61 protein-coding genes (2 of these 61 only partly in view) are annotated in these 55,607 nt (G+C 59.9%); 28 read left to right on the top strand and 33 right to left on the bottom strand.

Annotation, left to right across the window (positions count from 1 at the left end):
* Positions 1 to 254, top strand: the 3' portion of a protein-coding gene (locus H4W29_RS19120; RefSeq protein ID WP_192730316.1) for an SGNH/GDSL hydrolase family protein. 1,393 nt of this gene lie to the left of the window's left edge; 254 of the gene's 1,647 nt are visible here — the last part of the coding sequence; the start codon falls outside the window, past its left edge; the stop codon is at positions 252 to 254.
* Positions 255 to 396: 142 nt separating this feature from the next.
* Positions 397 to 645: a hypothetical protein gene (locus tag H4W29_RS19115; protein WP_192730315.1), complete on the top strand. Its 249-nt coding sequence runs from the start codon at positions 397 to 399 to the stop codon at positions 643 to 645.
* Here the strand turns inward: H4W29_RS19115 and H4W29_RS19110 are convergent.
* Entirely contained in the window at positions 642 to 1,049 is a 408-nt protein-coding gene (locus H4W29_RS19110; RefSeq protein WP_192730314.1) for a hypothetical protein, read from the bottom strand. The genes H4W29_RS19115 and H4W29_RS19110 overlap by 4 nt on opposite strands.
* A 239-nt stretch (positions 1,050 to 1,288) precedes the next feature.
* Here H4W29_RS19110 and H4W29_RS19105 point away from each other — a divergent pair, with 239 nt between their 5' ends.
* Positions 1,289 to 1,810 (top strand): hypothetical protein, encoded by a 522-nt coding sequence (locus tag H4W29_RS19105; RefSeq protein WP_246517236.1) that lies wholly within the window; start codon positions 1,289 to 1,291, stop codon positions 1,808 to 1,810.
* Positions 1,811 to 2,453: 643 nt separating this feature from the next.
* Here the strand turns inward: H4W29_RS19105 and H4W29_RS19100 are convergent.
* The 7 genes from H4W29_RS19100 to H4W29_RS19070 all read right to left on the bottom strand — a co-directional run bounded on the left by H4W29_RS19100 (position 2,454) and on the right by H4W29_RS19070 (position 8,681).
* Positions 2,454 to 2,783: a hypothetical protein gene (locus H4W29_RS19100; protein WP_192730313.1), complete on the bottom strand. Its 330-nt coding sequence runs from the start codon at positions 2,781 to 2,783 to the stop codon at positions 2,454 to 2,456.
* A 511-nt stretch (positions 2,784 to 3,294) separates the two neighbouring features.
* Positions 3,295 to 3,798 (bottom strand): GrpB family protein, encoded by a 504-nt coding sequence (locus H4W29_RS19095; RefSeq protein WP_192730312.1) that lies wholly within the window; start codon positions 3,796 to 3,798, stop codon positions 3,295 to 3,297.
* 31 nt (positions 3,799 to 3,829) lie between these two features.
* Complete coding sequence (locus tag H4W29_RS19090; protein ID WP_192730311.1) at positions 3,830 to 4,051, bottom strand: hypothetical protein; 222 nt, start codon at positions 4,049 to 4,051, stop codon at positions 3,830 to 3,832.
* A 209-nt stretch (positions 4,052 to 4,260) separates the two neighbouring features.
* On the bottom strand, positions 4,261 to 4,524 hold the full coding sequence (locus H4W29_RS19085; RefSeq protein ID WP_192730310.1) for a DUF982 domain-containing protein: 264 nt from the start codon (positions 4,522 to 4,524) through the stop codon (positions 4,261 to 4,263).
* 151 nt (positions 4,525 to 4,675) lie between these two features.
* Positions 4,676 to 6,148 carry a calcium-binding protein gene (locus H4W29_RS19080; protein WP_246517235.1) on the bottom strand — a complete coding sequence of 491 codons (1,473 nt, stop codon included), beginning with the start codon at positions 6,146 to 6,148 and terminating at the stop codon, positions 4,676 to 4,678.
* Between the two features lie 342 nt (positions 6,149 to 6,490).
* Entirely contained in the window at positions 6,491 to 7,963 is a 1,473-nt protein-coding gene (locus H4W29_RS19075; protein WP_246517234.1) for a calcium-binding protein, read from the bottom strand.
* Between the two features lie 424 nt (positions 7,964 to 8,387).
* Positions 8,388 to 8,681: a KTSC domain-containing protein gene (locus H4W29_RS19070; protein ID WP_192730307.1), complete on the bottom strand. Its 294-nt coding sequence runs from the start codon at positions 8,679 to 8,681 to the stop codon at positions 8,388 to 8,390.
* A 378-nt stretch (positions 8,682 to 9,059) separates the two neighbouring features.
* Here H4W29_RS19070 and H4W29_RS19065 point away from each other — a divergent pair, with 378 nt between their 5' ends.
* Positions 9,060 to 9,266, top strand: coding sequence for a hypothetical protein (locus H4W29_RS19065; protein WP_192730306.1), 207 nt, complete (start codon positions 9,060 to 9,062; stop codon positions 9,264 to 9,266).
* 49 nt (positions 9,267 to 9,315) lie between these two features.
* Here H4W29_RS19065 and H4W29_RS19060 read toward each other — a convergent pair whose 3' ends face one another.
* From H4W29_RS19060 to H4W29_RS19050, 3 genes are all read right to left on the bottom strand, one after another.
* A complete protein-coding gene (locus H4W29_RS19060; RefSeq protein WP_246517233.1) occupies positions 9,316 to 9,720 on the bottom strand; it encodes a hypothetical protein in 405 nt (134 codons plus the stop codon).
* Between the two features lie 150 nt (positions 9,721 to 9,870).
* Positions 9,871 to 10,377 (bottom strand): hypothetical protein, encoded by a 507-nt coding sequence (locus tag H4W29_RS19055; RefSeq protein WP_192730304.1) that lies wholly within the window; start codon positions 10,375 to 10,377, stop codon positions 9,871 to 9,873.
* 107 nt (positions 10,378 to 10,484) lie between these two features.
* Positions 10,485 to 10,748 (bottom strand): KTSC domain-containing protein, encoded by a 264-nt coding sequence (locus tag H4W29_RS19050; RefSeq protein WP_037107444.1) that lies wholly within the window; start codon positions 10,746 to 10,748, stop codon positions 10,485 to 10,487.
* Positions 10,749 to 11,000: 252 nt separating this feature from the next.
* Between H4W29_RS19050 and H4W29_RS19045 the strand changes: the two genes are divergently transcribed.
* On the top strand, positions 11,001 to 11,693 hold the full coding sequence (locus H4W29_RS19045; protein ID WP_192730303.1) for a GntR family transcriptional regulator: 693 nt from the start codon (positions 11,001 to 11,003) through the stop codon (positions 11,691 to 11,693).
* Between the two features lie 7 nt (positions 11,694 to 11,700).
* Positions 11,701 to 12,393, top strand: coding sequence for a GntR family transcriptional regulator (locus H4W29_RS19040; protein WP_192730302.1), 693 nt, complete (start codon positions 11,701 to 11,703; stop codon positions 12,391 to 12,393).
* A gap of 279 nt (positions 12,394 to 12,672) precedes the next feature.
* On the opposite strand, the gene H4W29_RS19035 is transcribed toward H4W29_RS19040, so the two are convergent.
* Positions 12,673 to 14,562 (bottom strand): bifunctional sugar phosphate isomerase/epimerase/4-hydroxyphenylpyruvate dioxygenase family protein, encoded by a 1,890-nt coding sequence (locus H4W29_RS19035; RefSeq protein WP_192730301.1) that lies wholly within the window; start codon positions 14,560 to 14,562, stop codon positions 12,673 to 12,675.
* Between the two features lie 233 nt (positions 14,563 to 14,795).
* Between H4W29_RS19035 and H4W29_RS19030 the strand changes: the two genes are divergently transcribed.
* The 9 genes from H4W29_RS19030 (at position 14,796) to H4W29_RS18990 (ending at position 24,654) form a co-directional block, all read left to right on the top strand.
* Positions 14,796 to 15,626 (top strand): transporter substrate-binding domain-containing protein, encoded by an 831-nt coding sequence (locus H4W29_RS19030; RefSeq protein WP_192730300.1) that lies wholly within the window; start codon positions 14,796 to 14,798, stop codon positions 15,624 to 15,626.
* 327 nt (positions 15,627 to 15,953) lie between these two features.
* Entirely contained in the window at positions 15,954 to 16,406 is a 453-nt protein-coding gene (gene aroQ, locus H4W29_RS19025; protein WP_192730299.1) for a type II 3-dehydroquinate dehydratase, read from the top strand.
* On the top strand, positions 16,403 to 17,071 hold the full coding sequence (locus tag H4W29_RS19020) for an amino acid ABC transporter permease (RefSeq protein ID WP_192730298.1): 669 nt from the start codon (positions 16,403 to 16,405) through the stop codon (positions 17,069 to 17,071). The genes aroQ and H4W29_RS19020 overlap by 4 nt, the downstream gene beginning before the upstream one ends.
* Positions 17,072 to 17,078: 7 nt before the next feature.
* The gene (locus H4W29_RS19015; RefSeq protein ID WP_007823092.1) at positions 17,079 to 17,723 is read left to right on the top strand and encodes an amino acid ABC transporter permease; all 645 of its coding nucleotides are present in this window, start codon (positions 17,079 to 17,081) and stop codon (positions 17,721 to 17,723) included.
* A 76-nt stretch (positions 17,724 to 17,799) separates the two neighbouring features.
* A complete protein-coding gene (locus H4W29_RS19010; protein ID WP_192730783.1) occupies positions 17,800 to 18,528 on the top strand; it encodes an amino acid ABC transporter ATP-binding protein in 729 nt (242 codons plus the stop codon).
* Between the two features lie 24 nt (positions 18,529 to 18,552).
* Positions 18,553 to 19,608 (top strand): Gfo/Idh/MocA family protein, encoded by a 1,056-nt coding sequence (locus tag H4W29_RS19005; protein ID WP_192730297.1) that lies wholly within the window; start codon positions 18,553 to 18,555, stop codon positions 19,606 to 19,608.
* Positions 19,601 to 20,428, top strand: coding sequence for a shikimate dehydrogenase family protein (locus tag H4W29_RS19000; RefSeq protein ID WP_192730296.1), 828 nt, complete (start codon positions 19,601 to 19,603; stop codon positions 20,426 to 20,428). Before H4W29_RS19005 ends, H4W29_RS19000 begins: the two co-directional genes overlap by 8 nt.
* Positions 20,429 to 20,669: 241 nt before the next feature.
* Positions 20,670 to 23,231 (top strand): hypothetical protein, encoded by a 2,562-nt coding sequence (locus tag H4W29_RS18995; protein WP_192730295.1) that lies wholly within the window; start codon positions 20,670 to 20,672, stop codon positions 23,229 to 23,231.
* Positions 23,176 to 24,654, top strand: coding sequence for a hypothetical protein (locus tag H4W29_RS18990; protein WP_192730294.1), 1,479 nt, complete (start codon positions 23,176 to 23,178; stop codon positions 24,652 to 24,654). Before H4W29_RS18995 ends, H4W29_RS18990 begins: the two co-directional genes overlap by 56 nt.
* Positions 24,655 to 24,886: 232 nt before the next feature.
* Here H4W29_RS18990 and H4W29_RS18985 read toward each other — a convergent pair whose 3' ends face one another.
* The 4 genes from H4W29_RS18985 to H4W29_RS18970 form a co-directional block, all read right to left on the bottom strand.
* A complete protein-coding gene (locus H4W29_RS18985) occupies positions 24,887 to 25,222 on the bottom strand; it encodes a hypothetical protein (RefSeq protein WP_113213153.1) in 336 nt (111 codons plus the stop codon).
* 143 nt (positions 25,223 to 25,365) lie between these two features.
* Positions 25,366 to 26,307, bottom strand: coding sequence for an HlyD family secretion protein (locus tag H4W29_RS18980; RefSeq protein ID WP_192730293.1), 942 nt, complete (start codon positions 26,305 to 26,307; stop codon positions 25,366 to 25,368).
* Complete coding sequence (locus H4W29_RS18975) at positions 26,304 to 26,549, bottom strand: DUF3302 domain-containing protein (RefSeq protein WP_192730292.1); 246 nt, start codon at positions 26,547 to 26,549, stop codon at positions 26,304 to 26,306. The genes H4W29_RS18980 and H4W29_RS18975 overlap by 4 nt, the downstream gene beginning before the upstream one ends.
* Positions 26,550 to 27,318: 769 nt before the next feature.
* Complete coding sequence (locus H4W29_RS18970; protein WP_192730291.1) at positions 27,319 to 28,452, bottom strand: MFS transporter; 1,134 nt, start codon at positions 28,450 to 28,452, stop codon at positions 27,319 to 27,321.
* A 364-nt stretch (positions 28,453 to 28,816) separates the two neighbouring features.
* Here H4W29_RS18970 and H4W29_RS18965 point away from each other — a divergent pair, with 364 nt between their 5' ends.
* Positions 28,817 to 30,751: an adenylate/guanylate cyclase domain-containing protein gene (locus H4W29_RS18965; RefSeq protein WP_192730782.1), complete on the top strand. Its 1,935-nt coding sequence runs from the start codon at positions 28,817 to 28,819 to the stop codon at positions 30,749 to 30,751.
* 73 nt (positions 30,752 to 30,824) lie between these two features.
* On the opposite strand, the gene H4W29_RS18960 is transcribed toward H4W29_RS18965, so the two are convergent.
* A complete protein-coding gene (locus H4W29_RS18960; RefSeq protein WP_192730290.1) occupies positions 30,825 to 31,466 on the bottom strand; it encodes a methyltransferase family protein in 642 nt (213 codons plus the stop codon).
* Positions 31,467 to 31,679: 213 nt separating this feature from the next.
* On the opposite strand from H4W29_RS18960, the gene H4W29_RS18955 reads away from it, so the two are divergent.
* From H4W29_RS18955 to H4W29_RS18925, 7 genes are all read left to right on the top strand, one after another.
* Positions 31,680 to 32,177, top strand: a complete 498-nt coding sequence (locus H4W29_RS18955; protein ID WP_192730289.1) for a cytochrome b — start codon at positions 31,680 to 31,682, stop codon at positions 32,175 to 32,177.
* Positions 32,178 to 32,342: 165 nt separating this feature from the next.
* Positions 32,343 to 32,777, top strand: coding sequence for a hypothetical protein (locus H4W29_RS18950; protein WP_376776571.1), 435 nt, complete (start codon positions 32,343 to 32,345; stop codon positions 32,775 to 32,777).
* Between the two features lie 88 nt (positions 32,778 to 32,865).
* Positions 32,866 to 33,093 (top strand): hypothetical protein, encoded by a 228-nt coding sequence (locus H4W29_RS18945; protein WP_192730288.1) that lies wholly within the window; start codon positions 32,866 to 32,868, stop codon positions 33,091 to 33,093.
* Positions 33,090 to 34,553, top strand: coding sequence for a TolC family protein (locus H4W29_RS18940; RefSeq protein WP_192730287.1), 1,464 nt, complete (start codon positions 33,090 to 33,092; stop codon positions 34,551 to 34,553). Before H4W29_RS18945 ends, H4W29_RS18940 begins: the two co-directional genes overlap by 4 nt.
* Positions 34,554 to 34,567: 14 nt before the next feature.
* The gene (locus H4W29_RS18935) at positions 34,568 to 35,917 is read left to right on the top strand and encodes a multicopper oxidase family protein (protein WP_192730286.1); all 1,350 of its coding nucleotides are present in this window, start codon (positions 34,568 to 34,570) and stop codon (positions 35,915 to 35,917) included.
* 30 nt (positions 35,918 to 35,947) lie between these two features.
* Positions 35,948 to 36,427: a cupredoxin domain-containing protein gene (locus tag H4W29_RS18930; RefSeq protein WP_037107501.1), complete on the top strand. Its 480-nt coding sequence runs from the start codon at positions 35,948 to 35,950 to the stop codon at positions 36,425 to 36,427.
* 23 nt (positions 36,428 to 36,450) lie between these two features.
* Complete coding sequence (locus H4W29_RS18925) at positions 36,451 to 36,735, top strand: copper-binding protein (protein WP_192730285.1); 285 nt, start codon at positions 36,451 to 36,453, stop codon at positions 36,733 to 36,735.
* Between the two features lie 136 nt (positions 36,736 to 36,871).
* Here the strand turns inward: H4W29_RS18925 and H4W29_RS18920 are convergent, their stop codons facing one another.
* From H4W29_RS18920 to H4W29_RS18860, 13 genes are all read right to left on the bottom strand, one after another.
* Positions 36,872 to 37,465, bottom strand: a complete 594-nt coding sequence (locus tag H4W29_RS18920; RefSeq protein ID WP_246517230.1) for a YegJ family protein — start codon at positions 37,463 to 37,465, stop codon at positions 36,872 to 36,874.
* A gap of 192 nt (positions 37,466 to 37,657) precedes the next feature.
* Positions 37,658 to 37,858 carry a hypothetical protein gene (locus tag H4W29_RS18915; protein ID WP_192730284.1) on the bottom strand — a complete coding sequence of 67 codons (201 nt, stop codon included), beginning with the start codon at positions 37,856 to 37,858 and terminating at the stop codon, positions 37,658 to 37,660.
* A gap of 13 nt (positions 37,859 to 37,871) precedes the next feature.
* Positions 37,872 to 38,198 (bottom strand): hypothetical protein, encoded by a 327-nt coding sequence (locus H4W29_RS18910; RefSeq protein WP_192730283.1) that lies wholly within the window; start codon positions 38,196 to 38,198, stop codon positions 37,872 to 37,874.
* A 62-nt stretch (positions 38,199 to 38,260) separates the two neighbouring features.
* Positions 38,261 to 39,187, bottom strand: coding sequence for an RDD family protein (locus tag H4W29_RS18905; protein WP_192730282.1), 927 nt, complete (start codon positions 39,185 to 39,187; stop codon positions 38,261 to 38,263).
* Positions 39,184 to 40,263, bottom strand: coding sequence for a stage II sporulation protein M (locus H4W29_RS18900; RefSeq protein ID WP_192730281.1), 1,080 nt, complete (start codon positions 40,261 to 40,263; stop codon positions 39,184 to 39,186). Before H4W29_RS18900 ends, H4W29_RS18905 begins: the two co-directional genes overlap by 4 nt.
* Positions 40,260 to 41,567, bottom strand: coding sequence for a DUF58 domain-containing protein (locus H4W29_RS18895; RefSeq protein WP_192730280.1), 1,308 nt, complete (start codon positions 41,565 to 41,567; stop codon positions 40,260 to 40,262). The genes H4W29_RS18900 and H4W29_RS18895 overlap by 4 nt, the downstream gene beginning before the upstream one ends.
* Positions 41,568 to 42,524, bottom strand: a complete 957-nt coding sequence (locus H4W29_RS18890) for an AAA family ATPase (RefSeq protein ID WP_192730279.1) — start codon at positions 42,522 to 42,524, stop codon at positions 41,568 to 41,570.
* Positions 42,511 to 43,785 carry a hypothetical protein gene (locus H4W29_RS18885; RefSeq protein WP_192730278.1) on the bottom strand — a complete coding sequence of 425 codons (1,275 nt, stop codon included), beginning with the start codon at positions 43,783 to 43,785 and terminating at the stop codon, positions 42,511 to 42,513. The genes H4W29_RS18890 and H4W29_RS18885 overlap by 14 nt, the downstream gene beginning before the upstream one ends.
* Positions 43,778 to 44,530, bottom strand: a complete 753-nt coding sequence (locus tag H4W29_RS18880) for a hypothetical protein (RefSeq protein ID WP_192730779.1) — start codon at positions 44,528 to 44,530, stop codon at positions 43,778 to 43,780. Before H4W29_RS18880 ends, H4W29_RS18885 begins: the two co-directional genes overlap by 8 nt.
* A 5-nt stretch (positions 44,531 to 44,535) precedes the next feature.
* Positions 44,536 to 44,982 (bottom strand): DUF805 domain-containing protein, encoded by a 447-nt coding sequence (locus H4W29_RS18875; RefSeq protein WP_192730277.1) that lies wholly within the window; start codon positions 44,980 to 44,982, stop codon positions 44,536 to 44,538.
* Positions 44,983 to 45,224: 242 nt separating this feature from the next.
* Positions 45,225 to 45,656 (bottom strand): DUF805 domain-containing protein, encoded by a 432-nt coding sequence (locus H4W29_RS18870; RefSeq protein ID WP_192730276.1) that lies wholly within the window; start codon positions 45,654 to 45,656, stop codon positions 45,225 to 45,227.
* Positions 45,657 to 45,858: 202 nt separating this feature from the next.
* Positions 45,859 to 46,530, bottom strand: coding sequence for a VIT1/CCC1 transporter family protein (locus H4W29_RS18865; RefSeq protein WP_376776585.1), 672 nt, complete (start codon positions 46,528 to 46,530; stop codon positions 45,859 to 45,861).
* A 117-nt stretch (positions 46,531 to 46,647) separates the two neighbouring features.
* Positions 46,648 to 48,054, bottom strand: coding sequence for an adenylate/guanylate cyclase domain-containing protein (locus H4W29_RS18860; protein ID WP_192730274.1), 1,407 nt, complete (start codon positions 48,052 to 48,054; stop codon positions 46,648 to 46,650).
* A 224-nt stretch (positions 48,055 to 48,278) separates the two neighbouring features.
* Here H4W29_RS18860 and H4W29_RS18855 point away from each other — a divergent pair, with 224 nt between their 5' ends.
* Entirely contained in the window at positions 48,279 to 50,414 is a 2,136-nt protein-coding gene (locus tag H4W29_RS18855; RefSeq protein ID WP_192730273.1) for a M48 family metallopeptidase, read from the top strand.
* A 189-nt stretch (positions 50,415 to 50,603) separates the two neighbouring features.
* Positions 50,604 to 51,089, top strand: a complete 486-nt coding sequence (locus H4W29_RS18850; RefSeq protein ID WP_192730272.1) for a hypothetical protein — start codon at positions 50,604 to 50,606, stop codon at positions 51,087 to 51,089.
* Positions 51,090 to 51,128: 39 nt separating this feature from the next.
* Here the strand turns inward: H4W29_RS18850 and H4W29_RS18845 are convergent, their stop codons facing one another.
* From H4W29_RS18845 to H4W29_RS18835, 3 genes are all read right to left on the bottom strand, one after another.
* Entirely contained in the window at positions 51,129 to 51,512 is a 384-nt protein-coding gene (locus H4W29_RS18845; protein ID WP_246517229.1) for a DUF4952 domain-containing protein, read from the bottom strand.
* A gap of 150 nt (positions 51,513 to 51,662) precedes the next feature.
* Entirely contained in the window at positions 51,663 to 52,184 is a 522-nt protein-coding gene (locus H4W29_RS18840) for a cytochrome P460 family protein (protein ID WP_192730270.1), read from the bottom strand.
* 217 nt (positions 52,185 to 52,401) lie between these two features.
* A complete protein-coding gene (locus H4W29_RS18835) occupies positions 52,402 to 52,845 on the bottom strand; it encodes an SRPBCC family protein (RefSeq protein ID WP_192730269.1) in 444 nt (147 codons plus the stop codon).
* 198 nt (positions 52,846 to 53,043) lie between these two features.
* Between H4W29_RS18835 and H4W29_RS18830 the strand changes: the two genes are divergently transcribed.
* The 3 genes from H4W29_RS18830 to H4W29_RS18820 form a co-directional block, all read left to right on the top strand.
* Complete coding sequence (locus H4W29_RS18830; protein WP_192730268.1) at positions 53,044 to 54,048, top strand: LacI family DNA-binding transcriptional regulator; 1,005 nt, start codon at positions 53,044 to 53,046, stop codon at positions 54,046 to 54,048.
* Between the two features lie 61 nt (positions 54,049 to 54,109).
* Positions 54,110 to 55,471 (top strand): ABC transporter substrate-binding protein, encoded by a 1,362-nt coding sequence (locus tag H4W29_RS18825; RefSeq protein WP_192730267.1) that lies wholly within the window; start codon positions 54,110 to 54,112, stop codon positions 55,469 to 55,471.
* A gap of 111 nt (positions 55,472 to 55,582) precedes the next feature.
* A protein-coding gene (locus H4W29_RS18820) for a carbohydrate ABC transporter permease (protein ID WP_192730778.1) crosses the window boundary here: on the top strand, positions 55,583 to 55,607 show its 5' portion. Its footprint extends 917 nt past the window's final position; only the first 25 of its 942 coding nucleotides appear in the window; it begins with the start codon at positions 55,583 to 55,585; its stop codon lies off the right edge, out of view.

Here is a 55,607-nt window from a genome sequence, read left to right as displayed (position 1 = left end):
AGATCGCCAACACGGTGACGGTGACAAGCGGCGCCTGGACGACGGGCAACTACATCGGCGGGCGCGGCCGTTCCCTCATCTGCAGCTCGAAACTCTGGCTGCCGACCGGATTGACGATGACGAACATCCGGCTCGATAATCTCGTGGTGCTGCGGCATCTGTGCAATACGGGAGGCACCGGAGTTGCCAAGATCGGGGCGCCGGTCATTCGCAAGATTGGCAGTCCGAGAGCGGCTTGGGAGCTGGCGGCCTGACACCCACCGTCTCTGAAGTGGGTTTCCTTGATGCTTCCAGTTTGTCGCTCAGCAGCAAGAACAATATTCCTGCTACAATGAAGGCCTGCTCGGCACAATAAAGCGTCTGGCCCCGCCTGATGCGGTCCAAGGGGGCGATCCAGTGGTCTCTACCTATCCGGCTACGATCGTCCCTATATCCTATGACCAGCGCTACATCGACGGAACGAATATTCGCTCATCGGACCGGCAGCTTGACATCAGCAGCGTCGGTTTGGCGATCAAGCCGACCGTCGGTGACCAAGCTCTGACAGCCGACGGGACCGCCTATCACATCATTGCCGGCGACCCGAACAACTTCTACGGCGCTATCGACGTCGTCTTCATCGTACAGGGACGATCGATTGCCTAGAGCCGTCGCTGTATTTTGACGGCTAGAGCGATGTGCTCCACGCTATCGCCATCGATGGAAACGCGCACGCGGGTTTCGTCGAGGCTTCTTTCAACAGGTGAAAAGAGCAGTATGTCGCTGCGCTCGTTGCGAAAACTCGAGCTCGGTGGTGCGGGATGTGGTGGGACAGATTTCTGCGCTGCGGGCTTCACGTCTTCGGGTGATGCCAACCATCCGGTGATCAGAAGAACGATCGCGATCAGCCCTAAGGCAACGACGATCCCGCCAATTAATAACAGTCCATTCCGGTCGAAATCCGCGTACTGGCCGCTTAGGGCGCCTGTTAGGACGCTACCGATCATGGTGAAGGTAATCGCTTTTGCGCCGTTGAAACAGAAGTCGGCCATTCGCTCGTTACGGGTCATGTGTCCTCACATTGTGCTGTGGCTTCAGTAGCAATCAAGCGAGAACGAAGCATCAAAACCTTACATCGACTTTTAGCGACGGGACGAAATTGACTGTCGCAACAGAAAGGAAAGCATCATGACGAAAGTGCTCTTGCACCGCTCAAGGCCCGAAAGCCGGGTGTGATCCTGGATATCCCGCAGTCGGAAGCTCCAACGGCACGCCCGGCACGACAGGCACCAAGACCAACGTCACCGGCATGCGCCTGGTCCGCGGCACCGGCACCTCGACCTATGTCGGCAGCAAGGAAGTGGTGGCCGCCGGAAACGAAAAGCAGGTCATCACGATCACGCCCGTCAACGACGCGCTCGCCGTCCATACCGTGACCTACGGCCTGCCGTCCGCTCTCAGCCTCACAAGCCTCGGCCTCGCCGCCGGCGACTGGCTCGAGATCGAAGTCCCGGTCGAGCTCAACGACTGGGCCGGCTGGGACTACCTCGACAGCTCCATCCGCGGCCCGGTCCAGATCGCCAACACGGTGACGGTGACAAGCGGCGCCTGGACGACGGGCAACTACATCGGCGGGCGCGGACGTTCCCTCATCTGCGGCTCGAAACTCTGGCTGCCGACCGGATTGACGATGACGAACATCCGGCTCGATAATCTCGTGGTTCTCCGCCACCTCTGCAATACTGGCGGCACCGGAGTTGCCAAGATCGGCGCGCCGGTCATTCGTAAGCTTGCTGTTGATCCCCGGGCTGCATGGGATTTGTCGGCCTGACCCCCATGGTATCTGAGGCGGTTTTTTTGGATGCTTTGATTTTGTCCCTTAGCAGCAAGAGCAATATTCCTGCTACAAGGAAGGCCTGCAAGAACAAGTACGTGTACAAGATCCACCATAACATGGTTCAATCACTCTCTCCATCGGTGAGGGTGACATAGGACAGCCGATCTCGAAGAAACAGGGACGAAGGTCTGATGTTGCGAGAGATCGTTGAAAAGTAGCCAGCGCCCCATCATCAAATGATGCTGGCGGCTCTTTGCAATCTGCGGAATAATTTCACGGCAATCCAGCCCGCGATAACAACGACGATCAAACCCGCGATCGAACAAAGCGCCGGCGTAAGCCATGCCCTTGCAAAGGAAACCATGAAGATAACAGCCCTGCTCGGCGAGGAGCGGCGGGATCCCGATTTCAACATGAAAAGGGCGCCCCCCGGTCAGGGAGGGACACCCTTTTCATGCTGACTCTGAACGCACATTACACCGCTGACTCTGAACGGACAGCTGAACAGAAGGTAGCTGACGGACGGCGGTCTGTAATCGGACTAAAGTCCGATGCTTCACAATCCTTTCGTGTGAGGGATCAGTGAGCGAGTTGCGCTTCGGTCGTTATCAGATCGATGAAATCATGGCTGTCGCCGTCATCTTCCAGCGAGGACCTTCCTGCCGAACAGCTTCGTAAGCAAGGCCATGGCCGCATGCCAAGCAACCGGCATGGCAGAGGGTCGGCGAACGATCGGCTGCAGGCCTTCTTTGGGACGGGAGCGCGGTGTCAGATGGATCTGATCCCCCATGGACCAATCATCGCCTTCCCGAACGTCTGCGCGCCCAGGCGAAATCGCCTCTTTGACGATCTCATTCTTTGAGATGGCACTACCGGAAAGCTCGCGCTTATCCGCAGCAACAGCCTGTATCAACTTGTCTATGTCGTAAACTTGCTGCGTTTCTTCAAATAACTGCTCGATACCCATTCCACCTGACCCGGAAACCTCAACCCGGAGGCAGCGGTATCAGGTTGCAAATTGCACGTAAATCGCGCAGCGCCTCAAGGCCGGAAGAAACTCCAATCAAGGTCAATCGGTAAGGTTAAATACCCAGTCATCTGCGGTTGGAAATTCTGGCTTCCGCCTGGGCCGACGATGACGAACATCCGCCTCTCAAGAGACCTCTGCAATACGGCGGCACCGGGGTTGCCAAGAACGGGGCGCCGATCATCCGCAAGATCGGCAGTCCGAGAACTGTCTCGGAACTGGCGGCCTGACCCGCCACCCCAAACGAAACCCGCCAAGGGGTGTTGGCGGACTTCTCAGGAGAAAGAGTTGAAAAGGGCGCTCGGGGTCAGGAAGAGACACCCTTTTCGTGCTGACTCTGGAGGCATCAGCCGAACAAGAATTAGCGGGATGATCGTCGTCTTCAATCGGACTAAAGTCCCACATGCCACCATCATCTTGGGTGAGTACCAACACAGCCGCCTGCAAGTGACTACGCGGGAGGTGGCCCGATCAAGGCATTGATATAGGGAGCCTTTTTCGCCAGATACTCTTCGATGCCATCGCGGTTGGTCGCCTCCAGTTCCAGCTTGAGATCCTGATACTGCTGCCGAACGGTCGGATCGCTTCTCAAGAGATCGCGGAAGCGAAGCATTCGCTCAATCTGCCAATGGCCGGTCACGCAGACATGGACCTTATGAGTGCGCACTCCATCGATGTCCCTGCGATAGAAATGATGTCCTGCCGACAGATCCCTTCCCCGCACATATCCCAGCATACGCATGGAGCTGTCTCGTGCAATTTCATTTCGGTGTTCCCGCACTTCGACCAGAAGATCGATTTCCGGTTTTGCTGAAAGTCCGGGAACGGCGGTGCTGCCGACATGAAAGATGTCGACAAGGTCGGGGGCGAAAGTGACAGCGATGCGCTCTTTCTCCGCAAGGAACATAGCGGGCCATCGGCTGTCATAACCGGAGATTTTACTGGTTAAGGTCATTGCAGGCTGCAGCGCTGCTGGAAAGTTCCCATCAGGTCCTGTCTCCGGCAGCAGATACCAGGGCTTTCAGCTGGTCGAAATTGTGCACGCCCTGACGATACAGTTCGATGGTAACGGCGGCGATGCGCGCCGTCTCCTCCTCATCCCCGTCAAGCTTGAATTCTGCCTTCACGGCATCCAGGACGCGCTGGCAAATGGCGAGGTCTTCCGACGTCATCGGTTGATCGCGCCCGCTGATGTGACGTTCAATCATACGATCCCTCCATATTGGAAACCGGGACTCGAGATAATTTGGGATAGCAAATTTTCAAGCGTGTCCCGCCGGAATCTGCGGGCAGGCAGAGGCCCGACCCCTCGTGCTGATCGAGCCTCCCCCATGCCACCTCATCAAGGCTGAGCATGGCGGCGGGTCCACTACGTCAATCGCCGCCGCGCGTCAATCGCCGGAGCGATCCTTCGGGGTCAATGAAAAACGGTAAGCGCTGTAACACCAGCTTCGTCTGCGGCCCGGATGATGGCCGCTCTGAGCTCATCGGCTCCGGCTTTACCGGTCATTACGTCGAGACAGGCTTTCACGGCAGACAGAAACTCCTCGCCATCGTCGGATGGCCAGTCTTTCATCAGCGCATTGGCAGCTTCCCCGACCGTCCGGACGACCAAACGTCTGTTCTCATCCTTGAAGACAAGGATGACCGGATCGAACGATGCTGAAGTGTCCCATTTCATTACGCTTGGTTCCCGACGAACTAACATATCGGTAACCTTGCAAAAGTCATGCCGCTGCACGCTTCGGTTAGGCAATTGCAGTCGGATGCATGGCTGAATGACGAAAAACGGCCGGCGAAGGCCGGCCGTTTCAGATCGGTGACTGCGCTTCTCAGACCAGCAGAGAGCTGTTGATCAAGATGTCGCTGTGATCGAAGAATGCCTTGTTCGCACCGATGAAGGCGATGTCCTGTGCGGCATGGGCCGTGCCGGCGCCATCGGCGTCGTAGGAGAGAATGCCCGAAGCGGCATTGTAGATCAGCTCCGGACCGGCCTTCGTCCCGACAGCACCCCACTTGTTGACGATCTCGAACGATGCGGCATCGACCATGCCGTTATTGTCGAGATCGAGGCCGGTGAAGGCATTGCCGAGCGAGATCTTGTCGTTGGCATCGAAATCCCAGATCGAGTCCTTGTTGGCGGCCCCCATCTCGTTGAAATGGAACGTATCCGCCCCACCCTTGCCATAGAGGCTGTCATTGCCTGCACCGCCGGCGATGATGTTGTTGCCGGCATTGCCGGTGATCATGTTGGCAAGACCGTTGCCGATGCCGTTGATGTTTGCGCTGCCGTTCATGCGCAGGTTTTCGACATAGGCATTGTCGTTGAGGTTGACGCTGACGGTCGCCCAGATCGTATCCGTGCCGCCGCCTGCCGCTTCGTCAACCACGCGGTCGCCGGCATTATCGAAGACATAGCCGTCGTCACCTGCAGAGCCATGGACCGTGTCGGCACCGGCGCCGGCATCGATCCAGTCATTGCCCGATGTGCCGTAGAACGTGTCGGCGGCAGCCGAACCGATGATGTTCACGCGCTCCACCGAGGTCAGCGAAACGGTCGAGTGGTAGCCGTCGGCGCCGAGGATATCGTAGACGACGGTGTTGCCATCGACGGTCGCCGTAACCTGCAGGGCGCGAGAGAAGTCGAGTGCAGCGTTGTCGGTGCCGTCTTGACCATCAAAGATTGCCGATTGGCCGTGAGCGAACGCCCAAGGGTCTTCTCCGCCTCCCAAGCCCTGCTTGTAGACCAGCGTATCGTCACCGGTGCCGCCGGTGATGAAGTTGCGCGAGTCATCGCTCGTGACCAGGAATTTGTCGTTGCCTTCGCGACCGTCGAGAAAGTTTGTGCCTGCGAAGCCGTCGATTACGTTGTTGCCAGAGCTTCCGTTGATGTTGTTATTAAGTTCGTTCCCGTAGCCTGAAGAATTACCCTCCAGAAGATTAAGGTTTTCGATGTCAGCCCCGAGAGTATAGGTCAAAAGCGTTGTGGAAACGGTATCGGTCAAACCGAAATAGCCGCCGAGTTCGATCACTTTATCGCCGACATCATCAACGAAATAGGTGTCGCCCTCTTGTCCTCCGATCATTGTATCGGCACCGGCACCACCATTGATGAAGGCTGATAGGCCGTAATCCACCTTAATGTAATCACTGCCGGCGCCCGTCAGGATGGTGGCAAAATTTGTGTTGTACACGTCAATATGATCATCGCCGTTACCCCCGTAAACACTGAGGCGGTCTGCCTCCAAGTCATAGGTATTCAGCGGCGTATCGGAGGATTGGCCGTCAAAAAAGGCCTGATTCATCACACCATCGCCGTCGAGATAGAGCCCCCAAGGACCCGATCCGAGAGTAAGTCCAAGCGAGGTATCAAAAGAACCTATCGCGAGCGAAGTAACGGAAGAACCACCCGTAAATGTCGTGCTGTCGACAAACTGACCGAAGTATTCGTATGTGTCACTCGTCAAAGTAAGAACAATCGTCCCCATAAAAAACCCCACAAAAAATCTGCGTACGCGGGATTTCTTTCATGGTTGCAACCAGAAGTCAAAGCATCGATTAACAAATTTCTAATATCGTTGCAGCAGAGCCATAATAAAAAGACGGCCGGCGAAAGCCGGCCGTCCCCAATGCGGTCACTGCGCTTCTCAGACCAGCAGAGAGCTGTTGATCAGGATGTCGCTATGGTCGAAGAATGCCTTGTTCGCACCGATGAAGGCGATGTCCTGTGCGGCATGGGCCGTGCCGGCGCCATCGGCGTCGTAGGCGAGAATGCCGGAAGCGGTATTGTAGATCAGCTCCGGACCGGCCTTCGTCCCGACAGCACCCCACTTGCTGACGACCTCAAACGATGCGGCATCGACGACGCCGTTATTGTCGAGATCGAGGCCGGTGAAGGCGTTGCCGAGCGAGATTTTGTCGTTGGCATCGAAATCCCAGATCGAGTCCTTGTTGGCGGCACCCATCTCGTTGAAATGGAACGTATCGGCGCCACCCTTGCCGTAAAGGCTGTCATTGCCTGCACCGCCGGCGATGATGTTGTTGCCGGCATTGCCGGTGATCATGTTGGCAAGGCCGTTGCCGATGCCGTTGATGTTTGCGCTGCCGTTCATGCGCAGGTTTTCGACATAGGCATTGTCGTTGAGGTTGACGTTGACGGTCGCCCAGATCGTATCCGTGCCGCCGCCTGCCGCTTCGTCAACCACGCGGTCGCCGGCATTATCGAAGACATAGCCGTCGTCACCTGCAGAGCCATGGACCGTGTCGGCACCGGCGCCTGCGTCGATCCAGTCCTTGCCTGACGCGCCGTAGAACGTGTCGGCAGCGGCCGAACCGATGATGTTCACGCGCTCCACCGAGGTCAGCGTGACGGTGGAGTGGTAACCGTCAGCGCCGAGGATATCGTAGACGACCGCGTTGCCGTTCACCGTTGCGGTCACGGACTGCGCAAGCGAGAAGTCGAGTGCAGCGTTGTCAGTGCCGGCTCCGCCTTCGAAATATGCTGACTGTCCGTGGTTGAACGCCCAAGGATCTTCTCCGCCTCCCAGGCCTTGCTTGTAGACCAGCGTGTCATCGCCGTTGCCGCCGCCGACGAAGTTCCGCGAATGATCGCTGGTAACAAGGAACCTGTCGTTACCGTCCCCACCGTAGAGCTCATTGTTGCCGGCGAAGCCATTGAGGACGTTGTCGCCGTCGCTACCGAACATCCGATTGTCGAGTTCGTTGCCGTAGCCTGACGCATTGCCCTCAGCTAGATTGAGGCCTTCGATGCCGGCCCCGAGAGTATAGGTCAATAGCGTTGTGGTAACGGTATCCGGCGGCCCCCAAACGCCGCCGAGCTCGATGACCTGATCGCCGACATCGTCAACGAAATAGGTGTCACGCTCGCCTCCTCCAATCATTGTATCAGCGCCGGCGCCGGGATTGATGAAGGCATCCCGGCCATCATTTATCTTGATGTAATCATTGCCGGCGCCCGCGAAAATCATCGCGGAACCTGCACTCGTTACTTCGATATGATTATCGCCGTTGCCCCCGTAAATACGGAGTTGGTCGGCAATCAAGCCGTAGGTATTCAGCGGCGCATCCGACGATTGACCGCCAAAGAAAGCATTGTTCATGACCCCGTCGGCCAAGAGATAGGTCAGAAAATCTCCCGATCCGAGAGTAAGGCCGAGAGACGTCTTAAAAGAACCTATAGAAAGGGAAGTACCGGCCGATCCGCCCGTAAATGTCGTATCATCGATAAACTGACCGAAGGATACGTTTCCAGTCTGAGTAAAAACAAGTATACCCATAAAAACCCCCTAAAAATTCTGCGAGCGGGGGATTTCTTCCACAGCCACAACCAGAAGTCAAAGCATTGGTTAACGAATACCCAATACTGTTGCATCGCAGCAATATTTTAGATCATATAAATATATAGATACTATAGGGCGCCACCTCGCCCATCAAAAATGAAGGGTAAACTGGCTTTCCGCGGGCCGAAATACAGCAATGTTGCGCCCGAAAGACGCAAATTCCGATCATCATGTGGCCGGCAAACTAAAAAAGAAACCACAGGAACACGCCCAGCAACAGCGCTGCGGCGATGAACTTCAGGATCGTGACGGGAGACGGGGGAGGCTTCCTGCGCGTGACGACATATGGCTCGATGATATTCTGGAAAAATATGTCCCGGTCTTCGGGTCGCGTGGACATCAGCTGTGCGTAGCGGGATTTCGTGATGCCGCTTGCATGGGCGCTGCCGCCATCGGCGTACAGGATCTCAAGGGTGCGATCACGCTCATTGTACTTCACCTTCCGCACCTTGTGACACTCAAAGGAAGTCCAGGTCATTGTAGCGTCCATATAGAATTTTTCCCGATGTGAAGGACTATTGCCCACTTGCGGCATGCGATAATCAGGCAGACTACATAGTTACCGATGGCGCTGACCTTGACAAATTGCCCATAATAGTTAGCCGCGAAAAATTCTTTAGCTGCAATGCTGACCCGCACCTGTTTGCGACCAGGATGTGACGGTCGTTATATCTTTTCGTGGAAAGCCGGGGTAGGAGACGGCAGGGGGAGGATAAAGATTCGTCTCCTGCTGGATTTGCAGCATCGGCAGCGGGCAAGCGAGAGTGGACAGCAGGAAAATCCACCGGCGCTTCCGGGTTGCAACCGACTGAGGAAAGCGCTGCTCAGGTGAAAAGCTCACCTGCCAAGATACGCGATGAAGCCACTGCACTACCTCGTGATCGTCTTCGTAGCGCCGCCGCTCATTGCGCTGGCGGTCGGGATCTTCGTCATCGCCTCGTCGTTCCGTAATGAGCCGGCGGACCCGCGTTCAACAGGAACGATCGGCGTCAGAAAAGGCGGCAGGATCGGCAATCCCGGCTACGTGCTTCCGCCGCCGCAACCAGGCGGCGACTTTCAATAGAATTGCCAAAACCGTGACGCTCGCCCCGCCGTTTGGCCTTCACGCCCGTTCACGACTTTCTTGCAATCGGCGGCAGAATGACCAGCGGATTGCCGGGATCATAGCTCATCCCCGGCTTGCCCCTCCCGGGCTTGAGCAATCCTTGCGCAAGATGGCCGTCCGGGCCGAAGAGATAGGCGCTTCCCGCGCAGAGATGGGCAAGCGCGCGGTAATCGAAATAGCGGAAGGAACTGTCTGCGAGAAAGGCCGCCTCGTTATAGGCCTTGCCCATGATCTCCGCAAAGCGGGTCTCGGTCATATAGGCATAGAGCGCCTTCTTGTTGAGCGATGCACCGCTGCAGAGAGTGGCGAGCGAATTGGCGAGCTTGACGACCCTCAATGTCTGGGCATCCGGGTTGTCGAGCGGCTTCATCGCCTGGGCGACGTAATGGTTCGTCGCCGGATCGTTGGTCATGGATTTTTTCCAGGAGGCCGGCAGATCCTCGGCTGTGGCCGAGCCGAGAGATGCAAGGTCCGCCGAAGCGATCGCAAGAATCGCGGCGAAGAGACGAAATCTGAAATGATAAGCCACGATATCCCCCATTCGGGCACCCCTGCCCTGTTGTCAGCGCTGCTTCAGCTCAAGCCGGATCCTGTAGAAATTCTCTGCATCCGCCGTCGCCTTCACATCGCATTGCTTGGTGCCGACGGCGACCGTCGCGATGTCGCGGACATCGGTGGTCAGCCAGATCGGCGCCTCGCGCGTATAGGAGCGGCCGGGCAGCGCGCGCCAATTGGCGAAGAAGATGCCGATCTCCTCGCCGGCCGCATTGAGGAAGCCTGCGACGACGCAGACCTGATCGTCGTCATCAGGGTCTTCGTTCTTCAGCGTGATTCGCGACATGACGGAATTCGTCTTCGGGTCGGCGCGGAAGGAGAAGCTGTAATATTGCGGTCGCTTCCAATCCCATTTGTCGTCGACGAGCATGCAATATCCATCCTCGGCGGAAAGACATTCCTGCGCTGCGTGGACGCGCCAGACATAGTTCTTCCATCCGTCCTCGTTGGGAACGGGGGCATGGTCGCTGGTCAGGAGGCCAAGGGCGATGGAGAGCTGTTTGAGGGTCGGCATACCAGATGCTCGCTGGATTCGCCGTAGCGCGCAAGCCCCTGACATCTGGGCCTTCGGGCCGAACCGGACGATTCGGCCTATGTCATCTCAATCTCTTGCAGGCGCGGTCAGGACAATTGACCGCGCTTGCCGGTGACCATGCGAAGCACCTGTTTCGCGCGTCCTTCAGCACCTTCGGCCGAGCGCGGATAAGCATCGCGGATATGGCGTGTGTAATACCAGCCGGGCGACGTGGCCGTGATCAGGTTCTCATAGACGACCGGCGGCACGTTGAAATATCGGCGGTGGCCCTTGAGGCGAATCTCGATGTCGAGGACCCCTGTCGACGGGTCGTAGGCAACGGATTTCACGAGTTTTGACGAAAGTTCCATCGTTGCTCCCTATGCTGCGTCGCACAATGGAACCATGGTTGGGACAATAGTCAAGCCTTTGTAATGTCTCGGGACACATTACCTCACAAGCCTTGCCTAACGTGAATGTCGCTCTAAAAGGCCGGTTTTCCACGCAAATTGCCGCCCTGCAGCATTTCGCCTCACCCGCTGCTTGCCCCAAAATCCGTTTTCCGTTGTACCCACCCGAGTTCTCCAGCTATATAGGAGAAAATGCAAAATCTCGGAGAAACCATGCGACAGGAAGATATCGAGGAAACCGTTGCCGAGAGTGGCTACAGGCAGATTCGCGCCGATATCATCTTCGGTCGGCTTGCGCCGGGTCAGAAACTGAAGCTCGAAAATCTCAAAGGTGCCTATGGCACGAGCGTCAGCACGCTGCGCGAAATCCTGAACCGGCTGACCTCGGAAGGGCTCGTCGTTGCCGAAGGGCAGCGCGGCTTCGAGGTGGCAGGCGTTTCCGTCGCCGACCTCAGGGAGATTGCGGCGCTGAGGCTGCTGCTGGAGGAACATGCGCTGGAACAATCCTTCGAACAGGGGGATGTGGAATGGGAGGCCCAGCTGGTGTCGGCCCATTACAAGCTGGCACGCATGGAAAAGGTCATGGCGACGGGCGATACCAGCCAGGCCGAAGACTGGAAGCGCTATGACTGGGAGTTTCACCAGGCGCTGATTGCCGCCTGCGGCTCGCGCCTTTTGATGGAAACGCATTCGGCCGTCTTCGACAAATACCTGCGCTATCAGATGGTGGCGCTTTCCTATCGCGGCAGCGTGGCGGAAGAGGAGCACCGGCAGTTGCTGGAGACAGCCCTCAGGCGCGACAGCAAGACCGCCAAGGAGATCCTGCAGCGCCATATCCAGGCGGGCGTCGAACATGCGCTCGGCCGGGGGCTGCTGGCCGCCCTGCCCGCGCAGGCCAGGGGATGACAGCCTGATGCGCAGCGAAAAACCCGTGCCGAAAATGGCAAGCGAAGCCTCCGAGACGATCAGCGATGTCGTCTTCCGGCAGGTCCGGCAGGATATCATCTCCGGCGTGCTGGCGCCGGGCACCAGGATCAAGCTCGAGCAGGCGCGGGAACATTATTCGATCAGCGTCTCGTCGCTGCGCGAAATCCTGAGCCGCCTTGCCATGGAAAACCTCGTGCTCGCCGAGGGCCAGCGCGGTTTCGAGGTGAGCCCGGCCTCGATCAAGGAGCTGGAGGAGCTTGCCGATCTCAGGACCGTGCTCGAAACCCATGCGATCGGCCTTTCCTTTGCCGCCGGCAACCTGGAATGGGAAGGCCGCATCGTCGCCGCCCACCACAAGCTGGCGGCGGCCGAGCGGAAGCTTCTGGCGGGCGATGCCTCAAGGACCGTCGACTGGGTGCGTTATGACTGGGAGTTTCATCAGGCGATCGTCTCCGCCTGCAATTCGGCAACGCTGATGGCGACGTTGTCCTCGGTCTTCGACCGGTTTCTGCGCTATCATATGCTGGCGCAGAGTTTTCGCGGACAGGCTGTGGTGGATGATCACAAGCTGCTGTTCGAGCTGGCGCTGAAGCGGGATGTCGAGGGTGCCAGGGCGGTTATTCGGCGGCATGTGCAGAGTGGTGTGGCGCATGTGCTGAAGAGTGGGCGGATTGGGTGAGCGGGGTTTGTCATTGGCGTCCTGAGTGTCACGGGGCACGCCATGGGGGTTATGCCGTGGGGCACCCCCCTCTGCCCTGCCGGGCATCTCCCCCACAAGGGGGGAGATCGACCCGCGGCCTGACCTCCGCATATCGCTGACGTCGTGCAGTTCTGCAACGTTGGTTGTTTGGGGAAACCGGCGCTCCCAGCCAATCTCCCTCCTTGTGGGGGAGATGCCCGGCAGGGCAGAGGGGGGTGCCGCGAACGCCTTTTATTTCATTGAGTTAAGACCCCACCCTCACCCCGCATCCCTCGGAACGCCCTCCGGCCGCATCTGCTTCTTCAGCGCCGCAATCCTGAAAATCGCATTCGGCGCGCCATAACCGCGATAGCTCCGCCGCTCCACTACCTCGAAGAAGAAGCCCTCCCCGTAAGTCCCGCTATAGAGCTGGAAATACTCGCCCTCCCCATCCCGGTCATAGAGAATGTTTTCCGCCTTCAGCCGCTCCGTCAGCTCCGGCTCCAGCCCGAAGCGGGCTTCCACATCGTCGTAATAATTCGGCGAAATCGGCAGCGGCTTGAAGCCTTTCGCGCGCAGGCGCTCGGCCGTGGCGAAGATATCGTCCGTGGAAAAGGCCAGATGCTGGATGCCGGAGCCGAATTTCTCGGCGATGAAATGGCCGGCGAGCGTGCGGCGGTTTTCGGCGCCGTTCATGGTGATGCGAAGCGTGCCCGCCTCATTCTCGATCACCTGGCTGCGCACCACGCCTGATGGGTCGATAATGTCGACGACAGGGGTTTTGCGGGTTTCGAAGATCGAGGTGTAGAAGAGCAGCCAGGTCAGCATCTCGTCATAGGCGACCGTCTGGGCGATGTGGTCGACCTGCAGAAGGCCGGCATCCTCGACCGCGCCTTTATCCTGCACCGGCTCGAAATCGATCTCGGAGAAGCGGCCGAGCGGGCTTTTCTCGTCGATGAGATAGATCAGCCCGCCGCCCACACCGCGGATCGCCGGCAGCTGCAATTCGCCCTCGACGACCGCCTGGGTGAAGGGCTCGGCATCGAGCGCCAGCGCGCGCGCATAGGCTTGCGCCGCATCCTCGACGACGAGCGCCATCGCATAGGCGAATGTGCCGTGCACGGCATAGGCGGCATTGGCGAAGCCTTCGGGATCGACATTGATGAGGATGCGGATATCGCCCTGCTGGAAGAGCGTCACCTTCTTCGAGCGATGCACCGCCGCCTTGCGGAAGCCGAGCGCTTCGAGAATGCCGACAAGCTCCACCGCCTCCTCGTCATCGGTCGCGAATTCGATGAAGCCGACGCCCTTGACGGCGGCGCGCGCGGGCATGTCGATGCCGACTGAGGTCTCCACCTTGCGGCGGATCTGGTCGGCCAGATAGATCAGCGAGCGATGGCCATCGGCGGCGATTGCCCGTGTCGAGCCGCCGCGGAACTGGTCGTTGAAGATCTCCAGCGAGAAGAAGCCGTCGTAACCTGTGGAGGCCACGGCCTCGGTAAATTCGGTGACGGGAAGATCGCCCTCGCCCGGCATGTTGCGGAAGTGTCTCGACCAGTAGAGCAGGTCCATATCGATCAGCGGCGCATCGGCAAGCTGGACGATGAAGATCTTCTCCTTTGGGATCGAGCGGATGGAATTGATATCGATCTTGCGCGACAGCGAGTGGAAACTGTCGAGGATCAGCCCGACATTCTCATGATCGGCGCGGCGCACGATCTCCCAGGCATCGCGATGGTCGTTGACGAAGCGGCCCCAGGCAAGCGCCTCATAGCCCACCTTCAGTCCGCGCTTGGCCGCCCGCTCCCCGAGCTCGCGGAAATCGGCGGCGGCCCGGTCGATGCCGCCAAGGGCCGCCTGCGAGACATTGGAGCAGACGAGCACCATGTCGGTGCCGAGCTCCTGCATGATGTCGAACTTGCGCTCGGCGCGGTCGAAGGTACGGCTGCGCAAGGCATCCGGCATTCCCTCGAAATCGCGGAAGGGCTGGAAGAGCGTGATGGTGAGCCCGAGGTCGCGCGCCATCTTGCCGACATCGGCAGGGCTGCCGTCAAAGGCCAGGAAGTCGTTTTCGAAAATCTCCACGCCGTCAAAGCCGGCGCGCGCAATCGCTTCGAGTTTTTCCGGCAATTCGCCTGAGAGCGTCACCGTCGCAATCGAGGTCTTCATGGCTTCAAATCCTCCTCGTTCGGGCCGCGATGGACAGAGCCACCGACCCTCCTGATGGCATTATGGCGAATGTCGTGAGGATTTCAATTCAATTGATCAAATGAAAAGTCTCATATGATTTTCAAAAACTATGTTGATTTACGAGCGCCTCTCTGGCAAACATGATGCGAACAGTCGGGAGAGGATGACTGTGAGGCCGTTTTTGACGGCTATCAAAAAGGAGGAGAATTCCAATGCTGAAGTCTTTGCTGACGCGGCGTGGCGCCATGCTGGGTGCCGCCGCTCTCGTGGCCGCCATCGGTCTTGCAAACCCGGCCGCTGCCGTTACCCCCGATGAAATCAAGGCCCGCGGCAAGCTGATCGTCGGCATCCAGGGCGACAACCCGCCATGGGGCTTCGTCACCAGCGCCGGCAAGCAGGATGGCTTTGACGCCGATATGGCGACCGCCTATGCCAAGGAACTCGGCGTCGAGGTCGAGTTCGTGCCGCTCGAAGTCAACAACCGCATCCCGGCGCTGACATCGGGCCGCGTCGACGTGCTCTTCGCCACCATGGCCATGCTGCCGGATCGCGCCAAGGCGGTGCAGTTCAGCCAGCCCTACAATGCCAATGCCATCGTCCTGATCGGCCCGAAGAACAAGTCGATCAAGACCAACGACGATATGGCGAACCTGACCATATCAGTCGCCAAGGGCGCCGCACAGGACACGCAGGTCACCAAGAATGCGCCGTCCACCGCCACCATCCGCCGCTTCGACGGCGATGCGGCAAGCGTCCAGGCGCTGGTTTCCGGCCAGGTCGATGCGCTCGGCGGCAACATTTTCTATATGGACCGCGTGGAAAAGGCCCGCCCCGGCGAATTCGAAAACAAGCTGGAATTCCAGAAGCTCTATAACGGCGCCTGCACGCGTCTCGGCGAAAAGGAACTCAACGCCTCGATCAATGCCTTCATCGACAAGATCAAGGCCAATGGCGAGCTGAAGGTGATCTACGACAAGTGGATGAAGGTGCCGGTTCCGGAATTCCCGAAGAGCCTCGAGGGCATTTCGTTCACAGCCGGCTGATTGGGGTAAGGGCGGGACGAGGCCCCGTGAGAATTCGGCCCGCCTTCCTCTCCTCCGTCATCCTCGGGCTTGTCCCGAGGATCTGCCGACGGCCAATGCACGACGGACGTGAGAGACAAGACCGCCGACAGCACCCGCGTCGCCGTCGCAACAGGTCCTGGACCCTAGCACCTGCCGCGGCCTGATTAGATCCTCGGGACAAGCCCGAGGATGACGACAGAGCGAGGGGCAAAATCCCACAAAACAGCCGGACATTTCGATGTCCGTCCACGGCACCCCTATGCCGATGACCAAGCAACTAGCCCTGCCCCGTTTGAGGTGCGCGACATGACCAGAACCATCTTCGTCCTCAACGGACCGAACCTCAACCTGCTCGGCGAGCGCGAGCCGCATATCTACGGCTCCACCACACTCGCCGATATCAGGCAGATGTGCCTCGCCAGGGCCGAAAGTCTCGGCTTTGCGATCGATTTCCGCCAGACGAATTTCGAGGGCGAGCTGGTGGAAAGCATCCATCAGGCCCGCAAGGAGGCCTGCGGCATCATCATCAATCCCGCCGCCTATACCTTCACCTCGATTGCACTTCTCGATGCGCTCAAAACCTTCGACGCACCGAAGATCGAGCTGCATATTTCCAATGTCCATGCCCGCGAGGAGATCTACCATAAATCCCTGATCTCGCGTGTCGCCACCGCCATCATGATCGGCTTCGGCGCCCGCGGCTACGAGCTGGCGATCGAGGCCATGGCCGGAATGGTGGGAGCGGCAAAAGCAGCATGAATTATCAACTGGATTTCACGCCCGTCATCGATGGCCTGCCGAGCCTGCTGCTCGGCTGTCTCGGCACGTTCCTGCTGGCGCTCTGCGGCATGGTGCTTGCCGTCATCATCGGCATCGGTGGCGTGGCGCTGCGGGATTCCCATATCAAGGCGCTGCGCTGGCTGGTGATCGGCTTCGTCGAGATCATCCGCAACACGCCCTTCCTGGTGCAGATCTTCTTTCTCTTCTTCGCCTTGCCGCTGATCGGCATCCGGCTCGACCCGACGCCGACGGCGATCATCGCGCTCGGCATCAATGGCGGCGCCTATGCGATCGAGATCATCAGGGGCGGCGTGCAATCCATTCCCAAGGGGCAGATGGAAGCGGGCCTGGCGCTCGGCCTGCACAAGGTGCAGGTCTTCCGGCTGATCATCCTGAAGCCGGCGCTGCGCGCCATCTACCCTTCGCTGACGAGCCAATTCGTGCTGCTCACGCTCTCGACCAGCATCTGCTCGGCGATCTCCGCCTATGAGCTGACCTCGGTGGCACAGCGCATCGAATCCGACAGTTTCCGCAGCTTCGAGGTCTATTTCACCATCACCGTGTTCTACCTCGTGATTTCCTGGCTGATGATGCGCCTCTTCGCGCTCTTTTCGGCCCGCTATTTCACCTATCCGGTCAAGTGAGGGCGCCATGGGCAGCGAAGAATTCACCTTCCTTCTGATCGGCCTGAAATGGACCGTGCTTCTGTCGGCCGTCGGCTTCGTCTGCGGCTGCATCGCCGGCCTTGCCGTGGCGCTGGCGCGCACCTCGGGCATGCCGTGGCTGGAGCGGGCGACATCGGCCTACATTGCCATCTTCCAGGGCACGCCGCTCCTGATGCAGCTCTTCGTCACCTATTACGGCCTGGCACTCATCGGCTTCAGGCTCGATGCCTGGGAGGCGGTGGCGATCGGCCTCACGCTCCATGCCAGCGCCTATCTCGGCGAGATCTGGCGCGGCGCGATCGAAGCCGTGCCGCGCGGCCAGACGGAGGCGGCCAAGGCGCTGAGCCTCAAATATGTCTCGCGCATGAAGGATATCATCCTGCCGCAGGCGCTGCGCATTTCGCTGCCGGCCACGATCGGCTTCCTGGTGCAGCTCATCAAGGGCACCTCGCTCGCCTCGATCGTCGGCTTCACGGAGCTGACGCGCGCCGGCAACATCATCTCCAACCAGATCTTCCAGCCGCTCACCGTCTTCGGCATCGTCGGCATCCTCTATTTCCTGATGTGCTGCCCGCTGACCATCCTCGGCGCCCGCCTGGAGCGGCGCTTCAACGCGGCCCACGCGCGCTAAGCACTCTGCGATCGGAAACAACACCATGACCACAGCACCCGCCCCGTCCCCCAATCAGGTCACGATTGGCGAAACCATGATCACCATGAGCCATGTGGAGAAATGGTACGGCGCCTTCCAGGCCCTGCACGATATCAATATCGATGTGCACCGCGGCGAGCGCATCGTGCTCTGCGGCCCCTCCGGCAGCGGAAAATCGACGCTGATCCGCTGCATCAACCATCTGGAGACCTACGAGAAGGGCGAGATCCGCGTCGGCGGTATCCTGCTCGGCAATCAGGCCAAGGCAATCGATGCGATCAGGCGCGAAGTCGGCATGGTCTTCCAGCAGTTCAACCTCTTCCCGCACCTGACGGTGCTGCAGAACTGCATGCTGGCGCCGATGCGCGCGCTCGGCGTCGCCAGGGCCGAAGCCGAAGAGCGCGCCCGCACCCTGCTCGCCCGCGTAAAAATTGCCGAACAGGCGGAGAAATATCCGGTGCAGCTCTCGGGCGGCCAGCAGCAGCGCGTGGCAATTGCGCGCGCGCTCTGCATGCGCCCCAAGGTGATGCTCTTCGACGAGCCGACCTCGGCACTCGACCCGGAGATGGTCAAGGAAGTGCTGGATACGATGATCAGCCTTGCCGAGGAAGGCATGACGATGATCTGCGTGACCCATGAAATGGGCTTTGCCCGCCAGGTCGCCAACCGGGTGATCTTCATGGCGAGCGGCGCAATCGTGGAAGAGGCGCACCCGGCCGAATTCTTCACCAATCCCCGCCACGAGCGCACCCGCAAATTCCTCGGCGAAATCCTGCGCAACTAGCCGCCGAAGACCGGGAGAACCTCCATGTCAAAAGACCCCGTCAAGATATCGGTCATGGGCGCCGGGCTGATCGGCAAGCGCCATATCGAAGGCGTGCTCGCCGAGCCGCGCACCACGCTTGCCGCCATCATCGACCCCTCGCCCGCCGCCCGCGACGAAGCCCGCGCAAATGGCCTGCCCTGGTTTGCAAACCTTGCCGAAGCGCTCACCGAGGCCCGCCCGGATGGCGTGATCGTCGCCACCCCCAACCAGCTGCATGTGGCAAATGCTGACGATGTGGTGGCATCAGGCATCCCCGTCCTCATCGAAAAGCCGATCGCTGACGATGCCAGGGCCGCAGCAGGCCTCGTAGCCCGCGCCGAACAGGCCGGCGTGCCCATCCTCGTCGGCCATCACCGCCGCCACAACCCTATTATCCGTGAGGCCAAAAGCCTCCTCGAAAGCGGCCGGCTCGGCCGCATCCGCTCCGTCCATGGCAGCTTCTGGGTCGCCAAGCCCGATGACTATTTCGAGGTCAAATGGCGCCGCGAACCCGGCGCCGGGCCGATCTTCATCAACCTCATCCACGATGTCGATCTCTTCCGCCATCTCATCGGCGAAGTCGAAAGCGTGCATGCGATGGAAAGCAATGCCGCCCGCGGCCATGCGGTCGAGGATACCGCCACCGTGCTCCTGCGTTTTGAAAGCGGCGCGCTCGCCACGCTGAGCGCCACCGACGCCGTGCCCTCGCCCTGGAGCTGGGAGCGCACGTCAGGGGAAAACCCCGGCTTCCCGCAGGAAGATCAGTTCTGCTACCAGATCGGCGGCACTGAAGGCGCGCTCACGATCCCCGATCTCACCCTCTGGACCAACGAGGGCAGCCCCGACTGGCGCGAGAAGCTGACGCAGGAGCGCCTGCCCGTCACCCCGGCCGATCCGCTCACTTTGCAGCTCCAGCATTTCTGCGATGTCATCGAAGGTACGGCCACACCCCTCGTCAGCGGCCGGGAAGGCCTCGCCACGCTCGAGGTCATCGAGGCGATCAAGGCATCCGCGATCTCAGGAAGGACTATATTCCTAAAAGGCAAATCCCATGATTAGCGGCACCACCAGGCTGATCGCCCATCTCGGTTATCCGACGGAAAGCTTCAAGGCGCCGCTGATCTACAATCCCTATTTCGAGGAACAGGGCATCGACGCCGTCGTCGTGCCGATGGGCTGCCGGCCGGAAGATTACCCCGCCTTCCTGAAACTCGTCTTCCGCCTATCCAACATCCACGGCGCCCTCATCACCATGCCGCACAAGATCCCGACCATGGATCTCTTGGACGAGATCTCCACCAACGCCCGCGTCGCCGGCTCCTGCAACGCCATCCGCCTCGGCGCCGACGGAAAACTGATCGGCGACATGTTCGACGGCGAAGGTTTTGTCCGCGGCCTCAAGCGTAAGGGCCAGACGATCGAAGGCGCCAAGGCCCTCGTCATCGGCGCCGGCGGCGTCGGCTCGGCCATAGCAGCCTCCCTCGCCTCCGCCCAAATCGGCCACCTCGCCCTCCACGACGACAACAAGGCGGTCCTCGACGGCCTCAAAACCCGCCTCAACACCTGGTATCCTGCAACGAAGGTCACCACCGGCTCCAACGACCCGGATGGATTCGACATCGTCATCAACGCCACGCCACTCGGCATGCGCAAGGACGACCCGCTGCCGCTGGATGTGACGCGGCTTTCGCCTGATACTTTCGTGGGTGAAGTGGTGATGAAGGAGGAGATCACGCCGTTTCTGGCTGCGGCGAGGGAGAGAGGGTGTAGGTATCAGGTGGGGACGGATATGCTGTTTGAGCAGATACCGGCCTATCTGGAGTTTTTTGGGTTTCAGACGACGACGGCCGAGCATTTGAGGCGGGTGGCGCGGTTGTGAGGGGACATGGCGTATCAATGATGTCGTCGGCTTTGCACCAATTGAAATCACCGGTCCTGTTTGTCGGACATGGTAGTGATGCGTCTACCGGTCGCCCCAATCCCTACAATTTCTAGGTGATTATCTGAACACCAAGGAGCAAAACGTTCCTGAATCCGGTAATGTGAGCTGAACAAGTGGATTCGGCGTGTAGCCCTGCTGCGAACTCAACTTGCCGTGGCAGGCTCCGGGGTGTTCTTACATGGAAGATTTCGAAAGTGACTATCAGCAAGCCGTCGAGGCAGGCCAAAGGAACCTAAAGACAAAAAAGCTTCTCGATAATTGGTGTTTCCACGCAGAGTTCGCCAGGATGCCAGGCCGAGGAATGATCGAGGAGGCCACCGGTCTTCCGATCGGTCACATGGGTGTTCGATGCAAGTTTTCAAAGAAGAACTCAATGTTCGGCTGGCTTCTAGAGGATGCAGCCTACGACTTCTATTTAAATAACTGCAAAGGATGCGATAAACGGGTTCCGGTAGGCATCCCGAATATCATGGAATTTGTTGGGCCTAGAGAACGAGCTATCGAGCAACGACAGCTCGAACGGGATGCTAAACGGCGGAAGAGCAAGCAGGAACAGCAGGCGCGAAAGGAAGAACGCGCAGAACTGCGGAGCGAATTGTCACTCGAAGAGACCTTTGTTCTCGATTTAATAGACGAGCTAGATGCCGATGATATTCCAAGCGATGATCCCCGGTTGGAACAGCTCGCAAACCTCGCCCCGGAGGCCTTCGGACAGAAGGTGATCGATCATCTGTTGCCCGCGGCAACCCAAGAGTATTTTCCCTATTCCATTCACGCCGCCAAAGCACTTATCCGAGCGCGCCTCGATCCCGACAAAAAGATCGCCGTCGCCGTCAGGTTGCTCGACAGCTATGTAAAATCACCAGAAGCGGTCGATTATGTCCTAGCGAATCCTCACAGACTAGGTCTTGAAAACCTCTCAAAGGTGATCCGCCGTTTCGTATCAATGGCTGTTCCGGCCCCGCCGAGTATGAGAATCGGAAACGAGACGCGGAGTTACGACAGCGCCCCGATCAGGTCTTTGTTCACGAAAAGGCAAGACGACGTCAGTAGGGAGATCGAGAATCTTCTTGCCAGCACCCAGGCTGGTCAGATCGCCGCTGCAACGGAAGCAATCATTGCGATAGACAATGATCAGCTGTTCGCAAAACATGCGCGAAGCATCTTCGCGAAACTGATGCGGAGAAGAACCCTCCTGCCCAAAGAGCGCAGAGATAGTGCAGTCTTATACTACCTACAGGAAGCCGCTTCTAAGTGCCTCGAACTTTTCCCGGATGAAGTGGACACCATCATTCAATCGTTTCTCCGAGATAATGACGATATTGGAAAACGCGAAGCCTATAGGACGTATCGATCCGTCTTGAAACACGGTTATCGAAAAAAGCAAACGATCGGAAAGCCGCAAAGAATAGCGTTTCGTAGGCTACTTTGGGCTGCTGTCGACCGGCCAGAAGCGACCGATGACGCGGCGCAATTTTTTATGCACGCGTGGGATGAACTCGCGGAACTCGCAGCGGAGCTTCTGGATGAACTAATCGGCGCAGCAGCTACATTGAGTGACAAGTATGAGCGGCTTGAGGAGAAGCACTCCTTGGAGGTCGCTAATGAATTCCTTGCAGAGATGGACCGACGCAATAAGCGCACCGCTATAGATCGCTTGCAGGGCGCATTAATCGATTGGGCCGCCATCGGAGCGCGAGCGAAGGGCAACGAGGGCGTAAAAGACTTTCTTACCCTCTACCGCCATCTGCCGGAGAACCAAACCCAAATGCGTGGGAACATGATTGTTCATGTTTCGAAACTCCTGACAGGCGTCGAAAGCCTCAATCAGGTTTTATCCGACTGGTATCGAGCGTTGATGGACGAAAGCGCGCTGGTGCGTGCAAGTGCTGCGCAAGCATGGGAAAACGTGCCCTATGAGATGCAAAAGAATTTCCCGGACCTCTTTTTTCATGCGTTTGCGATACTTTTGAGCGACCCCTACGTTATCGTGCATCGCAGAGCTATCCACGCCTTACGAAGGAGATTTTTTCCAGACGACAAGCGATCACTGCTCAATGCAGCGATATGGAACCTTGTCGTTCATTACGCTCAGGAAGGCGAGGATAAAGAATTCTTGGTCAAGTGTATCGACGTTTTTGCGATACTCTGTCTCACAGATGAACAAAAAAAGGGTGCGCTCGGAGTCTTCCTCTCCGGCCTGCTGTTAAAGCTTGAAGGCCACGCGCTGTATGAGGCGGTTGACCATTTGGTCTATAGCTTCCAGGACGTTCCAGGCTTCGTGAAAGTGGCACTGAAAGCGCTTGCTGACCAATACACTCGTTCTATATCCATCGACGATTGCGTCACGGTCGTTCTGCGAGCTCCGCAGCATGAACTACGGGCATGTGCCGATGACATAGAAGCCGCATTTGATGCCTTAAAGCCATTTCGCCCAGAGGACTTCGCCGAGGCCCTGCTTCTCATTTCCGCGCTGACCAAGGCCGGTCGCTTTTCATTAGCGCGTGATCGCTCACAGGTTCTTTTGGCCGCGATTCCAGCGGAAAATCGGTACGAGAAATGGCGGCTTAAAGCTTCCTTGGTAGAAACCGCCGCTGCGATAGAAGGCGCTGTCGCCGACGGTGAAGACATAACCGCACTGATCGAACATTGGGAAAAGCTAAGCGCCAAGTTGGAGATCGAGAATGAAGAACGAGCCGAAATTCGAGATGTTCCGCCGCGCTTTTTCTTCTCGGATTAGTCTCGCCGCAGCTGTCAAGAACGCGCTAGCGCCATCGCCGCAGGCTGTGGAGCAATTACGAGACGCATGGTCAACCTTCGAGCAGGCTATCGCTCCAATGGCAAAAGGGAACGTTGAGGATCAATACCGCGCATACGGCGCAGCCTCCGGTCTCTTCGTGTCATTAGCTGAATGGAAACGCGCCATTCGAAATGCGGAGCCCGATGCTCAGCGTTTCTTGAGTGCTACGAAAATGAGAGCATCTGAGATTGATCGAACCGCGAGTTTTGCACAGGTTGAGCAGTTGGTTTCAGTTCTCGATCGGGTCAACAAACTCCATGATCCTGTTGACCTTGGCGACTTACAATCGTTGATGGGTGGATGGGCCCTGCCTCTGCTTATGTTCGCCAATGTCGTGGAGCATGACATAGGTCGAGTTGGAATAGCGGTTGGCAGCACAGACAGCTCGGCCGCGGCCAAAAAACTCGACACGACCGTCGCCTTCCTAAAATTCGATATTGACGGACAGCCCGCAAAGCACTGGAATTACCTCAAACCAGAGACAGCCTACGACCTAACGATTGAAGTGCGCGTTTCAAACTGGCCGAAACGGGCTAAAGTGTTGTCACTTATGCCGGTGACAATCGATAGCCGAGAACGCGATTGGCTCCCTAAGTTTAAGTTTCAGAAGCCTGATGGGACTGGTCCATTCACCCTCACGGGTACAGGCCGAGCTGTCCTAGAGATCGCACATTCCTTCGGTTCGAGGCCTTATGAGTTTCTTTACACCGCAGAGTTCGATGACATGACTGCCTACAACGACATCCAGATAGTGGGGCACCGACGTCTGGTTCTAGAAGGCAGTGATATTGCTACAAACCCGCTGACAGGTTTCAGCAACGTAGATCGCCATTTGCTTGCTATTCGAAACCGTCTGAGGTCATTTCCTGGTTTAAACCAGGATGATCTGGCCAACGCCATGACAGTTCTTGGTGGCTTCGGAAGCATTGCAGCCTCGGCTTTGCGCGATGCCACTTTTTCGGCCAACACGTCAGAGCGCGAATTTCAAAAGGAGACAACTAGGTTATTGAGGATGCGCTCGGAGATTGGTGGCGACCTTCATGGCCACCCCGAAGCCGCTGGAGGCATCACGGACCTTACCTTTCGAGACATACCCATAGAACTGAAGGTAGAGAATAATCAGGTATTATACGCAAAAGATTTTTCAAAGTACTTCGATCAGGCTGCAGCCTACGCACTGGGGCTTGGCAAGCGGTTAGCTCTCTTATCGGTGTTAGAGTCTTGTGCCAAATCATCACCGGTGGGAAATGTAGAGGAAGATATTGACGTCTTCCTCCATCGCGTTGGGAATTCCTCCGTTGCGATTGTTGTTGTCGTCGTGCGCGGCGGACTCCCGAAGCCTAGCTTTTACTCCAAGCGTTGATCGAACCGAAGCAACTTCCGCTCTTCGCCTAAAACTTGTACGCATCCGACATAACTCCGCTCACCATCGGCGATTATGTGCCCGTCGACCTCGCCTTCTTCCTTCGCAGAAAACGATCCATTCACAGCACAGACGCGCGATGGCTGGATCTCTGTGACGAGCACAGAGATGACGGCGGGAAGGGTTGCCGCCCCGGTGCTCTTGCCGCCAACCTCCCCTCTCACCCAGCATCCTACAACTTACACCCCTTCGAAAGCGCCGCGCTCTCCATCGCCGACACTTTCCCCTTCGACACCGCAACCTCGCCTTCCTTATCCCCACCGGCCACGCTGCCGATCGGCACGCCCACCAGGAACACCCCGAAAGCATCCCCATTGGCGGCCGAGATCTGCTGCTTCGAGAGATCGTCGAGCTTCTTCTTTTCCGTGGTGTGGAGCTGGGCAATCTGCGGGCAGCCGAGATTGGTGTAGGCCTGCATCGGAATGTCGGCCTGCACGATGGCGTCAGGTCTTTTCGCGCAGGCGGCGAGTGTCGCGGCAAGAGCCACGGCGAGAATGAATTTTTTCATTAGATAACCCCGGTTAGCAGCCGATTTCTAGCATCGCCGCCCGCCTGGCGCGAGTAATGGGAGGGAACAACCACAGGAGAATTATCTGACGCCGCCGGCGGCTTCCCATCCGCCGGCCCCGCCTTTCGGCGCCGCCCCGCCCCTCAAAACGGATTGATGTAATTCATGATCGCGACCTGCCGCAGCACCACGCGGCGGATGATGTGGGTGCTCTTCACGTGGTCGGTGAAGATGGCCGCCGTTCCCGTGCTTCCGGCCGGCAGGCTTGCGGCGAAGGCCTGGTCGTCGAGGCGCACGCGCACGACGAGCGGCGCCGTCAGGATGCCGGATGGCGCCACGGCGCTCCCCGACGTCTGGACCTGGCCGGTCGCCACCGCCTGGATGACCGTTTCCACCTTGCCGGTGAAGATGCGGCCGGGCGCGAACTTGAAGGTGATCTCGACGGCCTGGCCGGGCTCGACATAGCGGGCGTTGATCTGCGCGATCTCGACGCCGATGATCGTATCGGCCGTATCGATGAAGGCCATGACGGGCGCGAGCGGCAGGCTGGAGACGCGCGCGCCGGCCCTGAGCGCCAGATTGGTGACATAGCCATCGGCCGGCGCGCGCACGACCGTCTTGTCGAGATCCCACGCAGCACCGGCAATTTCGGCGGTCAGTTGCTCCACCTCCGCCTGCCGCTGCTCGACATCATAGGCGCGGCCCGCCCCCGTCGTCTGCAGACGCGTGGTCTCCTCCAGCCTCTGCTGGTTGAGGCCGAGCTGCGCCTTCAGCGCATCGAGCTTGGCCTGATAGGGCTGCGGATCGATCTTGAACAGCGTGTCGCCGGCCTTCAGCGGAGTGTTGGCCTTGACCGGAACATCGGTCACCTCGCCCGCGACATTGGGCACGATCGCCACCGAATTGCGCACGACCAGCGCATTGCCCTGCGGTGCGCCCCAGCCCATGGGAATGAACAGGCCGACAAGCAAGAACAGGAAGACGAGGACAGGAGAGATCTTCCAGAACAGGCTGAAGCGGATGATATTCAGCTTCACCAACAGGAAGAGGATCACCAGATAGACGTTGAGCAGGACGACGATCATGGCGCGCGCTCCGGCACCGCCTTGCGGGGAATATCGACATAGGCCCAGATGAGAACGAGCGGCCAGAGCGCAAAGCCGAGAAACAGCGTCACCCAGCCGCCGACGGTGACCGCCTCCTTCCAGGGATGGTCGCGGCGCTTGGCGATCATGCCGGGAAGCATCGCGAGAAAGATGACGACGAAGACCGTGCTGGCGATCAGCACGATCAACACGATCCAGGCAAATATATCGATTCCGCTCATCTCCAGCTCCGTTGACGAATTCAGCCGGCCTGTTTCACCAGGGCAGCCCGGCTCGCGGCTTTCGCCACCGAGGACGATAGCGAAGCCGCCCGGCGCGGGAAGTACGCAACCGTAAATGCGTGGCGCCATTTACGTTGCGAGCGGCTGTTGCCAATGTCCCCGCCGGCGCTCGGGGCAGGCATTTCCGGAGCTGAAATCGCGACGCCCAGCCAGCCGAATGACCGGCTCCCGGCCTAACCCTTTTGGATGAATTGCGAATCGTCTTCACTGCGACGAAAGTAGGTAGGCGGCGGTAGTAGGATTACTTGGACCGAAACCGATGCGGGGGGCTTGCCGAGTATCGAGTGGGAGCCCTTCAATTGTAGACTATCCGCGCCGTGCAGGGCGCGGTTTCATGATCAATGGCCGCTTCCGCCTGAAGCGGCCATTATCGTAAGATGACGTGACAGTGAGGGATCCAGCCACTGGTGACTGCACCGGGCAAGCGCGCCGGCATCATTGGCGATGGTCATGATGGGGCGGGTGTGGCCACGAAACAGGGCCGTGGTGTCGCGAAAGATTCAGGCGGAAGAGGCCGAAACCATCGGGAATTCGAAGTCAGTTATAGGGCCCGCCACACGATACCCCCGCGAGCCACTATACCTGCTCAGTCCGCCAAAACGCGTTTAGCGCGTGAAATAATCATGGATGGAAGCCAGAGTCGCGTGAAAAGTGTGTGACATGGATCGCCGCGCAATATCCTTTCCATCCGGCGATATTTTCCGCCGGCCTATGCAGCCGGCAGCGCCTCCCCGTCATAGCTCCTGTTTGCGGCATCCTGCACCAGCGCGATCGCGACAGGCGGGAAGAGGAAGCTCCAGAAGGCGAGCCAGGCGATGGAGACCAGGCGCCCCTTTCCGCTCTCGCGGCCGCGATCGTTGAGGAGATCGGCGAGCGTGAGCAGCAGTACCGGCAGGCCGAGCGGCACGAGGATGGCGATCAGCACTCCCGCAATCGGCGTGAGCAGCCGCTGCGAGGGCGCGGCACCCGCAAGCTCTCCATGGATGCGATAGCACCACCAGGCGAAATAGAGGAAGGCCGCGAGCGCAATGGCGAGCACCGCGAACGCCAGAAGCAGGGCGACCTCGGAATAGATGCTCGCCCCGGTATTCTCGCCCTGAAAGCCATAGACACCGAGACTGAGGAGAACGATCAGCACCAGTGGTGCGGCGAGGATGACGGCGACCCAAAGCGGCGATCGTTTCTGCGGCGCAATCGGCCTGTGGCGTTCACTCGGCCTGTCGTCGAAGGCGAGAGACCGCGCCGGCAGGAGCAGGAGAATGGCAAGCACCAGGCAGGCGAGAAAACCGATCGCGACAGCCAGGCCGCCTGGAAAGGCCTGATAGAGCCAGGAGGCGGCGACCGGCGCAAAGGTCGAGGTCAGGATCGTGGTCGAGATCAGCGTCAGCGCGCAGCCGAAATCGATCCTGCCGGGCCGTCCGCCGACCAGGAAGATCGCGATCGCCAGCGGGAAAACCGCCCGCGCCGCGCCTATCGGCAATCCGAAGAAAAACAGGAACACCGGCGCGTCCCAGAGCGCCGGCGCCAGGATGAAAATGCTGGTGACAAGGGCGCAGGCGACGAGCGGCGCGATCAGCGCCGGCCGCCCATGGCGGGAGGCGACGACGAAGGCCAGGAAAGCGCCGATGACCCAGCCGGCATTGGAGCCGAGATAGAAGATCGCGACCGTTTGAACGCTGCTTCCGCTTTCGCTCGACATCAGCGGAAAGACCGTCGAAAGCCCCTGCCCGCCGAAAGCCAGAAGCAGCGAGGAGAAAAACAGGGCCCAGTAGCGATAGGTGCTGAGGAAATCGGCGAGCGTCCATTCGGCCCTGCGGGCGGGCTGAGAGAAATTGTCCGTCAATGAAAGCCCCCATTCGAAAATCACCGCTCATCGCCCTCGATGGCGATGCCCGCAAAAATACCGGCCATGGCGGAAATAGAAGCGCGCCGCCGATTTTCGAGAGGCTTGGAGGCCATTCAATCGCGGGCTTCTCATTCGCGCCCCAGCGATCGGCACCGTCAGGCCTGACCTACCCGGACGGACTACTCCCATCAGCGCCTTGTATAACCCCTCGAAAAGCGGTTAGCTGCAACCGCTGGGTACGCTCATTCCTGCACGGCCGGACGAGTATTGGATGAAACGCGTGCTGAAAACGCGCCCGCATCTCGAGGCCCGCATTTTCGAGGCCCTGCATTTCGAGGCCCTGCATTTCGAGGGAAGTCCCGTGCACTGGTCCAGACCCTTAAGAGTGCATCTCGGCGTCCTGGTCGTCGCATCGCTGCTGTGTACGTCGATGCCGATCATCTGGCTGGCCTTCAGCCGCGGCAGCGATGCTGCGGTCAGCGCCGGCGTGCAGCAGATGCGCGGCATGAGCCTGCGGTTGATCGAGGGATATCGCAATACCTTGCAGGGCGGCATGGAGGCCGTGGCGCTCGCCTCCACCCTGCCCCAGCTTGCCTCCTCGCTGCCACAGGATATCAAGGCAAAGCAGGGGTTCTTTCTGGAGGTGCTGCGAAACGTCCCCAACGCGACCAGCATCTATACCGGCTATCCTGACGGCTCCTACCTGCAGGTCATCAACACAGCAAGGCAGGATACCCGCCGCACGCTTGCAGCACCCGATGGAACGGCTTTCGCGATCAGGACGATCGCCGGCAGGCAAAGCGCCGATGTCGTCTCGACGCTGCAGTTTCTCGACAGTGAGATAAGGCCGATCGGCGAGCGGGAGGTTGACTACGCCTCCTTCGATCCGCGCCAGCGCCCCTGGTATCAGTCCGTCGTTCAGGATGGCGTGCCGGTTTCCGTCGGACCCTATATCACGGGAACGCTGGGTGTCCCGACGCTGACGATCGCAGCCCCCATGCGCGACGATGCCAAGGTAGTGGTCGGCATCAACATCCATCTGCGGACCATCAGCCAGCTCCTGGACGCGCGCGGGATTTCGCCGCGCGCGCGCGCCTATATCCTCGATGCCCGTGATGATCTCATTGCCCATTCGGACCCCGATATCATGAGCAGGATCATCGCCATATGGTCGCGAACATCTGGCGCTTTCGGCGCGACGGCCAACGGCTTCGACAGCAGCATCGAGACGGTGGCGAGGCTGAGGCGTGATCCGGCCTTTGCCAATGGCGGGCTGGCGCGCGTCGAGCTCGATGGCGAAAGTCATCTAGTACAGATCGCCCCCGTCAGTGTCTCCGGCCTGTTCAAGGGCAGCACCGCCGCAATCATCGTGCCGATGGAGGATCTGGTGGCGGAGGCCAACCGGCTGCTCCGGCACAATCTGCTGATCGCCGCCGCCTTGGTCCTGTCGGGTGTCACCGCATCCGTGCTGCTGTCGCGCATGGTCAGCCGCTCTCTCAACCGGTTGGCCGACGAGGCGCGCAGGATCGGCGATCTCGATACCAGCGAGAAGGCCGTGTCCCATTCCTGGATTACAGAGATCAATACGCTGGCGACAGCGCTCGCCGCCAGCCGCCATGCCATCAGCCAGTTTGCCCTCTACGTGCCGCGCGAAGTCGTCCGGCGCATCGTCAACCCGGAGGGGCGAACGGTCGCCAAGGCGGCGCGGCAGGACGTGACGGTGCTCTTCACCGACATCAGGGACTTCACCACCATATCCGAACGGCATTCGCCCGAAGATGTCGTCGATACGCTCTCGGCCTATTTCGAGATCCTGAACACCATCGCCGAGCGTCATGGCGGCACGGTCATCCAATATCTCGGCGACTCCATCTTCGTCATGTGGAATGCGCCTGTCGAAGATCCTGATCATGCCGAACACGGCTGCCGCTGCGCGCTCGCCATGAAAGCCGCGGTCGATCGCCTGAACGAGGAAAACAGAGGCAATGGCCGCCCCGAACTCTTCACGCGCTTCGGCCTGCACACCGGCCCGGCCGTCGTCGGCAGCTTCGGCGCCATTTCCCGCCAGCAATATACGGCCATGGGCGACACGATCAATGTCGCCTCGCGGCTGGAGGGGCTGAACAAGGATTTCGGCACGTCGATCCTGGTGAGTGCGGCCATCCACGACGCGGTGGGAGATCGGTTCGCGTTTCGCCCGCTGGGACTGGTGCAGGTCAAGGGGCGGGCCGAGAAGGTGGATCTGTGGGAGCTGGTTGGGGATAGCGCCGCCACGACCGAAGCGGGTCCGGACTGAGCCCGCTCCACTGGCTGCGGGAGGTGAAACAGCGGCGGCCCATCCCCCGCCGCCGCTCCTTTGAGCCGGAAGATCAGAAGATGAAGGGGATCAGCCTGTGGGGCGTCCTTTTCATGAATTCGACGTAGCTTGTATCTTTGCTCAGCACTCTCTCCTCCGCCAGTATCCTGCAGCACTGGGCGGCGAGAGCCGCGGAATAGACCGCAAGGTTCCAGCGCGTCGGATGCGCGCAGAAGAAGCCGATATGCGTCATCAGATAGCCCGCATACATCGGATGGCGCAGGAACCGGTAGGGACCGCCGATCTTCACACCGCGATTGGCCGGCGCCAGACCGAAGCTCCGCCGAAGGGTGAACTTTGCGGAAATCTGCACGACGAAACCCAACATCAGGATCGCTTCGCACAGCACCAATGGAAGAAGCGGCGTTGCCCTTGTCACCTCGACACAGAGCGGCGCCAAAGTTCCAATTGCTGTCACCAGCCAGTCGGCCGGGTTCATCGATGTCGTTCTCGTCGTGCGCCGGGTGACGATGAATGCGGCGCAGGCACCTTCGGACAGAAGGAGGGTGAAATCGACGATCGCCCATTCATCACCCATCCCCGGCACGATGCGCAAGACGATGCGAGCGAAGAGATAAACGATCAGAATTCTCTCGACCATATCGAGCAGAAAATGCCCATCAAGGGAGGGGATCGACGTTGCGTATTTTCTCATTGCGCTTATTCGCACCTTGCCGGTTTGATAATACGGATGCATGCATCACCGCGATCTAAGGTTGCGATAAGAATTAAAGTAAAAATTTAGTTATTGGCCATCGGGTCTTGTTGTTGCCACGTGCATAGCGGCGCCATGAGGGCACGGCGATCCTGCTGCCGATACCCAATCTTTACCGAGACACGGCATCCTTCATCTCATTTGGAGGATCGGATGCGCGACGGTTACAGGACTTCCCAGATCGCCCTGCACTGGCTCATCGCCGGGCTGCTGCCAGTGCAATACCTGACGGGAGGCAGTATCGAGCGGATTCACCATGCGGTGCACATGGGCATGCAGCCGTCATCCTTCGATGTCTTTCAGCACCAGGTCCACAACTATACGGGCATGGCGATCGGCGGCCTCATGGGCCTGCGGCTCCTGCTGCGGATCACGCGCCCGCCCTCACCGGCGGCATCGCCGATGGGTGCGGGGCTGCTGGCAAAGGCCCTCCACTTTGGCTTCTATGCCGTCATCATCGCTCAGGCCACGCTTGGCTTCGTCGCCAGCTACCTGACCTTCTCCGTCGCACCACTCCATGTCATCGGCTCGAACGTCATCCTGGCAATGGTCGCCCTCCACTTCACTGCAGCGGCCTGGCATACGCTTATCAGGCGTGACGCAACGCTCGACCGGATGATCCTGCCGCGTAACGACCAGACCGCGACTTGAAGCGCCGACATCGATAAAACCGCAATCGGACGCGATAAGGATATTGACCTTCCAGTAGGGGGAAGCTCTAGACGCAGATCCGAACAGCCTCTCGACGATCACGAATCATGGGAGGGCCTGTCGAGGATAGTGAAGCGGAGCGGCCTTGATGGCAGCTCCTGAGTTATGGGCAAAATGTATCTGAACGCGCTGAGCAGACTGCTCTTTTTCGTGCGGCTGGTGATCATCGTATCGCTGGCGGGATACACGCTGTCCAATGCGAATGCCGCCATGCACGGTTCGGCTTTCCCCGATCTGCAGCCGCCGGCAATATCGGCAGGCGGGCACGACCACCACGCCATATCAGGCGAGGATCACGCCGCTGCGGGCGATCATGGCGTCGTCCGGAATGCCTCCATAAAGCATGATCACGGCTCGTCCGCGAGCGATGACGGGCAGTTTTCCAAGCAGCAATGCTGCAAGGATTTTTGCGGCGGCTTCGGCATCGTCGGGCAAGCACACGAGATCGGCGGACCGGTCATCTCTTCGATCCGCCAGTTCACCGACGACCAGAGCATCCTCGGCGAACTGCCGCCTCTTCATCGCCCGCCCAAGATCTGAATAGCGATTTCCCGCATCTGCGGGTCCGAAGGCATGCCGTGGTGAAAACCGCGCCTGCCCGTGAGAGTCTATTATTCGGATTTTTAAGATGAAACCTTCCATATTGGTGGTGGGGCTGCCGCTTATTGCGGGCGGCTGCGCATCCACGCTTCCTCCCGATGTCATTGCGCCCGTCGATGTCGGGCAGGCCTATTCCGTCCGGCCGATCCAGTATCGTTCGCCCGTGTCGGGATTTGTCGCCCGCCAGCCGGTCGATCCCAAACCCTGGCGACAACAGAACGACGAGCAGTCTCCCAAAAAGGGAGACGCTTCATGACCGTCATCCGCAAGCTTATTGCTCTCACAGCCCTCCCCGTCCTCCTCGGAGGCTGCGTCAGCAGTGCCGAGTATGCGGCGAAAGAGGCCGGCTTCGCGACCGTCTCCGCCAAGGTCGGCGGTGCTGCCTCCAAACAGACCGTCTGGGTTCAAAACCGGCAGGAAGCCGAACTGGCCTCCGCCAAGGTGAAAGCGCTCCTTGCCGGCAGGAAGACGCTGGACGCGGAAACGGCCGTCCAAATCGCCCTCATCAACAACAAGGGCCTCCAGGCCGCCTATGCCGATCTTGGCGAGAGTGCTGCCGAGGCATGGCAGTCGACCATGCTCTTGAACCCGACAGTCTCCATCGGCTTCTCCGGCATGGGGACGCCGGAACTGGAAGCGTTCAAGACGATCGAGGGCGCGATCACCACCAACCTGCTGGCGCTGATAACAAGGAAACGCGATATCGAGATTGCCGATACGCGTTTCCGCCAGGCGCAACTGAACGCTGCGGTCCGCACGCTGCAGCTTGCGGCCGATACGCGCCGAGCCTGGATCAACGCAGTCGCCGCATGGGAGAATGTGACCCAGCTCCAGCGGGCACAGGCTGCCGCCGATGCGGCCTCCGAGCTTGCCGAAAAGCTTGGCGAGACCGGGGCGATGGCCAAGGGAGCGCAGGCGCGCGAGCATGTCTTCGCAGCCGAACTCGCCGGTGAAACCGCCAAGGCCCGCCTGGCTGCCCGGCTGGCCAAGGAAGAGCTGACAAGGCAGATGGGCCTGTGGGGCCCGGACACCGAATTCCAGGTGCCGAACAGCCTGCCGCCGCTGCCGAAGGCTTTGATGAAACGCGATACGATCGAGGCGGAAGCGCTCGGCAACCGCATCGATCTTCAGGTAGCCAGGCTCGAACTGGAAGCCACCGCGCGTTCCTCCGGCCTGACCGAAGCGACCCGCTATGTCACCGATCTCCAGATCCTTGCCGGAGCCGAGTCCGAGAGGGAGATCGGGGAAGACGGTGACAAGAAGTGGGAGACGACGGCGACCGGGGAGCTGGAATTTTCGATCCCGATCTTCGACACCGGCAAGGCGCGCATGCGCAAGGCCGAGCTTGGCTACATGCGTGCGGCCAATCAGCTGGCGGAGAAGGCCGTCAACGTCCGCTCTGAAGCGAGATCGGCCTATGAGGCCTACCGGTCGAACTACGACATCGCCCGCCACTACCGCAACAATGTCGTCCCGCTGCGCACCAAGGTCGAGGAGGAATCCCTCCTCTCCTACAACGGCATGATCACCAACACATTCGAGCTGCTCACCGACACGCGCGACAAGATCAACTCCATCCTGCTCTCCGTCAACGCCAAGCGGGATTTCTGGCTCGCGGACGCCAGCCTCGCGCCTGCCGTCTATGGCGGCGGCACGGCTGCGGCATCGGCCGGGACCGAGGTCGCCTCGTCGTCCGAGAGCGGCGGCGGTCATTGAGAAAGGATTTTCACATGTTCAACAGAAGACAACTCTTCGGCGCCGGTGCTGCCCTGATGGCGGCCGGAGCCTGGACGAAGACCTCAGCAATGGGCCTGCCGGATGCCCCGGCCATGGCCTCGGCCGACATGCAGCCGCCGCTGCACCCGACCTCCGGGCCGGACTACCAGCCGGTCGTGACGCTGAACGGCTGGACGCTCCCGCATCGGATGAACAACGGCGTCAAGGAGTTCCACCTCGTCGCCGAGCCGGTGGAGCGCGAGATGGCCGACGGCATGACCGCCTATCTCTGGGGCTATAACGGCCAGTCGCCCGGGCCGACGATCGAGGCTGTCGAAGGCGACCGCGTCCGCATCTTCGTCACCAACAAGCTGCCGGAACACACGACCATCCACTGGCACGGCATGATCCTGCCTTCAGGCATGGACGGCGTCGGCGGCCTGTCGCAGCCTCACATCCCCGTCGGCAAGACCTTCGTCTACGAGTTCGACCTCGTGAAGTCAGGCACCTTCATGTACCACCCGCATTCCGACGAGATGGTGCAGATGGCAATGGGCATGATGGGCTTCTTCGTCATTCATCCCAAAGACCCCAAGTTCATGCGCGTCGACCGCGACTTCGTCTTCCTGCTCAACGCCTATGACATCGATCCCGGCTCATACGTGCCGCGGATCATGGAAATGACCGACTTCAACATGTGGTGCTGGAACAGCCGGGTCTTTCCCGGCATCAGCCCGCTGGTGGTCTCAAAGAACGATCGTGTCCGGGTGCGGGTCGGCAACCTCACCATGACCAATCATCCGGTCCACATGCACGGCTATGATTTCGAAGTCACCGGCACGGATGGCGGCTGGGTGCGGCCGGAAGCCCGCTGGCCGGAGGTGAGCATCGACATTCCCGTCGGCGCGATGCGGGCCTACGAGTTCGACGCGAAATATCTCGGCGACTGGGCGATCCACTGCCACAAGTCGCACCACACGATGAATGCGATGGGCCATGACATCCCGACCTTCATCGGGGCGGACAAGTCGAAACTCGCCGAAAAGATCCGCAAGCTTCAACCTGATTACATGCCGATGGGAACCAAAGGCATGGCCGATATGGGCGAAATGGAAATGCCCATTCCCGAGAACACTGTCCCCATGATGACCGGCTGGGGCCCGCACGGCCCCATCGAAATGGGCGGCATGTTCTCCGTCGTGAAAGTCCGCGAGGGTATCTCGGCGGACGATTACGCCGATCCGGGCTGGTACGAAAACCCGCCCGGCACCCAGGCCTGGGAGTGGACCGGCGAACTGCCGGACGCGACCAAGGCGAAAGACGCAAACACCACCATCACGCCGAAGCCGATGCAGCACGGCTGATGCAAATCCCCAGCAACCAAAGGAAATGAAATGAAAATTCATACTCTCGCACTGGCTCTTGCGGCCATCGCCGGCCCAGCGCTTGCTTCCGGCAGCCACGCCGGCGGGCACGGTGAAAAAATGGCGGTCGGCGAGCCCGGCGACAAGTCGAAGGTCACCCAGACCATCCGCGTCAGCATGAAGGAAACCGAGGACGGCAAGATGCTGTTCCAGCCCGCCGTGATCAAGGTGCGCAAGGACCAGACGGTGAAGATCTCCATCAAGAATGCGGGGCAAAGCGACCACGAATTCGTGCTCGACCAGGAAGACAAGATCCTGGAGCACAAGAAGGTCATGGAGAAATTCCCGGAGATGGAACATGCCGATGCGAACTCGCTCCGCCTGACGGCCGGCCAGTCCGGCGAGATCGTCTGGAAGTTCACCACCGGCGGCGAGTTCAAGTTCGCCTGCCTGATCCCCGGCCACTACGAGGCCGGCATGCACGGCGACGTCAGCGTCGCTGCCGAATGACACATCCGCAAAGGAGACCGAAAATGAAGAATGCAATCAGGATCACCCTCGCCTTCCTGCTCTCCCTCGGCACTGCTGCAGGCGCCATCGCGCAGGAATATACCAGGGGCATCGTCGACAAGGTCGACGCCAAGGCACAGAAGGTCACCATCAAGCATGAAGACCTCAAGAACCTCGACATGCCCGCCATGACCATGGTGTTCCGCGTCAAGGATGCCGCGATGCTCGAGAAACTGAAGGCAGGCGAGAATATCGAGTTCGTCGCTGAACGCGTCGACGGCAAGCTGACCGTGACTGCGGTCAAGTAGTTGGATCAGGTCCGGGTCCATCGCGGACCCGGGCCGTTTCCATTGCGTTTCGGCGGTGCATGGATCAAGGAGTTGGGGCGTCCGAACAGACGCAGTTGGGGAGAGTGGCGGCTAGCGCTGTCGAGCAATATCACGATCAGTCGCAAACGATGCCGTAATTGAGGCGATATTCTTCCAACTGCTCTTTCGGACCGGCCAACAGCAACGGGCAAACGGTGTAATTTCCCTTTACCTTCCCATTCTCCACATAGAGCCAGTCGAAAATATCGGACTTCTCAAACTCGACGCGATCACCAGGCTTGATGTTGTGGACATATTCCGGCGTGTCGCCAAGCAGAGCAGTGAAATGATCCCCTGACGCCTCTATTTGATAGACCCACATGAATTCCACGCCCTGCGCCATCTGATCCGTGGTTATCGCCACGTCCTTGCCCTTGTCCGCAAAGCCCAGTTTGATGTTGTAATTTTCCGTTCCCGGCGGTGGATTGCTCAATTTCTCAAGGAAGGCGTCCAGGCCCTTCTCGGATTTCTCGTGAGCTCTGGCCATGGCCGGATCGCCACGCGGGATTATCTGAACGTTTGGATTGTCCTGGGCCAAAGCCAATTCGGTGGGGATTACTTGTATGGCCAGGCCAAAAACCAGCGAATTCAAAAGAACGTTGCGCAACATCCGATAGATCCACAATTGTTGTTTAATGGGGAAACATAGCTGCCCGACTTCAATTGCCAATTTCCCGTTTCGAATATCAAAAATCTTGAGGGCGGGGCTTAGCAGGCGCGGCCCGGAAGCTCACTCTCTACCCCACCTTCAAACTGGCTTCTTCACTTCTGTTTTACGGACGCGGCGAGACTTGTTTCCGCGCATCGTCCTGAACTTTCAAAGGGTTTCGCCACCAGCAGCTTTCGGCGCAATCCTGACGGCCTAACGCGGAGTCTTACGCTTCTTCTTCGTCACGGCACGCCACGCTTTGAAATCATTCATGACAAGCCTGAAGCCTTCTTCCAGGGCACGCGCAACAAGCATGTTCCATTTGCCATAATACACCGGCTGTTCAAGCGGCGACTTTTTATCAATCCCGGCCCTCGAGCCGTCTTTGTCTTGATCTGCTGTCGACTTGTCCATCCCGGCGACCCCTTCACTGCCACCACTTGGCTTTTTCAAGCGTGACCTTGCGCAGCACATTGTGGCTGTCGCGAACCTGGATCTCGATAACCTTGCCTTTGTTTCCTTTTTTTACCTCAGCACACACTGCACCCAATGCCGGAAACAATGGGTCGTGAAGATCGCTCATTCCAAGAGTGGCTGCAGCTTTTTTTGCCGATTCTACCGTCATGTTGAAGCCGCATGTCGATTTCGTAAAAGAGTGAAAATAAAATGCCGCTTGATCTCTGCGATCGTCAGCTCGAGCATGGCCCGCGGCAGAAAGAACGAGCGCCAACGCGCTTAAAATACGCAGATTCATTACATCATCCCTCCAAAATAATTTCTGGGCGCAAAACAGCCGGCGAGACCCGCTCACCCACCTCAAACAAGCTTCTTCGCCTCTGTCTTCGTATGCTCGTGATACTTGTTCTCACGCGCCTTTCCGAACAGCTTCAGGCTCTCCAGATGCTCGCGCTGGGCGCGATAGAAATCATTGAGGAACAGCATCTCCTGGCCGGGCTTCACGGCATCCTCAAAGCGAATCCTTCTCGTAATCGTGCGCACGATCTTGATGATCTCTTCGGTGTTCGGCTTCTTCGTCGTGTCACGCAGCACATCCTCCAGCGTCTGCAGCTCGTATTTTCCGTAGATATCGAGATGCTCGGGCAGGAATTCGAATGCCGGCTGCGACGAAGCCTTGGCAGGAGATGACAGCGCGAGGTCTGACAGCAGCACGGAGCGCGGATTGTCGACTACGAGCGTGCCGGCGATCACGTCGCCGATGCGTTGCCGGCGGCGGTTGGCGAGCGGAACGATGACCACCGCCAGCAGCCAGAGCACCGTCAACCACGCTTCCAGCGCCGATTGCGCGCCGATCGTGAAGAGAAGGCCCATGGGAACGAAGATTTCCACCTCTTTCATGAGGTTGCGTGCGGTCACCTGATGCGGGGTCAGGCGCCGTCCGTCCACGTTGATGACGCGGATGCCGGTGATCCTTTTTCCGAGCGTGCGCCCGTTCCAGATGAGCTCCGAGAGAACGTAATAGGGGGTGCGCAGCAGGAACCCCAGGAGGATGATCAGGATCGTCGCGGCGTTTTCCGGCAAGCCCCCCGTAAAGACGATCGCAAATGCGCAGACCAGGATGAAAAGCGACGTGAAGATGATGTCGAGGATCTGCGCGCCGAGACGGCTTCCGAGCGAGGCAATGGCGAGCGTGATCGGAACGCCCTCCGGCGGAATGAACTGCTGGAGGCGCCTGCCGTCCTTGCCCTCGCTCACGGACTGGTTTGACTGCTTTGGCTGTTTCATCGCACCGGCTCGCGCGAAGCCCTGCCCTCGCGCCCTCCAAGCATAAGCCAGCCGACCCAGAAGACACCCATGCCCCAGCCGATGACGAGCCGCCAGGTCGGATCCTGCACCAGCTGGCGCAGGAAGCCTTCGATGAATGCCGCCACGACGAGCATCAGGGCGGCCAGGATCGCGAGCTTGACTGCATCATGGGCCTGATGGCGCAGGGCGTCTTTACGCGTTCGCGCGCCGGGAAGAAGCACGGCAAGCCCGAGCCCTGCCCCGCCGGCGCAGGCGATCGAAATGGCCGCAAGCTCCGTGACGCCGTGAATGGAAAGCCAGGCGAAAACGTCGTAGCCCATCCCCTTCTGCCGAAACATCGCGAAGAAGGCGCCGAGCATCAGGCCATTGTAGAAGGTCAGGATGAAGCTCGGCACCGACATGAAGACGCCGAGCGCAAAGATCAGCACGGCAATGCCCGTATTGTGGGAGAAGAGAAATGCCGAAAAGGCGGCTAGCCCGTCTCCCTCATGCCGTTCATCGCCATAGATCGTCGAGCGCAGATAATCCGCCGAAGCATCCGGTGTGCGCAGATCGGCCATTCCCGGCGGCACGAACGTATAGAACCAGCTCGGATCGCTGCTGCAGAGCCTGTATCCGGCAAAAGCGCCGAGAACGAGCGCGAGGAAGCCGATGAAGAGAGGCAGGCCCGAGCGGCGCACCGCCTGCGGAATGCCGCGCAGCAACAGGCGGCTCATCAGCCCGCCGAGGCTTTCCTGCGGCGCATAGGCGACGAGATAGGCGCGCGCGCAGAGGCTTTCCAGATAAGCGACCAGCGCCCGATCAAGCGAGATATCCCGCGCCACGCTCAGCGAATTCATCGCTTGCCGGTAGCCGGCGGCGAGATTTCGCACCTCGTCATAACTCAGCGCCGCCGCCCCACCCGCTTCCGCCCGTGTCACCAGTTGGTCCAACTGGCGCCAGTGCGCCTCGCGCTCCAGCCGGAAGCGCGCCGAGCGCAGCAGATCGTTCGGCACCCCGCCGGCATAGGGTGTCGTGCCGCTATCCATCCTGGGGTCGATGCGCAGATCCGTCATATCATCTCGCGGGATTTGATTTCGATGTAGCGGGCAATGAGATCCGATGTCAGCGCCTCGGGTGTGCTGTCGAGGCAGAGCACGCCGAGACGCGCGAGCTTTTCCATCACGGCCCGTCGCTCCTGCACGATCTGCCGCGCCGCGACCGAGCGGGCGATGGCATCGAGCGTCGTCTCCTCCGGCTCTGTCAGCTTTGCCAGCATGGGATCGCGCAGAGCAACATAGACGATGAAATGATGCCGCGCGAGCACCTGGATGTTCTCGATCATCAGTTCCGCCGTGATGCTGTCGACGAAATCGGAGAATATCACGATCAGCGAGCGTCGCTTCAGCCGGCCCGACAGATGCGTCAGCCCCAGTGTATGGTTGGTCTCCTGCGTTTCATAGCGCAACTCGGCGCAGACCGTCTGCAGGCGCTGAAAGGCGGTGCGTCCCGGCAGAGCCGGCACGAAGAGACGCGGACGGCTGTCGAAACTGTAGAAGCCGACGAGATCGCCGGCGAGCCCTCCCGCCCAGCACATGGCGAGCGCCGCATTGATGGCGCGGTCGAGCTTGGTGAAGCCGCCGAGCTGCTCGGCCATCAGCCGCCCGGAATCGACGCAGAGAATGATCTGGTGGTTTTTCTCCGCCCGCATCTCGCGTACCACGAGATTGCGCATGCGCGCCGAGCGCTTCCAGTCGATGCTGCGCGGATCCATGCCGGCGGCAAATTCCCGGAGCTGATGGAATTCCGACCCCTCGCCGCGCAGCCGCAAATCCTTCTGGCCGGCTTCGAGCGGCAGGATCTGCGTCTTGATCGCGCCTGACAGCACCGGCGAGATATCGGGAATAACTGAGATCTCGCGCGCCACCGGCAGGCGCACGATCCTGTCGATAAGCCGGAGGTGCGACGGCCATTTCAGCCAGAGCTCGCGCACCGAAAACTGCCCCCGCCGCGTCAGCTGCAGATCGAAGGATGCCTTCACCGGTCCGGATTCGGCGCGCTCCATGCGACGCTCGCCGATGACAAGCTCCGGCGCGGCATCGAGCCGGATATCGATCCCCTCGGGCAGCTTGCCCTTCTGCCTGTTGATGACAACAGTGAAAGGAGCCGCGTGGCCGACAAAACCCTGCGGCGGCAGATCGACATCGACGGCCATCCGCCCCGACAGCGCCGTGAAGACGAGATCGCCCGCCGTAACGACCGCCAGCACCACCCACAGGAAGACGAGCGGCATGCTCATGTCGCGCCACCACACGCTGACGATGACCGTCAGCGCCGCCATGGCAAGAACAAGCGCGATCAGGTGTGAGGACGGCCGCATTTACCGGGGCGCATCCACGCGGTTCCTGAGGCTGCGCAGCACATCGTCAGGCGTACGCCCGTCGATCTCCGCCGAAGGCGACAGCACGATGCGATGGCGCAAAGCCGGCGTGAGCAGCGCCTGCACGTCGTCAGGCAGGCCGTAATCCCGCCCTTCGAAGGCCGCCTTGACGCGCACGGCCGCAGCAAGCGCATCGGCGGCACGGGTGGAGGCACCATAGAGAATATCGGCATCCGAGCGCGTCGCGCGCACGAGATCGACGATATAGGTCAGGATCGACTTGTCGAGATGGATCGCGTCGATCAGCGCCCGGCCAGCGGCAAGCGCCTCGCTGGTGACCAGCGGCCGGATGCCGGCTTTGCTGATATCGGCTTTCAGCGCCTGATCGGCATGGCGCGACAGGATCGAGATTTCCGTCTCGCGATCAGGAAAATCGACAACCAGCTTGAACAGGAAGCGGTCGAGCTGCGCCTCGGGCAGCGGATAGGTGCCCTGCTGCTCGATCGGGTTCTGCGTGGCGAGCACGAAGAAATCCGGCCCGAGCGGGTAATCAACGCCGTCAAGCGTCACCATGCGCTCGTTCATCGCCTGCAGCAGCGCCGATTGCGTCTTCGGCGGCGCGCGGTTGATTTCGTCGGCAAGAAGAATGTCGGTAAAGACCGGCCCCTTGGTGAGGTGGAACTGGTTGGTCTGGAAGTTGAAAAGATTGACGCCCAGCACATCGCCCGGCATCAGGTCCGGCGTGAACTGGATGCGCCGGTAATCGAGCGCCATGGCGGCCGAAACCGAGCGCGCGAGCAGCGTCTTTGCCGTGCCCGGAGGTCCCTCGACAAGGCAGTGCCCACCCGAGAAGATCGAGATCAGGACGAGATCGATGATCGCATCCTGTCCCTGCACCACCTTGCCGATCTCGCCCCTGACAGCGGCGATGAGATTGCGAAATTCACCCAGATCCAAAGTCGACGCTCCCTAGCGATTTCCTGAATGTCTCGAGATTGCGGTGCAGATCCGCAGATTTCATCAAATGCCCACGGTCGATCAGCGCCTGGGCCGACGAATGCAGCGCCTGCGCCGCCGCATGGTCGCGGCGCGCCAGGCGTTTGAACAGCCGATCTATGCCCGCCTCGTTTCCGGCTCCGGGGCCGAACAGCAATTGCGCCTTGTCCGCAAGCAGATGGAGCACGAACTGCGACACCATCCGCCCGTCATTGCCCGACAGGCGAAGCAGGCGGGCCGTTGCTTCGATCGCCGCAGATTTCGATAGCTCGATATTTCCCGATGCGTCCTTCAGCGGCGGCCCGAAACGCCAGAACCCGCGCCAGAAGCAGATCGACACGACGACGAAGAGCGTGCCCCAGATGATGGAGAGCGGATAGGCGAAGAAGCGCTTGAGATCGGAGCCGGAGCGCTCATAGCTGCGCCCCTCGTCCTCGGGTTTCGTATCATCCAGCGGCGCCCCGGTCGCATCGAGGTAAACAGGCCCCTTGTCATTGAGGGCGCGCAGATTGTTGATCAGCAGGATTGCAAAACCGGCGTTCTCGGCAAGCGCCAGTCCATGATTGTTCAGGAGATCCGGGTCCGACAGCAGATCGACATATTCGTTGTCCTCGCACCGGATGATCAGCGCACCCGAGGATAAGCCCAGGATCTGCCGGCATCCCTCTGGCAGGCTCGCTCGGTCGAAGGTCTGTGCCTGATAAAGGGAAACCTCGCCCGACCGTTCGGGGCTCAGGCCCAGCTGCTCGCTTTCGAAAACCGGCCCGTTGCGCTGCAGGCGAAGCCCCGAAAAATTGATCTTGTCGAGTTCGCCCTGCAGGAGAGAGAGATCCAGCAGATCCGATGGCCCGGCAATGCCGTCCCTCAAGAGGCTGGCACGCCATTTCGGCATTGCTATCAGCGTTGGAAGCCCTTGCTTGAGCGCCTCGGAGGCCCAGTCTTCAAAACCCGCGTTGCCCTTTTCTTCGTCTTCCGCAGGTGTGGAAGCCGCTCCTTCTGATGTCGGCAGGGAAAGGATGCGCAGCGAGAGCTCCGAACCCGCCCTGACGACATGCGGATCGGAGCGAACGACGGGAATGCCCTTGGCTTCCAGCCAAACCTGCAGCCCCTTGTTGCCGAGCGGCGAATGATCGAAATCATTGTCCCGCGACAGCCCGAAAAACGCCAGCGCCGCAAGCCCGACCAAAGCTAGCAGGATCAGGATGGGGCCGGCCTTACGCATGGCTGAGCCTGCCTATCGACAGCAAGGCCCGCGCCGAGACCAGAAGTGCACTGAAATGCCCTTCCTGCACTGGGCGACCGCCATAATGAACGAGCTCCGCCTCGCTCAGCAGATTCTCCAGCCGCTCGCGATCGGGCATGGTTGCCGGCAGACGCGCAAAAACCGCCCGCTCCGTATCCGAGCGGAAAAGTCGTGTTCCCGTCACATCGGCCGCGTGCAGCAGGCAATGCCGCAGCAAAAGCACCAGCGCCTGCCGGCGATCCGCCATGGCGGCAATGCGCTGCAGGACATCATTGGGCCTTTCCTCGGTCCCGGCATCCGATGTGCGCCAGCTCTCCGGCGCCTCCCCCTGCCGCTTCTTCACGTCACGCGGTGCAGATGAGAGCAGCACGCCGCCGTTGCCGAAAAACATTGCAAGCCCAATGACGACGACAAGGGCGACAAGCACCAGCACGACCCCCACGGAACCGCCGATGGCTGGCTCCTGCGTGGAAAACGAACGATTCTCACGCGAAAGCGTCGCGTCCGGCACAGCCTTCCGCTTTTCGGAACCATCACCATAGGTGAGCTTGCAGCGCACGCCATTCAGCGCGCATTGCGTGGCATATTCGCTGCCGACAGAGCTGAAGGGACGGTCGCCCTTCCCGCCCTGCTGACTACTGCCGTCCTGCGCCAGCGCAGGTGAAAATTGGGCCGAGGCGGCCAATGACAGGGCCACCAGCAAGCCGGCATGACGAATGGCTATGCGTCTCAGGCAAAAACCTCCGCTCTCATCTCGGGCCGCAGCGGGTCCGGCCCGTATTTGTTCGGACCTACCGTGCCCTTGAACGACGAAAGAGCAATAATTCCGCCGATTACGCCGCGACCCAAAAGGGGAATAAAGCTTAAGATCAACGCCGCGAGATACAACCAACCGGACGTGTTGCGATCATGGAAACGGCGAATCTGAAGGGCCGTATGCGGCAAGAATGTTGCAAGAATAAACAGCCCCATGACGACGACCACAACATTAGAGATTGACGGGGATTCGTCAGGTCCACGCGCCACGTCGGAGACCACAACGTACAGCGCAAAAAGCACAATCAGTACCGCCCAGAAGAACAGCTGAAACCACCAATATTCCGACCGGGAGGCCCGACCGGAAAAGGTTATATATTTCTGCGTCAAAACGGTCCTGACAGATTCTTTAAACCCCATTGAAATTCCCCATTTCAACATGCTGCAAGCGTGCCGGCAACTCGCCACTCAACTGGCACGAAAGCCGTTCCTCATGAAAAGAGCTACAATTCAAACGCGGAGATTGCAGCGATACAGTTGTATCGGCTCGCCCTTTCACGAAAATGACGATCTTGCGTTGATTTTCCGCATCGCCGTCAAGCGAGACGGATTTGCCGGGAACGGAGCTCTCGGTAAGCCGATATTGCAGGTAAACTAACGCCCTAGGCAAAAACCTCCGCCCTTACCTCAGGACGCAACGGATCCTGGCCGAACTTGTTCGGGCCTTCCGTGCCCCTGAGCACGGTAATCACGATCATGGTGATGATTGCGATTATGTTGATCAACGGAACGAAACACAAAACGATCAGCCCGAGGATCCACCAGCCGGAAATATTGCGATCATGAAAGCGGCGAACCATGAGGGCGATCATCGGCAGGATAGTTGCGAGCGCATACAATCCGCCGATAATCGAGAAGAAGTTGGTCAGTGACGGAACACCATTTCCACCCGTCAAAATACCCAGAACTGAAAATACGACACCGACCAGCCAGTTGAACAGCTGAAACCACCAATATTCCGAGCGGGAAGCCCGGCCTGAGAAAGTTATGTATTTCTGCGTCAGTACAGTCCGAACAGCTTCAGTAAACCCCATCGAAATGCCCCCATTTCTACTTTCTGCCAGAGCGGCGGCGACTCGCTACCGCTTCAGAACGACAGTCGTTTCGCATGAGAAAGAGCTACAATTCAAACGCAAAGATTGCAATAAGTCAGTTGCATCGGCTCTCGATTTGAGAAAAGCAACGATTTTGCGTTGAGTTTTTTATCTCAAGGCCCGGCGTCGGACGTTCATCCCATCAGCCGCCGAGGGCGATCGCGATTGCGACCAGGAATAATCCAAGGCAGGTCATCGCCATACCTGCATAAAACGGCCGGCCACCTGAAAAACCTGCCCATGCATAACCCGTCACGAACAGCAGGACGATCAGAAACAGGTTGCTCGCCCTCAGCGCCAAGTTGGCATGGTCGATCAGAAAGAAAGGGATGACGGCGGGAAGCGCGGTGGCCGAGACCAGCAGAAAGATTGCGACCGCAGCGCTGAGATCGGATTTCGTCAGGGACAGTTTTACCGGCTCAGAGCGACGTGTGAGCGCAAGCAGCGAGCGATACAGCGCCTCCGCATCGGCGGGTTTTGCCGAAAGCGGTGCCCCTTCGACCGGAAACTCCTTTGTGAGGACGGCGAGCGCAGTGGCTTCGTCCCTGGCCGCCCTGATCTGCCGAAACAGCCGAAGACGTCTGCTCCTGTAAAATGTCGTCCCCAGGATGAACAGGACGGCGTCAATGATGCCCCAGGCAACGTTGCCTCCGATTGTCGCAACGACGAGGCTGCGGACATCCAATCCTTCCTCGTCCAGCACGAGCCGAGAACCGACCGTCCATGTCAGCGCCATGATCAGCCCGAAAAGCACCTCGCCGAGGGCATCGCCGGGATCGAGGTCGTCGAAGATGGAGCTCGCAGGCATATTCATCATCTGCGCCCTTCTCTTCTGCGGCCTTCTCTTCTGCGGCCTTCTCTTCTGCGGCCTTGTCTCGTTCGCGGCCGTTTCACTGCTCGCGAGCCCGCACGACCTGAAACGTCCGGCCCTTTACGACAGCGCGAAAATCCTCACCTCGCGCGCGATACCCTGAAGCTCCTCCATACGGGAGGCCGAGGTGACGCCGCTGTCACGCAACATCTCCGAAACCTGCTCATTGCCGACCACCGCCTCCGTCGTGAGGATCACATGCGGTTCGGCCAGCTCCTGCACGCGCGAGGCGATGTTGACGGTCTGGCCGAAATAGTCCTGCCGGTCGTTCATGCTGACGGCAAGGCATGGCCCCTCGTGGATGCCGATCTTCAGGAGCAGATCCTCAGCTCCGCGTTCAGCGTTTAGCCGCATCATTGCTTCGCGCATCCTGAGGGCTGCCGCGACCGCGTGGTCCGGGCTCGGGAAGGTCGCCATCACCGCATCGCCGATGGTCTTGACCACGGCACCTGCCTCGGTGGCGACGATCTCGTGCAGGACACGGAAATGCGTGCGCACCAGATCGAAAGCGGCGAGATCGCCCACGCGCTCGTAGAGAGCGGTCGAGCCGCGCAGGTCGGTGAAGAGGAAGGTCAGGCTGGTGATCTTCAGGCGCTGGTCGACGTCGAGCGTATCGGTGCGGTAGATGTCGCGAAAACTCTGATTGGTCAGCAGGCGCTTGGCCGTCAGGAACGGCCGCCTGTGGCCGAGGATGTCGTGCATCTCGTCTGACGCGATGCAGACATTCGGCAGCACGCGGCGATCGGTGTGATTTTCCAGCGTCAGGCGCAGCGGACCGGGGCGCAGCGTCAATGTTTCATTCTGCGCATGACCGTGGCTCAGGACCATCGACAGGTTCTGGCGTTCGCCGGTCGGCTCGCCCTGCACATCGATGAACTGCGCCGAATGCGTCACCGCATCGAAGATGATGATGAATTCCGCCGGCAGTTGCAGCGAGACGAAGGCTCGCTCGCCGGGGTCCAGCTCGACCATTTCGAGCAGGATGCGCGCAAACTTTTCCTCGAGATCGTCGGGCAGGTCGACCCCGGACGAGAAGAAGATCTGCCGGTAATATTCGAGCGGCGGCAACCGGTCGGGATCGTGGGCAGCGATCCGGCGCACGCGCGGACTGATCGTGAAGGTGACCTCGACCATCTCGTCGAGCGTCGGCTCGTATCCGGCCGCACAGAGCGCGCAATGATAGGCGTCCCGGTCGACCGCTTTCAGCGTCGCGCCGGTGTCGAGCACGCCGCCGCATCCTGGACAGAGCACATTCCAGGTCATCTCGAATGCGCCGATGCGGGCGGCATGCAGAAACGCCGCGATCACCTTCTCTTCATCGAGATAATGGGCTTTGGCGAAGGCCAGCGCATTGATGCGGTTGAGATCGCGACCGGCGCCATGCTTGACGACATGCTCGATGCATTCGACGGTCTGTGGGTCAGCCGCCTGACGCAAAGCGGTAAAAAGAACGTCCACTTCGCTCATGGGACAAGTCTCCGTGCACGCAACGCCACGGCGGATAATCCGTCGTAGAGTGGAATTATATCACGAAATCTCCTGATAGAAATCTGGACAGCCGTAAGTTGCATTGCGCTCGATCGAACGTCGATTTTTGTAAGGCCGCTGATCTCAGCCGCTTGCCCTACAATTGATACGGGAATAATTCCTGAGCACTTTATTGATGGCCGGGCACCCGATCGGGAGGGACAATGCGGAAATTCAAGATTCCTCACAGTATGAGCCTTGTGATCTGGCTGGTCCTTGTTCCGTCTCTGCTCTTCGGTCTCGGGCTATGGCAGGCCGAGCGAGCCGCCGGGACGGCGGCGCAATCGCAGGAACAGTTGCAAGAGCTCAAAGCAACGCTGGCCGAGATCAAGAAAATCGCCGCCACCGAGCCGATGACCATGCTGACCTTCCAGACGGCAGCGGGGCAAAAGACGCTTTCGGCGACGGCCGCCGTCTGGCAAATCGGGGCGGCGCTGAAGCAGGCGGAAGAGGATCTGGAGATTTCCCCGATCCGCCGGCCGCTTGCCTGGGGCACGATGGGCGGCGCGATCCTTGCCTTCGCCAGCGGCATCCTCGGGCTTGCCACCGCTGCTGTCAGCGGTTCGAGGGCGCGGAGATCCCAGGAGCAGCTGATCGCAAGTTTCGGGCGCCTGCGCGTCATACTGCCTTTCATCCTCGCAGCCCTCGTCATCGGCTTCTGCATCGGCATCGTCTGTGCGGCCCTGTTCGAGGCGATCAGCATGGGCCTCTGGGCGGACTTCTCGGCCGGCAGCGCCAGGCTCTTCGTCCTCGCCCTGATGCTGGCCGGACTGGCCGCCTACAGCGCCTTCCTTGCATTGCGCGGCCTCAAGAACGTCTTTGCGCTTTTCGTCGTCCAGCCGATGGATGTTTTCGGGCGCAGGATAGAAGAGCCCGATGCGCCCGGGCTTTTCCGCTTCGTTCGCGACCTTGCCGACCGGCAGGACGCCGTGCGGCCGGACACCGTTGTCGTCGGCCTCACCAAGGGCTTCTTCGTCACCGAGAGCGAACTTCGGCTGCTGCCGGAAGGCGAAGTCATCCGCGGGCGAACACTCTACCTGCCCGCTCCCTATCTCGACCTGCTCGACGAGCCGGAAGTGGCTGCGATCATCGGCCACGAACTGGCGCATTTTTCCGGCAGGGACACGCTCTACAGCCAGAGGTTCACGCCGATCTATGCCGGCCTCTGGCGATCGCTTTCAGCCCTGCAGCGTGGCGACGGCGGCAGCTTCGTCCTGTATCCGGCAGCCATGCTGGGCTTTCATGCCCTTCAGCAGTTCGACCATGCGGTGAACCATTGGAGCCGCATTCGCGAATTCGATGCCGACCGAAACGGTGCGCGGTCCAGCTCCGTCGTTGGCGCCGCCTCTGCCCTCATCAGAACCGGGCTGATCCCTCCAGCTCTCGATCACGTCTTCAGCCTTGCCGCCGATCGGGTGCCGGCTGCGGAAAATTCGGAGCCGGCACCTGACCTGGTTGCCGAGACTTCGGATCTCGTTCGTGCCCACGGCTGGTCCGATCCGGTCTCCCTGCTCGAAGATCGGCAGCCGCATCCGACCGATACGCATCCGCCGACCCTCCAGCGCATTCAGGCAATGGGACTGACAGCCGATGACCGGCTGCTCGGCATCGCCACGCGCGCTCCGAAACCAGCCGGCCTCACATTCGCCTTCGAACTCTTCCCGGATTGGAAAGCACTTTGCCGGCAACTGAGCGGCGACTACCTGGAAGAGGTGCGCAACCTGCACACGGCCCGCCGACAGGCGCTCGAAGCACTTGCCGCCGCCGCACCCGGCGAAACGATCCTCTACGACAATGTCAGGCCCATGATCTGGACGATGGCGATCGTTGCGGCCATTTTTGCAGGCTTCGGGTTGATGGTGACGGTCTTTGCGGCGGAGATCGGCTTCGCACAGGATTATTTCGCCAGGGCGTTGGTATCCGGCATTGCCGCAGCCGGCGTCGTCATTTGCGGCCTGTATGCGCTCTATCTTCACAAGTCGGCCGCCCAACCCCTCATGATCCTGACGCCCGCGGGGTTGCGGGCCTCGATGCTCGATGGGCCGGTTGCCTGGACCGATATCCACGCCCATCAGGTCTTTGCCTCCAACCGCTTCGCGCTGCGCCTCTGGCTGGCTCCATCCGCCTCTCTTCCCGCAAAGAAGCGGCGGGCGATTTACAGCAAGATCGACCGCAAACAACGTGTTGTCACGATCGGGGCAATGGGCATCCGCGGCATGAAGGCGGCGGAATTCAGCGCGCTCGTCGAACGCTACCACAGCGCGGCCCACGCACTGAAGGAGCTTTCCCGCTCTGCCTGAGGGGCGGATCTGCGACTGGCCGAGCGCCGCAGGCGCGGCAAGCTCTGCATCATGTCATGCTCTTGAAATCAGTGGCAAAAGGCTGTCGCTCGCCGCAAGCCCGGCTGGAAATTTGGCCGGAGCCGTGGGATGGAGTGACGCCAGAGATCAGAAAAGGGAGACACAGAGTTGCAGCAGCGAAAATCACCGATGGCCGCGCCCGCCCTTGCAGTCGTCGCATCCCTGTGGTGCGCGTCCCCTCTGCAGGCGCAGGACCCGGCGGGCGGCCTGGCGTGGTCCAAGGATCCGGCCAGCCATTGCGAATTCGTCTCTCCCGTGTCCCTGACGGCAGGTCCGACATACTGGACCGGCGCTTGCCCCGATAACAAGGCGTCCGGACCGGGAATGCTGCGCCGCCGCGACGGCGATCGCGCCGGCCCTGCCTTTTACGGGGACATGCAGGCCGGGATGCCCGTCATCGGCGTGATCGACGACGAAGGCTATCGCGTCGGCAAGTTTAAGGATGGCGATATCGGCGAGGATGCGGAACTCGACCCTCAGGTCAGGCTTGACGCGTTCCGCGCAGCCGCGAAGGCCGCCCGCGAAGTTGCCGGCCTCTACGCCAAACAGGGGAATGCCGCCTCGTCCCGCCACTATGAAACCGTCGCTCGGCAACTGGATGAGCAGATCGAATGAAGGCACACGCCTCGGCCCGGAGGATTGAGATCCGCCTCGTTACATATCCTCGGTGAACGTCTCGACCGTGATTTCGAACACGATGATCCGCGGCCATTCACTGCGGCTGGAAACCATGGTCTCCTCCGAGACCATGGAGATCAGGAAGTCGCGGCCGATTGAATCACGGTACTGGCTGGCGGGCGAATCCCACAGGCAGCAGGAGCGCTTCAGGCGGTTCAAACCCACGGCCTTGATGAGATAGGCTTCGGTTGCGGCCGCAAACCGGCCGGATACACGGTATGTCGCCTCAAGCGGTTTGCCCTGCCGATCCGGGGCATAGTTGCAGCCGGCAAATTCGGCATGAAGAGGCTTCTTCTTGATCTGCGCGAGGAAATCGCCGCAACCCGGCGCCGTCACCGGAGTGGGTGCGGACGCTGCCATCAGCGGCGGCGCAACCGCGTTACTGAGCGACCATATGGAAAGAAGACAAGCGGCAAACCTCATACCCAGCCCCGACTACACCGCCCTGACACCCGATGCGCGGCATGGATGCCTTATAGCGGATAATCGGGTTCGCGACAGATATGCCGGTCAGGGTGCGTAGCGACTGAACACGAAGTCACGGTCCTTGACGACCGAGTGACAGGCAAAACATGCTTCGGGCATTGCTTTCGCGGAAGGTTTGCCGTCGTCGAACTCGACATATCCCCAGCCGCCGGTCGAAGCATATTTTTTCACGTCCTTGATCATGAACTGCACGCCGTTCTTGGGCGGCCCCGCAACGAATGACTGGGGAGCACCGAAGGCCGCCTTGCTCTCTTCCAGCGGATGATAATCCCAGGCCAGGCGGCCGATGATGGTACCGTCGGGATAGGTGGTGGCCCCTTCCCGGAAGGCTTTGATCGCAATATCGTTGCCCAATATGGCCCTGATATCGTTGAGCTTGCCTTCCTCGTGCGCCACGGTGATCAGCGGCCAGTCGCGGTAGCCGGCAGGCAACTCGGACAGGGCCGGCGCGCTTCCCTCATCGGCCCCTCCGGATGCGGCGGCATTGTAACCGACCAGGCCGGTAACCAGACCAACGGCCAGCGACACCACGATAATCTGCTTCATTGAATGCTCTCCTGCGATCAAACTTCGGAGCGACTCTCGCAGATATTCCCGCAGGCGAAATCACACTTTGATATGGTAGCTCGGCGAACTCATAGCGTGGGCAGGCGTGGCACATATTGTCAATATGCATCACAGCGGCCTGCTTCGTCAGCAAGCATGGAAAAAGGCCGGACCTGAAAACAGTTTCCAGACCCGGCCTCCTCTTGGGTCCTGACGCTTACTCCTGAATATCGGGCTCGACCAGGCGTGCGAGGTTGCGCAGCGATTCCTGCCAGCCGAGATAGCAGGCCTCCGGCGGAATGAAATCCGGAACGCCGGCCTGCACCACATGGAGTTCAGTGCCGACCGAAACTTTCGTCAGGGTCACGGTCACGTCCATCTCGCCGGGCAGATTGGCGTCGTCGAACTTGTCCGTATAGCGAATCTTCTGGCCGGGAACGAGTTCCAGATACTCGCCGCCGAAGGCATGGCTGTGGCCGGTCGTGAAGTTGCGGAAAGACATCCTGTGCGTTCCGCCGACGACAGGCTCCAGATGATGAACCGTGCAGGTGAAGCCGTTCGGCGGAAGCCATTTGGCCACGGCATCGGCCTCCAGGAAAGCACGATAGACCTTGTCCGGCGTGGTTGCCAGGACGCGGTGAAGCTTGATTGTACTCGGCATGATGATCCTCCTTTGGATTGAACTTTGGCAATGCCTCTAGGACGGATCTGATCTCACCGATCCGACATTGCGGCTGATTTTTTATTTCCGCCTCTTCGCCGATCATAGGGCAACCTTGAGAAAACACGACAGCAAAAAAGCTGTTCCGATTATTGCAAATCGATTTGCAAATCGATTTTTGTGTGTTTTTATGCACTCATGAGCACGATAGGCAAAGTCGCAGAACGAGCAGGAGTATCGCGGACGACGGTCTCGCATGTGCTCAATCATGCCGATCGCGTCTCGCAGGCGCTGCGTGAAAAAGTGCTCGCGGCAGTCGAAGAGCTTGGCTACGTGCCGAACCCGCAGGCCCAGAGCCTGCGCACCGGCAAGACCAATCTGGTCGCCATGCTGATCCCCGATATCCGCAACCCCTTCTACCCCGAGCTCGTCAAGACGGCGCAGTCGGAGCTGGAAGCGGCCGGGCTCGACATGCTGATTTTCAACACCGACGTGCCGGGCGGCCATTCGCAGGAACATGGACGCGAATACCTGCGCCAGATCCGCAACCGCCGCATCGACGGGCTGATCGTCGGTGATTTCGCTTTGCACGGAATGCACGACGCGCTTGTCGGCATCGATCTGCCGACGGTCTTCATCGGCGACCTGCCGAACCGGGCAGTCGACAGCCTGAAGATCGACGATTTCGGTGGCGGCCGCCTGATGGGCGAGTATCTGGCATCGAAAGGACATACGCGCATTGCCCACGTCACCGGCCCGTCCTTCTTTGCCGAGGCCATGGCGCGTGCGGCGGGTTTCGAGCAGGGATTGCGCGATGGCGGCGTCGAGCCGGACCCCGCCTTCCGCTTCGAGGGCAGCTATCTCGGCCCCTCGGGCAAGGCGGCGGTCGAATGGCTGCTCGATCGCCATAAGGGCGCCCTGCCCTCCGTGGTCTTCTTCGCCAACTTCCTGATGGCATCGGGCGCGCTTGCCGAATTCTACGATCGCGGTATCCGGATTCCCGAGGATATGGCGGTTGCCGTCTTCGGCGACCAGACGCAGCTCGAATATGTGCGCCCGCGCCTGACGCGCGTCGGCCGCCCGCCTGCAGCCCTTGCCGAGCGCGCCACAGCCATGCTGCTCGAACGCATTTCCGGACGATATGACGGTCCGCCGCGCTCGGAAATCATCTCCTGCAGCCTTCAGCCTTTCGATACCGCATGACAAAAACCGCCTGCCTGCCGGAAGAGGAGCCGGCCTGCAGGTCCACAAATGGGAGGAAGACATGACCGATATCAAAACGCCAGGAAATGGCATTTCCCGCAGACAGCTGATCCGCAAAGGCGCGCTTTTCGCCGGCGCCGGCCTTGCCGCCGGCCTGACCGGCTTCCCCTATATCAACCGCATGGCCGTTCGCGCTCAAGGCACGCCCCTGAAATTCTGGCAGTTCTACGCGCCGGGCGGCCAGGTTCAGAGCCAGGTCGACTGGTTCACCCAGATGATCAGCGCCTGGAACGACAGCCACGAGCAGAAGGTGGAACTCGAATATGTTCCGAACGCCGAATATATCAACGGCCCGAAGCTCGCCACCTCCTTCGCCTCCAACGAAGGCCCCGATATCTTCCTGATCTCGCCCGGCGATTTCCTGCGCTATTACAATGGCGGCGTGCTGCAGGACCTGACGCCGCATATCGACGACGCCACCAAGGCGGATTTCCCCGAAAGCGTCATCGCCAACCGCATGGTAGACGGCAAGATCTACGGCATCCCGATGGAAGTCGAGCCGATGGCCATGTACTACTCGGTCAAGGCCTTCGAGGAAGCCGGCCTCAACGAGAACGATGTGCCCAAGACCTGGGACGAGCTTCTCGAAGTCGCCAAGAAGCTGACGACGCCGAACCGCTACGGCGTGCTCTTCGAGACGACACCGGGCTACTACCAGAACTTCACCTGGTATCCGTTCCTCTGGCAGGGCGGCGGCGAATTCCAGACCAAGGACGGCAAGAGCGCCTTCGATTCACCGGCGACCGTTCAGGCGCTGAAATTCTGGCAGGATGCCGTCAATAGTGGTGCGGCCCCGCGCCAGGTGCTCGGCAATGGCGCCAATGACGCGGTGGCCAATCTCGCCGCCGGTTACTGCGCCATCCAGAATGTCGGCATCTGGGGCATTTCGCAGCTCGCCGGCAATGCCAAGGATTTCCAGTACGGTGTCTTCAAGCTGCCCACACCGGCCAACGGCAAATATGTGACCGTCGGCGGCGGCTGGGCCTTCGTCGCCAATGCCAAGGGCAAGAGCCCGGATGCGGCCGCGCAATTCTGCGCCTGGGCGCTCGCCTCCATGGACAAGGGCTCCGTGCAGCGCGTCGCCGACTGGTGCACCAAGGCGAAATCCGACATGCCGCCGCGCAACAGCGCGCTCCAGGCCGGCGGCGATGCTTTCAAACAGGGTAATATCGGCACATTCGCCAAGGATATTCACCCCGGCACAAGGGCTGAGCCGCGGGTGCCGCCGGAGGTCTACAAGATCATCTCCGACGCCATCCAGCAGACCCAGCTCGGCGGCGCCGATCCGCAACAGACGGCGACCGCAGCTTCCCAGCAGCTCGACGCGTTCCTCGCCTCCTACAGCGGCGCGCCGATCCTCTAGAGCGCTTCTTTCTTTAAATGAAGAAAGCTCTCTAGTTCTTTGTTTTACAATGGCCATGCCGCAGGCAGCTCATCACCAGCGGCATGGCGGGAGTTGCATATGGACACGGGTATGAGGCGACACCAGAACAAGCCGG

The sequence above is a fragment of the Rhizobium viscosum genome (assembly GCF_014873945.1).
Lineage (GTDB): Bacteria > Pseudomonadota > Alphaproteobacteria > Rhizobiales > Rhizobiaceae > Rhizobium > Rhizobium viscosum.
Note: the sequence above shows the minus strand (reverse complement) of the source record. Positions and strands in the feature narration are given on the sequence as shown.

Bases quoted from the DNA above. Each gene is read 5' to 3' on its own strand.
- H4W29_RS19110 (WP_192730314.1), bottom strand. From the start codon at position 1,049: ATGACCCGTAACGAGCGAATGGCCGACTTCTGTTTCAACGGCGCAAAA.
- H4W29_RS19105 (WP_246517236.1), top strand. From the start codon at position 1,289: ATGCGCCTGGTCCGCGGCACCGGCACCTCGACCTATGTCGGCAGCAAG.
- H4W29_RS19100 (WP_192730313.1), bottom strand. From the start codon at position 2,783: ATGGGTATCGAGCAGTTATTTGAAGAAACGCAGCAAGTTTACGACATA.
- H4W29_RS19095 (WP_192730312.1), bottom strand. From the start codon at position 3,798: ATGACCTTAACCAGTAAAATCTCCGGTTATGACAGCCGATGGCCCGCT.
- H4W29_RS19090 (WP_192730311.1), bottom strand. From the start codon at position 4,051: ATGATTGAACGTCACATCAGCGGGCGCGATCAACCGATGACGTCGGAA.
- H4W29_RS19085 (WP_192730310.1), bottom strand. From the start codon at position 4,524: ATGAAATGGGACACTTCAGCATCGTTCGATCCGGTCATCCTTGTCTTC.
- H4W29_RS19080 (WP_246517235.1), bottom strand. From the start codon at position 6,148: ATGAATCAGGCCTTTTTTGACGGCCAATCCTCCGATACGCCGCTGAAT.
- H4W29_RS19075 (WP_246517234.1), bottom strand. From the start codon at position 7,963: ATGAACAATGCTTTCTTTGGCGGTCAATCGTCGGATGCGCCGCTGAAT.
- H4W29_RS19070 (WP_192730307.1), bottom strand. From the start codon at position 8,681: ATGACCTGGACTTCCTTTGAGTGTCACAAGGTGCGGAAGGTGAAGTAC.
- H4W29_RS19065 (WP_192730306.1), top strand. From the start codon at position 9,060: ATGAAGCCACTGCACTACCTCGTGATCGTCTTCGTAGCGCCGCCGCTC.
- H4W29_RS19060 (WP_246517233.1), bottom strand. From the start codon at position 9,720: ATGACCAACGATCCGGCGACGAACCATTACGTCGCCCAGGCGATGAAG.
- H4W29_RS19055 (WP_192730304.1), bottom strand. From the start codon at position 10,377: ATGCCGACCCTCAAACAGCTCTCCATCGCCCTTGGCCTCCTGACCAGC.
- H4W29_RS19050 (WP_037107444.1), bottom strand. From the start codon at position 10,748: ATGGAACTTTCGTCAAAACTCGTGAAATCCGTTGCCTACGACCCGTCG.
- H4W29_RS19045 (WP_192730303.1), top strand. From the start codon at position 11,001: ATGCGACAGGAAGATATCGAGGAAACCGTTGCCGAGAGTGGCTACAGG.
- H4W29_RS19040 (WP_192730302.1), top strand. From the start codon at position 11,701: ATGCGCAGCGAAAAACCCGTGCCGAAAATGGCAAGCGAAGCCTCCGAG.
- H4W29_RS19035 (WP_192730301.1), bottom strand. From the start codon at position 14,562: ATGAAGACCTCGATTGCGACGGTGACGCTCTCAGGCGAATTGCCGGAA.
- H4W29_RS19030 (WP_192730300.1), top strand. From the start codon at position 14,796: ATGCTGAAGTCTTTGCTGACGCGGCGTGGCGCCATGCTGGGTGCCGCC.
- aroQ (WP_192730299.1), top strand. From the start codon at position 15,954: ATGACCAGAACCATCTTCGTCCTCAACGGACCGAACCTCAACCTGCTC.
- H4W29_RS19020 (WP_192730298.1), top strand. From the start codon at position 16,403: ATGAATTATCAACTGGATTTCACGCCCGTCATCGATGGCCTGCCGAGC.
- H4W29_RS19015 (WP_007823092.1), top strand. From the start codon at position 17,079: ATGGGCAGCGAAGAATTCACCTTCCTTCTGATCGGCCTGAAATGGACC.
- H4W29_RS19010 (WP_192730783.1), top strand. From the start codon at position 17,800: ATGATCACCATGAGCCATGTGGAGAAATGGTACGGCGCCTTCCAGGCC.
- H4W29_RS19005 (WP_192730297.1), top strand. From the start codon at position 18,553: ATGTCAAAAGACCCCGTCAAGATATCGGTCATGGGCGCCGGGCTGATC.
- H4W29_RS19000 (WP_192730296.1), top strand. From the start codon at position 19,601: ATGATTAGCGGCACCACCAGGCTGATCGCCCATCTCGGTTATCCGACG.
- H4W29_RS18995 (WP_192730295.1), top strand. From the start codon at position 20,670: ATGGAAGATTTCGAAAGTGACTATCAGCAAGCCGTCGAGGCAGGCCAA.
- H4W29_RS18990 (WP_192730294.1), top strand. From the start codon at position 23,176: ATGAAGAACGAGCCGAAATTCGAGATGTTCCGCCGCGCTTTTTCTTCT.
- H4W29_RS18985 (WP_113213153.1), bottom strand. From the start codon at position 25,222: ATGAAAAAATTCATTCTCGCCGTGGCTCTTGCCGCGACACTCGCCGCC.
- H4W29_RS18980 (WP_192730293.1), bottom strand. From the start codon at position 26,307: ATGATCGTCGTCCTGCTCAACGTCTATCTGGTGATCCTCTTCCTGTTG.
- H4W29_RS18975 (WP_192730292.1), bottom strand. From the start codon at position 26,549: ATGAGCGGAATCGATATATTTGCCTGGATCGTGTTGATCGTGCTGATC.
- H4W29_RS18960 (WP_192730290.1), bottom strand. From the start codon at position 31,466: ATGAGAAAATACGCAACGTCGATCCCCTCCCTTGATGGGCATTTTCTG.
- H4W29_RS18955 (WP_192730289.1), top strand. From the start codon at position 31,680: ATGCGCGACGGTTACAGGACTTCCCAGATCGCCCTGCACTGGCTCATC.
- H4W29_RS18950 (WP_376776571.1), top strand. From the start codon at position 32,343: ATGGGCAAAATGTATCTGAACGCGCTGAGCAGACTGCTCTTTTTCGTG.
- H4W29_RS18945 (WP_192730288.1), top strand. From the start codon at position 32,866: ATGAAACCTTCCATATTGGTGGTGGGGCTGCCGCTTATTGCGGGCGGC.
- H4W29_RS18940 (WP_192730287.1), top strand. From the start codon at position 33,090: ATGACCGTCATCCGCAAGCTTATTGCTCTCACAGCCCTCCCCGTCCTC.
- H4W29_RS18935 (WP_192730286.1), top strand. From the start codon at position 34,568: ATGTTCAACAGAAGACAACTCTTCGGCGCCGGTGCTGCCCTGATGGCG.
- H4W29_RS18930 (WP_037107501.1), top strand. From the start codon at position 35,948: ATGAAAATTCATACTCTCGCACTGGCTCTTGCGGCCATCGCCGGCCCA.
- H4W29_RS18925 (WP_192730285.1), top strand. From the start codon at position 36,451: ATGAAGAATGCAATCAGGATCACCCTCGCCTTCCTGCTCTCCCTCGGC.
- H4W29_RS18915 (WP_192730284.1), bottom strand. From the start codon at position 37,858: ATGGACAAGTCGACAGCAGATCAAGACAAAGACGGCTCGAGGGCCGGG.
- H4W29_RS18910 (WP_192730283.1), bottom strand. From the start codon at position 38,198: ATGAATCTGCGTATTTTAAGCGCGTTGGCGCTCGTTCTTTCTGCCGCG.
- H4W29_RS18905 (WP_192730282.1), bottom strand. From the start codon at position 39,187: ATGAAACAGCCAAAGCAGTCAAACCAGTCCGTGAGCGAGGGCAAGGAC.
- H4W29_RS18900 (WP_192730281.1), bottom strand. From the start codon at position 40,263: ATGACGGATCTGCGCATCGACCCCAGGATGGATAGCGGCACGACACCC.
- H4W29_RS18895 (WP_192730280.1), bottom strand. From the start codon at position 41,567: ATGCGGCCGTCCTCACACCTGATCGCGCTTGTTCTTGCCATGGCGGCG.
- H4W29_RS18885 (WP_192730278.1), bottom strand. From the start codon at position 43,785: ATGCGTAAGGCCGGCCCCATCCTGATCCTGCTAGCTTTGGTCGGGCTT.
- H4W29_RS18875 (WP_192730277.1), bottom strand. From the start codon at position 44,982: ATGGGGTTTAAAGAATCTGTCAGGACCGTTTTGACGCAGAAATATATA.
- H4W29_RS18870 (WP_192730276.1), bottom strand. From the start codon at position 45,656: ATGGGGTTTACTGAAGCTGTTCGGACTGTACTGACGCAGAAATACATA.
- H4W29_RS18865 (WP_376776585.1), bottom strand. From the start codon at position 46,530: ATGAATATGCCTGCGAGCTCCATCTTCGACGACCTCGATCCCGGCGAT.
- H4W29_RS18860 (WP_192730274.1), bottom strand. From the start codon at position 48,054: ATGAGCGAAGTGGACGTTCTTTTTACCGCTTTGCGTCAGGCGGCTGAC.
- H4W29_RS18855 (WP_192730273.1), top strand. From the start codon at position 48,279: ATGCGGAAATTCAAGATTCCTCACAGTATGAGCCTTGTGATCTGGCTG.
- H4W29_RS18850 (WP_192730272.1), top strand. From the start codon at position 50,604: ATGGCCGCGCCCGCCCTTGCAGTCGTCGCATCCCTGTGGTGCGCGTCC.
- H4W29_RS18845 (WP_246517229.1), bottom strand. From the start codon at position 51,512: ATGGCAGCGTCCGCACCCACTCCGGTGACGGCGCCGGGTTGCGGCGAT.
- H4W29_RS18840 (WP_192730270.1), bottom strand. From the start codon at position 52,184: ATGAAGCAGATTATCGTGGTGTCGCTGGCCGTTGGTCTGGTTACCGGC.
- H4W29_RS18835 (WP_192730269.1), bottom strand. From the start codon at position 52,845: ATGCCGAGTACAATCAAGCTTCACCGCGTCCTGGCAACCACGCCGGAC.
- H4W29_RS18830 (WP_192730268.1), top strand. From the start codon at position 53,044: ATGAGCACGATAGGCAAAGTCGCAGAACGAGCAGGAGTATCGCGGACG.
- H4W29_RS18825 (WP_192730267.1), top strand. From the start codon at position 54,110: ATGACCGATATCAAAACGCCAGGAAATGGCATTTCCCGCAGACAGCTG.